Origin of the sequence: Enterobacter sp. NFIX58 (assembly GCF_900110475.1) — a bacterium.
Taxonomy (GTDB): Bacteria; Pseudomonadota; Gammaproteobacteria; order Enterobacterales; family Enterobacteriaceae; genus Enterobacter; species Enterobacter quasiroggenkampii.
The window spans coordinates 1-57,039 of the sequence record NZ_FODW01000004.1 but is presented as its reverse complement, the minus strand read 5'-3'; the positions used below and the strand labels follow the sequence as shown (position 1 = coordinate 57,039).

Genomic DNA, 57,039 nt, shown 5'->3' with positions numbered 1-57,039 from the left:
CGTTTAGGGATCTCCCCGGCAACGGCGCGGCGGGATATCAACAAGTTGGATGAAAGCGGCAAGCTGAAAAAGGTCCGCAACGGCGCGGAAGCGATCAGCCAGCAGCGCCCTCGCTGGACGCCAATGAATATTCATCAGGCGCAAAATCATGATGAAAAAGTGCGGATTGCCAGAGCCGCGTCGCAGCTGGTGAATCCCGGTGAGAGCGTCGTGATCAACTGCGGTTCCACGGCATTTCTGCTGGGCCGTGAAATGTGCGGCAAGCCGGTGCAAATCATCACCAACTACTTACCGCTCGCTAACTATCTGATCGACCAGGAGCATGAGAGCGTGGTGATCATGGGCGGGCAGTACAACAAAAGCCAGTCCATCACCCTTAGCCCTCAGGACAGCGAAAACAGTCTCTATGCCGGGCACTGGATGTTTACCAGCGGCAAAGGCCTGACGGCAGATGGCCTGTATAAAACCGATATGCTGACCGCGATGGCGGAACAAAACATGCTCAACGTTGTGGGCAAGCTCGTTGTGCTGGTCGACAGCAGCAAAGTGGGCGAGCGCGCTGGCATGCTGTTCAGCCGTGCCGAGCAGATCGACATGGTGATCACCGGCAAAGGCGCCAACCCTGAGATCCTCCAGAAGCTGGAAGATCAGGGCGTAAAAGTGCTGCGCGTTTAAAGGTGCTGGCGGAAAAACGCCACCGTAGCGTCCAGCGCCGTGGGCGTGATGCGGTGGCGGACGCCCGCTTCCCACAGACAGGTGAGATTACCGTCCAGGCCTGCATTCATTAACGCCTGCTGTAGTCGGAAGGTTCCCTCTGGCGGGACCACATCATCCGCGTCGCCGTGCCACAGCAGCAGCGGGCGATCCGCCAGGCGCGGCAATGCCCGGGTCACGTCCCACTCTTCGAGCGTCGCGGTGATTTCCGCTAAATCCTGAGGGGGAAAGAGCGTCTTCGCCAGCGACGTAAAATAGCCCGAGCCCATCAGGCAGGCGACCGACTTCACTTCCGGATGATGCGTCATAATCCCCAGCGCCGTCATACCGCCCATCGACGCTCCGGCCACGGCCAGACGATTCTCTGCCACCAGCCCTGCCTCATAAAGCGCATCGCGCAACCCGGCAAACTCGGTCAGGCTCCCGTGCAGAATGTGCCAGAACTGCCCAAGACGCGCCTGTTCGTTACCCATAAAGCGGGCGCCGTGGTCAGGCGCATCCGGCATCACCACGCGAAAACCCGCCTGCGCCAGCGCAACCGCAAAATAACTGTAAACCAGCTTCGATGAGGTAAACCCGTGATAAAAAACCACAACAGGCAGCGGTTTATCACGTTTACCCGCTGGCATAGCGTGTAAAATTTCATGGTCGCCGAGCTGGCGTATTTCAATTTCAATCATTGTCGACCCTGTACGAATGTATGATTCATAATGTTGAGAACTGGGTTACGCTTTCACATCATTTTCATTCGAAATATACGTCCCAGATAACACTTCGGGAACATTCCCCCAAAACTAAATTCACAGACAACTACACTATGGCTATCAGGAAACGAGATATGGTTATGCGCAGGTTTGCTGCTTTAGTGCTGGTGTTTCTGCTCAGTGGCTGTAGCGCGCTGCAGGGAACGCCGCAACCCGCTCCACCGGTCGCCGATCATCCACAGGAGATTCGTCGTAATCAGACGGAAGGATTACAACGAATGGGCACCGTCTCCGCGCTGGTTCGCGGCTCGCCGGATGACGCAGAAGCGGCAATCAAAGCACAAGCCGTCGCCGCCAAAGCAGATTATTACGTCATCATTATGATCGACGAAACCATCATAACGGGACAGTGGTATTCACAGGCCATTTTGTACCGTAAATAATGGTTTTCCTTTGAACGAGATTTACACTGCTTTGCGTCCACAGACATTTTCCTGTCCACAATAAACTCCATGCCCGCGTCAATGGAAGGGAGTTTATTCGCGAAGGATTGCCCGGCGGATACCGGAGATATGTGAAATGGAGCTGACGATGAAACGAACTCTTGCTTTGACCTCTCTGTTGCTCTCAGCAGGCCTGGTGAGCACCACTGCGCAGTCAGCAGAATTCGCCAGTGCTGACTGTGTAACTGGCCTGAATGAAATTGGCCAGATCTCCGTGAATAATATCTCGGGGAGCCCGCAAGACGTTGAACGCGTTGTGGCATTAAAGGCCGATGAGCAGGGTGCTTCATGGTATCGCATCATCCAGATGCAGGAAGATAACCATATCGACCACTGGCGGGTACAGGCCATTCTCTACGTGTAATATCCTCCTGATAAAAGCCACTTATTTTTAGTGGCTTTTCGCTTTTGCAAATTTTTTATCTAATCAAAAACCAATAAATAACAACAAAATAACATTTTGTTACATTAATTCAGTAAACGTAATCCCCGCTCTGCCGTTGAAGAACCATACCTTTTCAATGATGAGCAATTTATGATCAACGTTTTTCGCCGTGCAGGCCTGGGGGCGAAGCTGTCGCTGCTTACGGGCGTCAGTGTCGCCACGCTGTTTCTGCTTTTCACTTTTCTGCTCAGTCAAAAAGCCAGCCAGCAGCTTGAAGCCCTTGCGGTAGAAGACCTGCATAATCAGTCTACCGGCATGGTCGACATGGTGCAGATGTTTAACACCAGCCTGAGTGAAGAGGTGGAGAGTTATACCCGGCTGTTTACTACCTTTTTACCGCAGCCACTGAATAGTGATCCTTCCCAACCCCAGACGATCAACGGGCTCAGCGTCCCGCTTCTGAAAGGCGGCGACACCGGGCTACATGAAAATAACACCCTGTCGGACGACTTCCTGAACCGTACGGGAGCCATCTCGACGCTGTTTGTACGCAGCGGAAACGACTTTGTTCGCGTAGCGACTTCCCTGCGCAAAGAGAATGGCGAGCGGGCAATGGGCACCGTGCTGGATACTTCCAGTCCGGCCTTTGCCGCCGTCAACAAAGGTGAAGTCTACCGCGGCCTGGCGCTGCTGTTTGGCAAACGCTACATCACCCAGTATCAGCCCGTAAAAAACGCCGAAGGACAGGTCATTGCGATCGTCTTTGTTGGGGTGGACATCACTCACTCCTGGAACGTCATGCGCGAGAAAATTCTCAACCGCCGCCTGGGTGAGAGCGGTCACTTCTTCGTGCTGGATCGCAGCAACGGCAAAACGCGCGGGCAATACCTGTTCCATGCCGGTGAAGAGGGACAGCTGCCGAAGTGGGACGACGCGACGCAGCAGCAGCTTCTGGGTGACAAGCCCGGCACCCTGGAACGCGTAAGCGACGACGGCCGCACGCTTAAAATGGCGTATACCCCGCTGCCAGGCTGGAACTGGACTATTGTCGGCGAAGTGGATAAATCGGTGCTGCTCGCAAGCGTCAACGCCATGCGCGATCGCTTCCTGCTGGCCGGCGTGGTCTTATCTATCCTGTTTGCTGGTCTGTTCGTGGTCCTTATTCGCCGCGTGCTGACCCGACCGCTGCGCAATGTGATCCATCTTGCCCGGCAATATGCCGCAGGGGATCTCCGTTCCAGCCTGCCCGTGACGCGCCAGGACGAAGTCGGCCAGCTGATCGACGCTATCAACGGCATCGGTGGCGGCCTGCAAAAAATTGTCCTGCAGGTCCGCGAGGCCGCAGGCGAGATCCATTTGGGCACCAACGCGCTGGCCGCCGATACCGGCGAGATTTCTGAGCAGATCAACAAGCAGGCCAGCAGCGTGGAAGAGACCTCCGCCAGCATGGAGCAGCTGGCCGCCACCGTGCAGCAAAATGCCGCCAACATGGAGCAAACGCAGCAGCTGGTGGGTGAAACCTCGCTCGCGGTGCATCAGGGCGGTGAGACGGTCACCCACGCGGTGTCGACGATGGACGACATTCGCGAAGCGTCAAAACGCATCGAAGACATCACGCGCGTGATTGAGTCTATCGCTTTCCAGACCAATATCCTGGCGCTGAATGCGGCAGTGGAAGCGGCCCGCGCGGGCGAGCATGGGAAAGGGTTTGCGGTGGTCGCGCAGGAAGTTCGCGCCCTGGCAGGACGCAGCGCTAACGCGGTGAAGGAGATTGAACAGCTGATTGGCGATACGCTCAGGAAAGTGAGTGAGGGCCATGCGCTGTCTGAAAAGACGCGCCTGGCGATGGATGACATCATCATTCATATCGATAACATCAGCCAGCTGGTCACCGAGATTAACCATGCTTCACGCGAGCAGTCCGCCGGGATTGGCCAGGTGAATCTCGCCATGACCCACATTGGCGAAGCGTCGCATATTAATGCCGATCGTATCTCACGCAGCGAACAAACGGCTCAAACGCTGCGTGAGAAGGGATCACATCTGGCCCAGCTGGTAAGTCTGTTCCAGCTAAAAGACTAACCGACTCTGCCCGTCGCACGCAGCAGCAGGTCACTTTGCACCTGCTCGCTCATCAGCGTGCCGCCACGGGTATCCAGCATCATGCGGCACCACGCCTGCGCCACCGGGGGCGATGCGTGCCGCAGCATTTCGCTCCCGGCACCCAGCAGGAAAAGCTGCTGCGCAATTTCCCGCCCCTGCGCCTCCTGCGGTTTACGCAGTTTTTGCTGAAGCTGTCGCCAGCTGCGGTCGAAGTGTCTGTCCTGCCCTTTGACCTGTGCAAACTCATCGGCAAGCAGATCGTGAATACCCGGCTGCTTCGCCAGCACGCGCAGCACGTCCAGGCACATGATGTTGCCGGACCCTTCCCAGATGCTGTTCACCGGCATCTCGCGATACAGGCGGGGAAGTTCGCTCTCCTCGCAGTACCCGACGCCGCCCAGCACCTCCATCGCTTCAGCCACAAACGGGATGCCCGCTTTGCACACGCTAAATTTCGCGGCCGGGGTAAACAGCCGCGCCCATGCCGCCTCCTTCGGATCCGCGCGTTTATCCCACGCCCGCGCCAGGCGGAACAGCAGCGCCGTTTGCCCCTCCAGCACCAGCGCCATCCGGCTTAGCACTTCGCGCATGAGCGGCTGATCGATAAGATTTTTGCCGAAGGTCTGGCGCTGATGCGCGTGGTACAGCGCCACGGACAACGCACGGCGCATGAGTCCGTGGCTGCCCAGCGCACAGTCAAAGCGCGTCAGACCGCCCATTTTGAGGATCTGCCGTACCCCTTCGCCCTCTTCCCCCAGCAGCCAGCCGGAGGCATCGAGAAACTCCACCTCGCTGCTGGCGTTGGAGCGGTTCCCGAGCTTGTCCTTAAGGCGCTCCAGCCGGACGGCGTTGCGCTGTCCATCAGGCAAAAAGCGCGGCACAAAAAAGCAGGACAACCCGCCCCTCGCCTGCGCCAGCACGAGATGCGCATCGCTTTGCGGGACGGAGAAAAACCATTTATGCCCCACCAGCCGGTAGCTGCCGTCGCCGCATTTTTCCGCTTTGGTGGTGTTGCTCAGCACGTCCGAGCCGCCCTGCTTTTCCGTCATCCCCATACCGATCAGCAGGCCGCGCTTTTGCGCGCCAGGCGCCAGATGCGGATCGTAGCGATCGCTGAGTAGCGGCGTCAGCCAGTCGTGAAATATTTTGGGAAGCGCCTGCTGCAGAAGCGGCGTGGCGGCAAACGTCATGGTGACCGGACAAAGCGTGCCCGCTTCCACCTGAGCATGAAGCACAAAGCGTGCGGCCCGCGCGACAAACGCCCCTTTACGCGCCTCCTCTTCCCATGCCAGGTTATGTACCCGATTGGCACACAGCCCCTGCATCAGCAGGTGCCATGCCGGATGAAAGCGGACGTCATCCAGTCGCTCTCCGGTGGCGTCATAGCGAAGCAACTCCGGCGGATTCACGTTCGCCAACCTGCCCAGCTCCAGCGACTCTGCGGTGCCTAACTGCTGCCCGATGCTGGCGAGCAGCTCGATATCCCACTCGGCCCCTTCACGCGCGACCGCATCGCGCAGCGCGCAGTCCGAGAGGAAAAGGTTGCTGTTAGAAAGTGGTGCGGGTTGATTGAAAACGGTATGGGTCTGCCAGTGCATACTGTCTCCCTCCTTCAGTGGCAATGACGATAAGTATGGACAGACCGCGCATACGCTGCATGGGAGGGGAGTCACACGTTCACGATCCCGCTGATATCATTCGTGAAATAGCTCACAGAACATAAGAATAAACTATTTCATGCCTTCGCTTTTGTTGAATAATTTATTCTTACCCTTTTCAGTGAGGATCGTTATGCAACCGGATGCGCACAAGCGAGCATTAATTGCCGGCTCCATTGGTAACTTTATCGAGTGGTATGAGTTTGCGGTCTACGGTTTTCTGGCGACCGTCATTGCGAAGAACTTCTTCCAGCTTGAAGGGGAAGCGGGGCTTACCAGCCTGATCCTCACCTACGCCTCATTCGCCATCGCCTTCTTCTTCCGTCCGCTGGGTGCGGTGGTGTTTGGACGCATCGGCGACCGAATTGGCCGTAAGCCGACGCTCATTATTGTACTGGTGCTCATGACGCTGGCCACAGCCGCCATCGGCATTGTGCCGCTCTACGCCAGCATCGGGATTGCCGCACCGCTGATCGTTACGCTGCTTCGCATCCTGCAGGGGCTGTTCGCGGGGGGCGAGTACGGCGGTGCGGTCTCGCTGATGACGGAGTTTGCTCCGCGCGGCAAGCGCGGGCTCTATGGCGCGTGGCAGTCCTTTACCGTAGCGCTGGGGCTGTTAGCGGGTGCAGGTATCGTGGCGCTGCTCTCTGCCCTCCTCACGCCTGAGGCCCTGCACGACTGGGGCTGGCGCATTCCTTTCTTCCTGGCGCTGCCCATGGGCGTTGTTGCGCTGTGGCTTCGTGTCAGTATGGAAGAGACACCCAGCTTTGTGCAGCAGCAGGACAAACCGGTTGTCGCTCAGGCGGATACTGCCGCCACGCTCCGGGCCATCGTGATGGGGATTGGCCGCGTGATGGTCTGGTCTGCAGCGGGGTACACCTACCTGGTGATTATGCCGACCTATCTGCAGTCGGCGCTGCACACCGGGTTTAACCAGGCGCTGCTGATCGCGGTGATTTCGAACGTTGGGTTTGCGCTGACCATCATTCCGTCGGGGATCCTGAGCGATAGGATCGGGCGTCGCACGGTGATGATTATCGCCACCGCGCTGCTGCTGATCCTCGCCCTGCCGCTGCTGAAACTGCTGCAGGCGGAGTCCAGCACGCTGGCGATGAAAGCGATAGTGGTATTGATTGCGGGCGGCCTGGTGGGCATGCTGGCAGGGCCGGGCCCGGCGATGCTCTCTGAGATGTTCCCGACGCGCGTACGCTATACCGGGCTGGGGCTGGCCTACTCGTTATCGAACGCGATTTTCTCAGGCTGTGCGGGGTTAATCATTACCGGGCTGATTAAGCAGACGGGTAACCTGGATATTCCGGCGTACTACGTGATGGCAACGGCGGTGGTGAGTATTTTCGCACTGATGACGCTGAGGAAGGATGACCATTTACGGTCGTTAGAGGAGTGAGGTTAATGCCCGGTGGCGCTACGCTTACCGGGCCTACGGTACCGTGCCTTTGTAGGCCGGGTAAGGCGAAGCCGCCACCCGGCACAACAGGCTACCCTCGCTGACGCACCGCTTCAAACAGGCAAATGCCCGTCGCAACAGACACGTTCAGGGAGGACACGCTGCCCGCCATCGGGATGCTGATCAGCTCGTCGCAGTGCTCGCGGGTCAGACGACGCATGCCTTCACCTTCCGCCCCCATCACCAGCGCCAGACGGCCGGTCATTTTGCTCTGGTACAGTGTATGATCCGCTTCACCGGCGGTACCGACGATCCAGATGTTCTCTTCCTGCAGTAGACGCATGGTGCGCGCCAGGTTGGTCACGCGGATCAGCGGAACGTTTTCCGCCGCGCCGCAGGCCACTTTCTTCGCCGTCGCGTTCAGCTGCGCGGAGCGATCTTTCGGCACGATCACCGCATGCACGCCCGCCGCATCCGCGCTGCGCAGACACGCGCCGAGGTTGTGCGGATCGGTAACGCCATCGAGGATCAGGAAGAATGGATTCTTCAGCTCAGCGATAAGATCCGGCAGATCGTTTTCCTGATACTGACGGCCTGGCTTCACGCGAGCAATAATGCCCTGGTGCACCGCCCCGTCACTTTTTTCATCCAGGAACTGGCGGTTCGCCAGCTGGATCACCACGCCCTGCGCTTCCAGAGCGTGGATCAGCGGCATCAGACGTTTATCTTCACGCCCTTTCAGAATAAACACTTCCTGAAAACGCTCCGGTGCGCGCTCGAGAAGGGCCTGCACCGCGTGGATGCCGTAAATCATTTCACTCATTGATGGTTCTCGTAATAAGTATTTCCCCTCTCCCGGTTGGGGAGAGGGTCAGGGTGAGGGGAGAATTTACTCCGCCTGCTTTTTCTTAGCCGCGCGCTTCGCTTTGGTGGCGGCCGCTATTTTCTGTGTCTTCGCGGAAGGTTTCTTCGCGGAACGGGCTTCTTTCTTCGCCGCCTTCGGCTTCTGTTTCTTCTCGCCGCGGAACGCGCTGTCCGGCTCGAAGTTTACCTTCTTGCCCGCCTGACGACGTTTACCGCCGCCCGGTTTACCGTTACCGCCTTTTTTCGCTTTCTCACGCTCGGTTTTGCCGACGTTACGCGGCGCACGCTCGCTGGAGATCAGGCTGAAGTCGATTTTACGGTCGTCCATATTCACGGCCTCAACCTTCACTTCCACGCGGTCGCCCAGACGATAGGTCTGGCCGCCAGATTCGCCGATCAGACGCTGGCCGACCTGGTCGAAGCGGTAGTAGTCGTTATCCAGGCTGGAGACGTGCACCAGACCGTCGATAAACAGCTCATCCAGACGAACGAAGAAGCCAAAGCCGGTCACGCTGGCAATCACACCTTTGAAGACATTGCCGACCTGGTCCAGCATAAAGTCACACTTCAGCCAGTCCGCCACGTCGCGGGTGGCTTCATCGGCACGGCGTTCGGTCATGGAGCAGTGCTGACCCAGTTGCAGCATCTCTTCCATCGAATAGTGGTAGCCACCGGTTTCAGTGGTGTTCCCTTTATGTCCCTGCTCCTGCGCCAGCAGATACTTGATCGCACGGTGCAAAGAGAGGTCAGGATAACGACGGATCGGCGACGTAAAGTGGGCGTAAGACTGCAGCGCCAGGCCGAAGTGACCGCGGTTCTCCGGATCGTAAATCGCCTGCTTCATTGAGCGCAGCAGCATCGTCTGCAGCATTTCTGCATCAGGACGATCGCTAATGGATTCCAGCAGCTCGGCGTAATCGCGCGGCTCTGGCTTGTTGCCGCCCGGCAGCTCCAGGCCCAGTTCGGCCAGCACGGAGCGGAACGCGGTGATGGCTTCCGTCGACGGTTTATCGTGAATACGGAACAGCGCCGGTTCTTTGGCTTTCTCAACGAAGCGTGCCGCCGAGATGTTCGCCAGAATCATACACTCTTCGATCAGCTTGTGCGCATCGTTACGCTGGGTCTGTTCGATACGCTCAATGCGGCGCTCAGCGTTGAAGATAAACTTCGCCTCTTCGCTCTCAAAGGAGATCCCGCCGCGCTCTTCGCGCGCCTGATCCAGCGTTTTGTAGAGGTTATGCAGCTCTTCGATGTGTTTGACCAGCGGCGCGTACTGTTCGCGCAGATCCTGGTCGCCCTGCAGCATATGCCAGACCTTGGTATAGGTCAGACGCGCATGCGAACTCATCACCGCTTCGTAGAACTTGTAGCCGGTTAAGCGCCCTTTGTTGGAGATGGTCATCTCGCACACCATACAGAGGCGGTCAACCTGCGGGTTCAGGGAGCACAGACCGTTAGAGAGCACTTCCGGCAGCATCGGTACAACCTGCGACGGGAAGTAGACCGAGGTACCGCGGCTGCGCGCTTCGTTATCCAGCGGGGTATGCGGACGAACATAGTAGCTTACGTCTGCAATCGCTACCCACAGACGCCAGCCGCCGCCGCGTTTTTTCTCGCAGTAGACAGCGTCATCGAAGTCACGGGCGTCTTCACCGTCGATCGTGACCAGCGGCAGGGAGCGGAGATCCACGCGGCCCACTTTGGATTCTTCCGGCACTTCTTCACGCAGGCTTTCGATCTGCTCTTCAACCGCTTTCGGCCAGATGTACGGAATTTCGTGGGTGCGCAGCGCCATATCAACGGCCATGCCGGTGCCCATATTATCGCCCAGCACTTCGACGATTTTACCTACCGCTTTGGTGCGACGGGTTGGGCGCTGGGTGAGTTCCACCACCACCACAAAGCCCATGCGGGCACCCATCACCTCTTCAGGTGGGATCAGGATGTCGAAGCTCAGACGGCTGTCGTCCGGCACCACGAACCCCACGCCCGCGTCGGTAAAGTAGCGGCCGACAATCTGGCTGGTTTTTGGCACCAGCACGCGCACGACACGCGCTTCGCGGCGGCCTTTACGGTCGGCACCCAGCGGCTGCGCCAGAATTTGGTCGCCGTGGATGCACATTTTCATCTGTTCAGATGAGAGATACAGATCGTCTTTACGGCCTTCCACGCGCAGGAAGCCGAAGCCATCGCGGTGACCAATGACGGTCCCTTTCAGCAGATCGAGGCGTTCTGGCAGCGCGTAGCACTGGCGGCGGGTAAAGACCAGTTGCCCGTCACGCTCCATCGCGCGCAGGCGGCGGCGAAGGGCTTCAATTTGCTCTTCACCTTCAATGTTTAATTCAACAGCAAGTTCTTCACGATTGGCGGGTTTTTCGCGTTTTGTTAAGTGTTCAATGATGAACTCGCGGCTGGGGATAGGATTCGCGTATTTTTCGGCTTCGCGTTCCTGGAAAGGATCGTGTGACATGTCGGTTCCTCCGTTGTCAGCTCCGGTGGAAATTTTCTTCATTCCACCAGCAATAATTTATAAAGCGGTTGATTCTCTTCAACCAAATCGGCCAGCGTGTAGTTATCCAGTTCCATGAGAAAACTTTGCACGGCCTTAGAAAGCGCCTGTTTCAGGCGGCAAGCGGGCGTGATGTGGCAGAACTCGCTGCTGCAGTTCACCAGAGAGAGCGGCTCCAGTTCACGTACCACATCGCCAACACGAATACTCTGTGCCGGTTTACCAAGACGGATCCCACCATTCTTCCCGCGGACGGCAGCAACGTATCCGGCACGACTAAGTTGATTGATTATTTTGACCATATGATTACGGGATACGCCGTAGACCTCTGTGACTTCAGAGATACTGGTCATTTTCCCATCGGGTAACGACGCCATGTAGATCAGCGCGCGTAAGCCGTAATCGGTGAAACTTGTTAACTGCACATCAACCTCAGGAAAAAGGGAAATCGCGGACAAACCGCAGAGATATTCATTAATGATGATAAACCAGCCAGATAGTTAGCGGCTAATTTATTTGACAGACGGGGCGAAAAAGCGGAGATCCAGGAGCGGTCGCCGGATGGCGCTACGCTTATCCGGCCTACGGGTCTCCCCGCAGGCCAGCAGTCACGAAGATTATGCGTCGAACGGGTCGCGCAGGATCATCGTTTCAGTACGATCCGGGCCGGTAGAAATAATATCGATCGGCACTTCGGTCAGTTCTTCAATACGCTTGATGTAATCCAGCGCCGCCTGCGGCAGGCCGCTACGCTCTTTCACACCGAAAGTGGTCTCAGACCAGCCCGGCATGGTTTCGTAGATTGGCTCAATGCCTTCCCAATCGTCAGCAGCCAGCGGAGTGGTGGTCACTTCGCGGCCATCTGGCATACGGTAGCCTACGCAGATTTTCACTTCTTTCAGGCCGTCCAGTACATCCAGCTTGGTCAGGCAGAAGCCAGACAGGGAGTTGATCTGCACTGCACGACGCACGGCAACCGCATCCAGCCAGCCGGTACGACGACGACGACCGGTGGTCGCGCCAAACTCGTTACCCTGCTTGCACAGGAACTCGCCGGTTTCATCAAACAGTTCGGTCGGGAATGGACCCGCACCCACGCGAGTGGAGTACGCTTTGATGATACCCAGAACGTAATCCACATAACGTGGACCCAGGCCAGAGCCGGTCGCCACGCCACCCGCGGTGGTGTTAGAGGAGGTTACGTACGGATAGGTACCGTGGTCGATGTCCAGCAGCGTACCCTGCGCACCTTCGAACATGACGAAATCGCCACGCTTGCGCGCCTGGTCCAGCAGATCGGATACATCAACAACCATACCGGTCAGAATGTCTGCAATCGCCATGACGTCATCCAGCACTTTCTGGTAGTCAACAGCGTCAGCTTTGTAGAAGTTCACCAGCTGGAAGTTGTGATATTCCATCACTTCTTTCAGCTTTTCAGCGAAGGTCGCTTTGTCGAAGAGATCGCCCACGCGCAGACCGCGACGTGCAACTTTATCTTCGTAAGCCGGGCCGATACCACGACCGGTGGTGCCGATCGCTTTCGCGCCACGCGCTTTTTCACGCGCAACGTCCAGCGCCACGTGATAATCCAGGATCAGCGGGCAGGCTTCGGAGAGCAGCAGACGCTCACGAACAGGGATACCACGGTCTTCCAGACCTTTCATCTCTTTCATCAGCGCCGCTGGAGACAGCACAACGCCGTTACCGATGATGCTGGTGACGTTTTCGCGAAGAATGCCTGATGGAATAAGATGGAGGACGGTTTTTTCACCGTTGATTACGAGAGTATGGCCTGCGTTGTGACCGCCCTGGTAGCGCACAACATATTTAGCCCGTTCAGTCAGAAGATCAACAATCTTCCCTTTACCTTCGTCACCCCATTGGGTGCCCAGTACGACGACGTTGTTACCCATTTTTTTCAAAATCACCGTTTGCTTAAAAATGGATTCTACCATCGCTTTTTCAGATATACAGCACTTTTTGACCTCAAAATACGCCAATTGCGCCTACTTTTTGATCAGCCAATCGTTTTCCTCAACATGTAGTAGATCACGATGCCCGCAACCACAAGACCGCCGCCAAAACGACGTAAAATATTATCCGGCAGTTGGCTCATGGTGGCGATCATTCGACGCCAGGCGCGTGGATAGAGCATCGGTCCCAGACCTTCCAGCACCAGGACCAGGGCCAGCGCGAGCCAGATCGTTGAATTCATTTTTGTTCCTTATAAAAGAAAACCACCGCTCCGTGGGGAGCGGTGGTTTGAATACTCAAACGAGCCTGAGTTTATCGCGTTGCGTTAGTCGGCGTCTTCATATAACGGAAGAAATCGCTGTCCGGGCTGAGCACCATCACATCCTGGTTGCTCTGGAAGCTATTCTCGTAAGCACGCAGGCTACGGATAAAGGCATAGAAGTCAGGATCCTGGCTGAAGGCATCAGCAAACAGTTTCGCGGCTTCCGCATCACCTTCACCGCGCAGGATACGGCCCTGGCGCTCAGATTCCGCCAGCGTCTTGGCCACTTCGTAGTCCGCAGCAGCACGCAGCTTCTCCGCCTCTTCCTGGCCCTGTGAACGGTGACGACGGGCGACCGCTTCACGCTCGGCGCGCATACGGTTGTAAATCGCCTCGGACACTTCCACCGGCAGGTTGATCTGCTTGATACGCACGTCCACCACTTCGATACCCAGCGCAGCCATACTGTTCGGGTTGATCACCGGCACTTTACCGTTGGTTTCTGCCTGAACGCGTTCAGCCGCTTTAGCAATTGCATCGTCAGCTGCTGGCGTTGAAACTTCATCTTCAGTGCCCGCGGTGCCGGAGTTCAGCGCATCGCGAACTTCCAGGGTCAGACGCCCACGGGAGTCGGTCACGATGTCTTTCACATCCAGACGACCAATCTCGGAACGAAGACGGTCAGAGAACTTACGTTTCAGCAGCACTTCCGCCTGAGAAACGTCACCGCCGCCCGTTGCCAGGAAGTAACGGCTGAAATCACTGATGCGCCATTTGATATAGGAATCAACGATCAGGTCTTTCTTCTCTTTGGTCACGAAACGGTCGGCCTGGTTATCCATGGTCTGGATACGCGCATCCAGCGTTTTCACAGACTGAATGAACGGCACCTTGAAGTGCAGGCCCGGTTCGTAAATGACCGGACGTTTGTCGCCATCACGCACGACGCTGCTGAACTGGAACTTGATCCCACGCTCGCCCTCTTTCACCACAAAGATCGAGGTATAAAGCACGACCAGTACGATGACGATGATCGCAATAACTGACTTACGCATCCTTATTCCCCCTGACGCTGGTAGTCGTTACGCTGCGCGTTAGCACGGCGTTGGTCCATAATGTCACCATCGTTCGAAGAAGGCGTTGTGTTCGTGCTGGCGCTGCCCGTTGAGGATGGCGGCAGACGCAGCAGGTTGTTCGCACCGCTGTTGTCTTTTGCTGCCGGAGCAGAACCGCCTTTCAGCATCTGATCCAGCGGCAGCACCATCAGGTTTCCGCCTTTACTGTCGTTAACCAACACTTTGCGGGTGTGGCTCAGCACTTTTTCCATGGTCTCGATATAGAGACGCTCACGGGTAATTTCCGGCGCCGCTTTATATTCAGGCAGGATCTTCGCAAAGCGAGCCACTTCACCCTGTGCTTCCAGGATGGTCTGGGTCTTATACGCACGCGCTTCTTCCAGAATACGCTGCGCCTGACCGTTAGCACGCGGCTGAACTTCGTTGGTGTAAGCTTCTGCTTCACGGATGTACTGCTGTTCGTTTTCTCGTGCAGCAATCGCATCGTCAAAGGCCGCTTTTACTTCTTCCGGCGGACGGGCAGCCTGGAAGTTGACGTCCAGCAGGGTAATACCCATGTTATACGGACGAATGGTCTCTTCCAGCTCACGCTGGGTATCGCTACGAATAACGGTACGACCTTCGGTCAGAATGCGGTCCATGGTGTATTTACCGATGACACCACGCAGGGCGCTGTCGGTCGCCTGACGCAGGCTGTCATCGGCGCTGGTCACGCTAAACAGATAACGCTCTGGATCGGTCACGCGGTACTGCACGTTCATCTCAACGCGCACGACGTTTTCGTCAGAGGTCAGCATCACGCCGGAGGCGGCCAGTTCACGGACGGATTCCACGTTGACCGCAGTCACGTCGTCAATGAAGGTCGGTTTCCAGTTCAGGCCCGGCTCAACCAGATGGCTGAACTTACCGAAGCGGGTCACCACACCGCGTTCCGCTTCTTTAATGGTGTAGAACCCGGTAGCAGCCCAGATGATTACCACTGCAGCGGCAACAATACCCACTACGCGGCCACCCATTTGCGGGCGCGGCCCCTGGGTGGAATTTCCACCTGAGCCAGAACCTTTACCTCCGCCAAGACCACCAAGCTTTTTGCTCAGCTTGCGGAAGATATCATCCAGATCCGGCGGCCCCTGCTCGCGACCACCTTTGTTGCCATTTCCCCCAGAGTTGCCGCCTTGATTATTGCTGCTTCCCCACGGGTCGCGGTCCTGTCCGTTATTACCGGGCTGATTCCACGCCATGTATATGCTCCATATTTGTTATGCAAGGGCGAATTATTCAGGCATCCCCTTTCTGATCAGACGATATAGTCGACCAGCGCAGGTTCTTGTTTACAGAGGCGACGCCAGTCAACGATCGGCATACGCACCTGCATCCCCACGCTGCCGTCATCCTCCATCCACTCTTTTTCTATCGCCTGAAGCTGATAAAACCGGCTGCGCAGCCTGCCTTCCTGTGGCGGCAGTCGCAGCGTGTGCTGAGCTACCTCACCGGAAAGACGTTCTGTCAAAGCCTGGAAAAGCAGTGGCACACCAATACCGGTCTGGGCAGAAAGCCAGACCCGAATCGGTTTGTTCTCTTCATCTCTGTCGATACGCGGTTCGAAATCGTCCAGCATATCGATCTTGTTCATGACCAACAGCGTGGGAATTTCGTGGGCGTCGATCTCTTCGAGCACCACGTTCACCGCGTCGATGTTCTCCTGCACGCGCACGTCTGCCGCATCAATCACGTGCAGCAGCAGCGTCGCCTGTCGCGTCTCCTGCAGGGTGGCCTTGAATGCCGCCACCAGGTCATGCGGCAGGTGACGGATAAACCCTACGGTATCCGCCAGCACCGTTTCACCGACGTCTGCGACGTCAATACGGCGCAGCGTAGGGTCCAGGGTCGCAAACAGCTGGTCTGCGGCATAAACCTGGGCCTCGGTTATCTGGTTAAACAGGGTGGATTTACCGGCGTTGGTATACCCCACCAGCGACACCGTCGGGATGTCGGCTTTGGTTCGTGCCCGACGCCCCTGCTCACGCTGTTTCTCAACCCTTTCCAGACGTGAGAGGATCTGGGTAATTCGGCCACGCAGCAAACGACGGTCGGTTTCGAGCTGGGTTTCACCCGGGCCGCGCAAACCAATCCCGCCTTTTTGTCTTTCAAGGTGGGTCCAGCCACGCACCAGACGCGTTGCCAGATGGCGCAGCTGCGCCAGTTCAACCTGCAGTTTCCCTTCGTGGGTACGTGCACGCTGAGCAAAAATGTCTAAAATCAATCCCGTGCGATCGATAACACGGCATTCGCAGAGAGCTTCCAGGTTGCGCTCCTGGGCTGGAGACAGCGCATGATCAAACAACACGACTGACGCGCCGGTTGCTTTTACGGCATCCGCAATTTCGACTGCTTTACCTTCACCAACAAAATACTTTGGGTGCGGCGCTTTACGGCTACCGGTAATCACCTGCATTGCTTCGACACCGGCGGAAGAGACCAGAGATTCAAACTCCTGGAGGTCTTCCATATCTTTGTCTTGCGAAAAATAGATGTGTACCAGCACCGCCTGCTCACCGGCATCATAACGGTCAAACAAGCGTAAACCTCTCTAAAAAGATCAGCGGGGAACGCAGGATCCCTGGCTCCCCGTGTGGATAACAGTGCGAAACCTTATTCGGTCTCGTCGCTGTCCTGCGCTGGCGTTGAAGAACCCTGCGCGTTGCTGCCATGATGGTAGTTACTACCTGTGCCGCCGCCAGCGTTATTGCTGTGATGAGATACCGGACGGGACGGAACAACAGTAGAAATAGCGTGCTTGTAGACCATCTGACTGACCGTGTTTTTCAACAGAATCACGAACTGATCGAAAGACTCAATCTGACCTTGCAGCTTAATACCATTCACCAAATAAATAGAAACTGGAACACGTTCCCGACGCAATGCGTTCAGGAACGGATCTTGTAAAGATTGCCCCTTAGCCATTCTATCTTTTCCTTATATGCTTGTTTTGTACTTAGAACCTTGCGATTCTGAAAAATTGCGCACGATACGTCTCAATTGTACACATTCAGTGAGCGATATCACCAACAACCTCAATCACGTCGTTTAACGCCTGTTGTGGTTTTTCACTGTCTAACCAGTGAACCCCTTCCCAACCGCGCAACCAGGTGATCTGGCGCTTCGCTAACTGTCTCGTGGCGCAAACACCTCGATAAACCATTTCATCGTATGAAATCTCACCTTCAAGATACGACCACATCTGGCGGTATCCCACACAACGAATGGAAGGCATGTCCGTATGCAAATCTCCACGGGCAAATAACGCCCGCACTTCTGCTTCAAAATCTGAAGCTAACATCTGATGAAAACGCTGCTCAATTCGCTGATGGAGCAGTTCACGGCTCGCCGGGGCGATGGCGAACTGATGCACCTGATACGGCAGAGCGTCTCCTGACGTTTGCGTCAGTTCCGTTAAAGTTTTACCCGAAATGAAAAAAACTTCCAGTGCCCGGGAAAGCCTTTGCGGATCATTTGGATGGATCCGTGCTGCGGCAACCGGATCAATCTCCGCCAGTTGCTGATGCAAAACGTCCCAACCCTGCTCTGCCGCCTGCTGCTCAATTTTCGCTCTTACTTCCGGGTCCGCGGATGGCAGAGGTGATAACCCCTCCAGCAGCGCCTTGAAGTAGAGCATGGTTCCGCCAACCAACAGCGGTATACGCCCCGCCGCCGTTATCTCGGCCATCTCGGCTAAGGCATCCCGGCGAAAATCCGCTGCGGAGTAAGCCTGAGCCGGGTCGAGTATATCCAGCAAACGGTGCGGTGCCGCACGCAGCTCTTCTGCGCCAGGCTTCGCCGTGCCGATGTCCATCCCCCGATAAATGAGGGCGGAGTCGACGCTAATCAACTCTACAGGCAAAACTTTACGCAACTCAATGGCGAGCGCCGTTTTGCCGGAGGCCGTTGGGCCCATTAAAAAAATTGCCTTAGGCAGGCTCGCCTTACTTACATCAATCATGTTTCAGGGCGTTCATCGCCGTTTGTAAATCAACAGGTTGTAATAATCCACCCGGCGGCGTTTTCACCAGATGCGGACAGAGGCGTTCCACCTCCGCCAGCACGCTAATGGCCTGTGCCATGCTCCACGGTGTGTGTTCGCTTGCCAGATGACGGGCGATCCACTGCGCGGTGTTAGCGGCATCAAACGCTGTTTGCTGCGCCAGGTAGCCTATCAGTTCAGGAATCAAGTTTTGTAAATTTTGTTGGCGTAAGGGTAAAGGCACTGCACGAATTGTCACATGTTGCGGTTCGAGCACAGTTTCAATCCCCATCTGCGCCAGCTGCGCCTCAGCGCGCAGCAATACCCTTGTTTCATCAGGGGATATTTTCAGGCGAACCGGAATTAACAGCGGCTGCGCACAGGCGGCATTTTCGCCCGGCGTGAGCTGCACCTGTTTGAGCCAGCGTTCGGCCACCGGCAGTGCCAGAAGCATCAATTTACCGTCACGCTCCAGCAGCGCCATATCCGGCGCGATGATCGTCAGCACACGACCAAAACTCTGGCTGTGACCGTCCAGAGAAGGCTGAGGCGCCGGAATGGATGTTTTACGCTCCACGGCCGGCGTTTCCAGCAGTTTGCGGTACAACGCGCCCTGCTGCTTTTGATAGCCAGGCTGGACATTCGGGTAATTGGCACCCGTTGGACGCGGTGCGCCCCCGGCGGAGGAAAAGCGCGGCGCTTCCGATTCACGCGCGACGGCGGGCTCCGCAAAATGGTTGCGGCCCGCCGCGACGCGGTTTTCCGGGATTGGGCGTGGTGCCGGTTCTGCGTGTTCCAGCGGCAACGACGTTTCAACCTGCTGCTGCAGCACGCTCAGCACGCCCTGATAGATAAAATCATGCACCAGTCGCGACTGGTGGAACCGCACTTCGTGCTTGGCAGGATGGACGTTCACATCCACCTGATGCGGGTCGATGTCCAGATAAAGCACGAAAGCAGGCTGCTGATCGGCCCCGAGCTTGTCTTCACAGGCCTGGCGAATGGCGTGATTGATGAGACGGTCGCGCATCATGCGGCCGTTGACGTAGCAATACTGGATCTCCGCAAACGCAGCGCTGCTCGCATTCGGATCGGCTACCCAGCCGCGCAGCGCCAGATCGCCGTGCTGCCACTCAATGGCCAGCGCCTGTTCCAGAAACGGGGTCCCGCAAATGGCGCCCAGCCGTCGCTCTTTCTGTCCACCTTCCGCCACCGCGCGATACTGGCGCATCACCTTGCCGTTGTGGCTGAGGTTGATGGTGACATCGAAACGCGCCAGCGCGATACGGCGGATGATCTCGTCGATGTGTCCGAATTCGGTCTTCTCGGTACGCATGAACTTGCGTCGGGCGGGGGTGTTGTAGAAGAGATCTAATACTTCAAGCGTCGTGCCGACAGGGTGCGCCGCGGGTTTGACCGTTACATCCATATCGCGCCCTTCGGCGTACGCCTGCCAGGCTTCCTGCTGTTCGGCGGTACGGGAGGTCAGCGTTAAGCGCGAAACCGAGCTGATACTGGCCAGCGCTTCACCGCGAAAGCCGAGGCTAATAATCGCCTCCAGGTCATCCAGAGAAGCAATTTTACTGGTGGCGTGACGGGCCAGCGCCAGCGCCAGCTCCTCTTTTTTTATGCCACAGCCGTTATCACGAATGCGGATAAGCTTCGCGCCACCGCGCTCGATATCAATATCAATACGGGTCGCGCCCGCATCAAGGCTGTTTTCCACCAGCTCCTTCACGACCGACGCAGGACGTTCCACCACCTCACCGGCGGCGATTTGGTTCGCAAGCTGCGGCGGCAGAACCTGAATCGGCATGAATTCTCCTTAGTTGGTCGCGGTCATCTCACCCGGCAGCGCTGCGCTGGCCGTCTGGCCTGCGCCACTCTGTGGCGCAGACTGCAGCGGATGGGCATCAAAGTATTTACGCAGACCGTTATAAATCGCTTCGGCAATTTGCTGCTGATAGCTGTCGCTTCCCAGCAGACGCTCTTCACCGTTGTTACTGATAAAGCCCGTCTCTACAAGGATGGACGGGATATCTGGCGAGCGCAGAACGCCGAGGCTGGCATGTTCAGGACGACGCTTATGCAGCACGCCAATACTTTGCAGCTGGTTCAATACGTTAGTGGCGACATCATACCCGACGCGCTGAGAATGACCGAATTGTAAATCCAGCACCGCCTGGCTGAGATACGGGTCTGACTGGCTGTTTGCCAGCACATCGCCCGCGCCGCCTAACAGTTCAGACTGCTTCTCATGCTCTTCCAGCCAGTTGGCCATTTCGCTGTTGGCGCGACGGTTCGAGAGTACCCATACCGAGGCGCCGGTCGCGTTACGGTTTGGCGCAGCATCCGCGTGGATGGAGACCAGGAAGTTCGCATTCTGCTTACGTGCAACGTCCGAACGCCCCATCACCGAAATGAAGTAATCCCCGTCGCGGGTCAACACGCCTTTGAACATAGGGTCGTCGTTGAGCAGCGCACGCAGCTTACGGGCAATGGCGATGGTGACATTTTTCTCTTGCGTCCCCCCCGGGCCAATCGCACCCGGATCCTGTCCACCGTGACCCGCATCAATGGCGATAATCACTTTGTCACCGCTGGCCGCTGCACGGCGCGCACTCGCTGCCGGACGCGTTACCGTATTGCTGCTGGTTGCCGCAGTGATGCGATCGTTCTGCGATTTAAACGGATTACGCGCAGGTTCAGCAGGACGCGGCGTATACACCGGTTCTTCGACGCGTTTCGCAACGACCGGCGGCGGTGGAGGCGGTGGCGGGACATCGGCATTGATGGTAAAGACCACCGTATAGTTCGCCCCGTTTTGCTGCTTCACCGCCTTCGTTTTGCCCTTTTCGGTCAGATCGACCACCAGGCGTAACGACTGGCTATCCTGCGGCGTACCCGAACGGATACTTTTCACCAGGTTGTTGCCGCTGAACTGCAGCGGAAGTCCCTGGATCACGCCTGTCTGTTTGATATCCAGCGCCACGCTGTGGCTGTCTGGCTGTGAAAACGCATACTCAGGATCGCCCATAAAGCTGAACGTGATCCGTGCCTGGCTTTCGCCGTTTGAGACCTGAATATCTGAGAGGTTTGCCGCCCCGGCCTGCGCGCACAGCAGCACGGTGGCAGCCAACAACCAACCTTTAACGCGATTTATCATCCCGTCATCCCTACGCTTAACCGGCCAGTCGCGCCAGTAAGGAACTGCCTGATGAGGAAACAGCACTGATGCGTGCCTCACGCCCTTGTGTCTGGTAATCTAAGTGAATTTCGACATCCGGGTCAGGCAGCACACCCGCACCTTGTTGCGGCCACTCCACCAGGCAGATGGCATCATTGGCAAAATAATCACGGATCCCCATAAATTCCAGCTCCTCAGGATCCGCAAGGCGGTATAAATCGAAGTGGTACACCATGAGATTTTCAAGGGTGTACGGTTCTACCAGCGTGTAGGTTGGGCTTTTCACATTCCCGTTATGCCCTAACGCCTGTAAAAAACCCCGGCTGAAGGTGGTTTTACCCGCACCTAAATCACCATACAGATAAATGACGGTTGCCCCCTGACAGGCCTGCGCCACGCGCTTGCCGAGTTCTAAAGTGGCTTGTTCATCAGGTAAAGGAATCGCTCGATTAGTCATTTTCTACGTCAATCACATCCGGGTTAACAACACGCCGCAGCGTGCAAAAGAGATCGGTGGCCAGCATACCGCGTGTACCGTAACGCGCAGCCAGTTTATCCGCCGCAACGCCGTGAGCCACGCAGCCCGCGCAGGCTGCATCATAAAGGGGAAGTTTCTGTCCAAGCAATGCGCCGATGATGCCGGAAAGCACATCGCCCATGCCGCCGCTCGCCATGCCCGCATTTCCGGCATCAATAATCCCCTGCGTCTCGTCACAGGCGACAACGGTTCCTGCCCCTTTTAAAACAGCAACACCTCCGTAACGTTTTACCAGACGCTGAGCAGAAAGTAAGCGATCGCTTTCAATTTCTGCCACGCTGCAGTTAAGCAGCCGCGCGGCTTCGCCGGGGTGTGGCGTCAGAATGCGATTGTGACGCTTATCCGGGTTTATTGCCAGAAGGTTAAGCGCGTCGGCATCCCACAGCATCGGTTTGCGAAAATTCTCGACCTTTTGCAGGGCCTGTTTACCCCACGCCTGCTGTCCAAGCCCGGGACCGATCACCACCACGTCCGCCCATTCCAGGCTTTCCTCCAGCGTCTGAAGCGTAAGCTCATGGACCATCAGCTCCGGTCGGGCGGTGATGATTGGCGCAATATTCTCAATGCGAGTGAGCACTCGCACTAATCCGGCGCCGCTGCGCAAAGCCGCTTCACCGGTCATGCGAATCGCACCTGCCGTACCGTGGTCGCCGCCCACAATGACCAGCCTGCCGTGATCGCCCTTATGGGACGTCGGCCGGCGCGGCGGGAGCCATGCAGCAAGCTGCGATGCATCAAAACGCGCGATGCGCATGTCCTGCCCGGCGAGCCAGCTCTCCAGTCCCAGCGCACGGTGGTGCAGCACGCCGACGACATCCCGCGCTTTGCCGGTCAGTAACCCCGGCTTGAGGGCGATGAAGGTCACCGTATGTGCCGCCTGAATCACCGCCCCCCGCGTCGCGCCGGTTTGTGCCATCAGGCCAGAGGGAATATCCAGGGCGACTACCGGGGCGGAATGTCTGTTAGCGTGTTCAATGAGTGCGGCAACGTTTTCGCGCGGCGCACTGCGCAGCCCGGTGCCCAGCAGCCCGTCAACAATCAGATCAACACCCTCTGGCCAGACGATATCAGGCGCATGAATCACACCGCCTGCGTTCAGCCATGCCTCCCGCGCCGCGCTGGCCTCTTCCGGCAGCGGTTTATCACTTTCGAGAGCCAGCAAGGTCACGCGGAGACCCGCAGCCACCGCGAGACGGGCAACGACGTAGCCATCACCGCCGTTGTTGCCGTGCCCGCACAGAATCAGCCAGTGAGCCGCCTGCGGAAAGGCGCTTCGGGCAACGTCAAACGCCGCCTCACCCGCGCGCAGCATCAGTTCATACAGGGTAATCCCGAGGCTGTCTGCAGCCTCTTTTTCGGCGCGCCGGAGGTCATCCGCATGCCAGATGGAATGTGGTATACTTGCGGGGTTTTTCTTCACCGTATGGTCCGTCATGTCACAGCCCCTCGATCTCAATGAATTAGCGCAAAAAATAAAACAGTGGGGTGCTGAGCTTGGCTTCCAGAAGGTGGGCATTACCGATACCGACCTTTCCGCCAGCGAGCCGAAACTGCAGGCCTGGCTGGATAAACAATACCACGGCGAAATGGAGTGGATGGCGCGTCATGGCATGATGCGCGCCCGTCCACACGAGCTTTTGCCGGGCACATTACGCGTCATCAGCGTGCGCATGAATTATCTGCCCGCCAACGCGGCCTTTGCGCGCACGCTAAAAGACCCCTCGCTGGGTTACGTTAGCCGGTACGCCCTGGGACGTGATTACCATAAGCTTCTGCGTAACCGTTTAAAAAAACTCGGGGAAACTATTCAGCAGCACTGTGTTTCGCTGAATTTTAGACCCTTTGTCGATTCCGCGCCTATTCTTGAGCGTCCGATCGCCGAAAAAGCCGGGCTTGGCTGGACAGGTAAGCACTCACTTATCCTTAGCCGCGACGCCGGATCGTTCTTCTTCCTCGGTGAACTGCTGATCGATTTACCGCTGCCGGTAGACGGCCCGGTAGAGGAAGGCTGTGGCCGCTGCGTGGCCTGTATGACCATCTGCCCTACCGGCGCCATCGTTGAGCCCTACACCGTTGATGCGCGCCGCTGTATCTCCTACCTGACTATCGAACTGGAAGGGGCCATTCCAGAGGAATTTCGACCGCTTATCGGCAACCGCATCTACGGCTGCGATGATTGCCAGCTCATCTGCCCATGGAACCGCTATTCGCAGCTTACTGACGAAGAGGATTTCAACCCGCGTAAGGCGCTCCATGCCCCGCCGCTCATTGAGCTGTTCGCCTGGTCCGAGGCCTGGTTCCTGAAAGTGACGGAGGGTTCGGCTATTCGCCGTATCGGCCATCTGCGCTGGCTGAGAAATATCGCCGTCGCGCTGGGGAATGCCCCGTGGGATGAAGCCAACATTCGGGCGCTTGAAAGCCGTCGAGGTGAGCACCCACTTCTTGATGAACACATAGAATGGGCGATTGCGCAGCAGATAGAGAAGCGTAATGCCTGCGTGGTCGAGGTGCAGCTACCGAAGAAACAGCGTCTGGTGAGGGTGATTGAGAAAGGGCTTCCGCGGGATGCCTGAACTATTCACAGCCTGTGAATAAAATTACAAACTCAAGCGCCATCTGGGCTGGAGATGAGGTCAAGTGATCTCAATAACATTTTGAAATCAAATTTTATACTGCAAATACAGTGCGTTATGAAGATATTATTCACCCTGCTAAGTTTTAACCCTGTTTCGGTTAAGCGCAGTTTCTGTGGATAACTCTGTTCACAAGAGTATTTCAGAGACAATAGAAAACGCCCCCAGCGACGCTTTTCGCTGTGGATATTTTAGAGATGAAGAAGAATTTGGAGCGGGAAACGAGACTCGAACTCGCGACCCCGACCTTGGCAAGGTCGTGCTCTACCAACTGAGCTATTCCCGCTTGGGTGGTCTGTGCTGTGGAAGCACTTTCAAATTTTGGAGCGGGAAACGAGACTCGAACTCGCGACCCCGACCTTGGCAAGGTCGTGCTCTACCAACTGAGCTATTCCCGCAAATCTGCACTGCTTTTGTTGCTGTCGTAACGTGTAATTCTCTGTCGTTACGGGAGGCGCATTATACGAGAAATCCTTTTAGCTGCAACCCCCCTTAAAGCGATTTTTTCGAAATTCAGTTCAAATGCTTATTTAATCGGCAAGCTGAACAATTTAACGACAAAAACCCGGCCACGCAAGGCGCCGGATCTCAAAATCACAGCTTAATAAAGTTTTCGCGGTAGTAGGAAAGCTCCGCCACGGACTCACGGATATCGTCCATCGCCTGATGCGTCCCCTGCTTTTTAAAGCCGTCGAGGATTTCAGGCTTCCAGCGACGCGCCAGCTCTTTCAACGTGCTGACATCCAGATAGCGGTAGTGGAAGTAAGACTCCAGCTCCGGCATGTACTTAAACAGGAAACGACGATCCTGACCGATACTATTCCCACAGATAGGCGATTTGCCCGCCGGAACCCACTTTTTCAGGAACTCAAGCGTCGCCAGCTCCGCCTCACGGTCACCCATGGTGCTCGCCTTCACGCGCTCCACCAGACCACTGCCGGTGTGGGTACGCACGTTCCACTCATCCATCAACGCCAGCTGATCATCGGACTGATGCACCGCTATCGTTGGCCCTTCCGCCAGGATATTCAGATTGGCGTCCGTCACCAGGGTTGCAATTTCAATGATGCGATCGCGCTCGGGATCCAGCCCGGTCATTTCGAGATCGATCCAAATCAGGTTGTTTTCATCCGCGCTCATGTTATTTTCCACCCTTCTCGCATAACCGGCAGTAGCAGGTTAACTAGTATTAATTAGAGTGTATCATAGAGGTTTTGCCCCCTACGGGCGACCAGGAGCCAGTGCGATTGAGTAAAAATAAACTCTCCAAAGGGCAGCAGCGCCGCGTGAATGCCAATCACCAGCGCCGTCTTAAAACCACTGCGGAGAAGGTCGATTACGACGACAACCTGTTTGGCGACCCAACGGAAGGCGTAGTCATCAGCCGTTTCGGTATGCACGCTGACGTGGAATCCGCCGATGGTGCGATTCACCGCTGCAACATCCGCCGGACCATTCGTTCTCTGGTGACCGGCGACCGCGTCGTCTGGCGGCCGGGGAAAGAGGCGGCGGAAGGCGTGACGGTAAAAGGTATCGTTGAAGCGGTCCATGAGCGCACGTCTGTGTTAACCCGTCCCGATTTCTACGACGGGGTCAAACCGATTGCCGCCAATATTAACCAGATTGTTATCGTATCGGCGATTTTGCCCGAACTGTCGCTCAATATTATCGACCGATACCTCGTCGCCTGCGAAACGCTGCAGGTTGAGCCGATTATCGTGCTGAACAAAATCGATCTGCTGGACGACGACGGAATGGCCTTCGTCAATGAGCAGATGGATATCTATCGCAAGATTGGCTACCGCGTCCTGATGGTCTCCAGCTACACCAAAGATGGTCTGAAACCGCTGGAAGAGGCGCTTACCGATCGCATCAGCATCTTTGCGGGCCAGTCCGGCGTGGGCAAATCGAGCCTGCTGAACAACCTGCTTGGTCTGCAACAAGAGATCCTCACCAACGATGTCTCTGATGTCTCGGGCCTGGGCCAGCACACCACCACCGCGTCACGCCTGTATCACTTCCCGCACGGGGGCGATGTCATCGACTCCCCGGGCGTGCGAGAGTTCGGTTTATGGCACCTGGAGCCGGAACAAATCTTTAACGGATTTGTCGAATTCCATGATTATTTAGGCGCTTGCAAGTACCGCGACTGTAAACACGATAACGACCCAGGCTGCGCTATCCGTGAAGCGGTTGAGAAAGGCGAAATTGCGGAGACCCGCTTCGAGAATTACCACCGTATTCTTGAGAGCATGGATCAGGTAAAAACGCGTAAAAACTTTTCTGATTCTGATAACTGACAACTAAGCTAAGCATCGCTAAAATCGTCCCCTTTTTTCAGGTTCCGGCGGCTTAACGCCGGATCAGGAACGACAAAACAATGGCCTGGAGGCTACCTTGTTAAACGCATTTAAACTTTCGCTTCAATACATTCTGCCAAAACTGTGGCTCACTCGCCTGGCGGGCTGGGGCGCGAGCAAACGCGCAGGCTGGCTGACCAAACTGGTCATCGACCTTTTCGTAAAATATTACAAGGTCGATATGAAAGAGGCGCAGAAGCCGGATACCGCCAGCTACCGCACCTTCAACGAATTCTTCGTGCGCCCGCTGCGTGACGACGTGCGCCCGGTGAACACCGACCCTAACGTCCTGGTGATGCCGGCAGACGGCGTGATCAGCCAGTTGGGTAACATCGAAGACGACAAAATTCTGCAGGCGAAGGGCCATAACTACAGCCTGGAAGCGCTGCTGGCGGGTAACTACCTGATGGCGGATCTGTTCCGCAACGGTACCTTTGCCACCACCTATCTGTCACCGCGCGACTACCACCGCGTGCACATGCCGTGTAACGGTATCCTGCGTGAAATGATTTACGTCCCGGGCGATCTGTTCTCCGTGAACCACCTCACCGCGCAGAACGTGCCAAACCTGTTTGCCCGTAACGAGCGCGTCATCTGCCTGTTTGATACTGAATTCGGCCCTATGGCACAGATTCTGGTCGGTGCGACCATCGTCGGCAGCATCGAAACCGTCTGGGCTGGCACCATTACCCCACCGCGCGAAGGCGTGATCAAACGCTGGACCTGGCCTGCCGGTGAAGCGGAAGGCTCTGTGGCCCTGCTGAAAGGCCAGGAGATGGGTCGCTTTAAGCTGGGCTCCACCGTGATCAACCTGTTTGCGCCGGGCAAAGTGAAGCTGGCTGAACAGCTTGAAAGCCTGTCGGTGACAAAGCTGGGCCAGCCGCTGGCGGTCTCTACTGAAACCTTCGTGACGCCAGAGGCAGAACCGGCTCCGCTGTCACAAGAAGAGCTCCAGGCCGAGCACGACGCCAGCCCGCTGGTTGACGACAAAAAAGACGAAGGCTAACAACAGAAGGATCGCTGACGTGCGCCCGATTATCGTTCTACTGATGGCCTGGTGCCTCAGCATGGGGGCGTACGCAGCGACAGCCCCCGACGCCAAACAGATAACCCAGGAACTGGAGCAGGCAAAAGCGGCCAAACCCGCTCAGCCAGAGACCGTCGAGTCGCTCCAGTCCGCACTGAACGCGCTTGAGGAGCGGAAAGGCTCTCTTGAGCGCGCTCAGCAGTATCAGCAGGTTATCGACAACTTCCCCAAACTCTCGCAGACGCTGCGCGCGCAGCTCAATAACTTGCGTGACGAACCGCGCGATGTGCCGGCAGGCATGACCTCCGACGCGCTGAACCAGGAGATCCTGCAGGTCAGCAGCCAGCTTCTGGAAAAGAGCCGCCTTGCTCAGCAGGAGCAGGAGCGAGCGCGCGAAATTGCCGACTCTCTCAGCCAGCTTCCGCAGCAGCAAACCGACGCCCGTCGCCAGCTTAATGAAGTTGAGCGCCGCGTGGGTACGCAAAACGGCAACACGCCGCAGGCACAGGCCCAAAATCTGGGCCTGCAGGCAGAATCGGCTCGCCTGAAGGCCCTTGTCGATGAGCTTGAGCTGGCGCAGCTTTCCGCCAATAACCGCCAGGAGCTGTCGCGGATGCGCTCAGAACTCGCTCAGAAGCAGAGCGAGCAGCTGGACGCGTATCTTCAGGCCCTGCGCAACCAGCTCAACAGCCAGCGCCAGCGTGAAGCGGAGCGCGCGCTGGAAAGTACCGAGCTGCTGGCAGAAAACAGCGATAACCTGCCTGCCGGCATCGTCCAGCAGTTTAAGGTCAACCGTGAGCTTTCGGCTGCGCTGAACCAACAGGCGCAGCGTATGGATCTGGTGGCCTCGCAGCAGCGTCAGGCCACCAATCAAACCCTTCAGGTTCGCCAGGCGCTTAACACCCTGCGCGAGCAGTCCCAGTGGCTCGGATCGTCAAACCTGCTGGGCGAAGCGCTGCGCGCCCAGGTCGCGCGGCTGCCGGAAATGCCCAAGCCGCAGCAGCTGGATACCGAAATGGCCCAGCTGCGCGTTCAGCGGCTGCATTTTGAAGATCTTCTCAACAAACAGCCGCAAATCCGCCAGATCCGTCAGGCTGACGGACAGCCTCTGACCAGCGAGCAAAACCGTATTCTTGAAGCCCAGATGCGTACCCAGCGTGAACTGCTGAACTCTCTGCTCCAGGGCGGGGATACGCTGATTCTGGAGCTGACCAAGCTAAAAGTGTCCAACAGCCAGCTGGAAGATGCGCTGAAAGAGGTGAACGAGGCGACGCACCGTTATCTCTTCTGGACGTCAGACGTGCGTCCAATGACCTTCTCGTGGCCAATTGAGATTGTTCAGGATCTGCGCCGTCTGATTTCGCTGGATACCTTCAGCCAGCTGGGACAGGCCAGCGTGATGATGCTCACCAGCAAAGAGACCATTTTCCCGCTGCTGGGGGCGTTGATTCTGGTGGGCTTCAGCATTTACTCGCGCAGACATTTCACCCGCTTCCTCGAGCGTTCCAGCTCCCGGGTGGGGAAGGTTACCCAGGATCACTTCTGGCTGACGTTGCGCACCGTATTCTGGTCGATTCTCGTCGCCTCCCCGCTGCCGGTGCTGTGGATGACGCTGGGCTATGGCCTGCGGGAAGCCTGGCCCTATCCGCTCGCGGTAGCGATTGGCGATGGCGTCACCGCCACGGTGCCGCTGCTGTGGGTGGTGATGATTTGCGCCACCTTTGCGCGACCCAATGGCCTGTTTATCGCCCACTTTGGCTGGCCGCGTAATCGCGTGGCGCGCGCCATGCGTTACTATCTGATGAGCATCGGGCTGATTGTGCCGCTGATTATGGCGCTGATCATGTTCGATAATCTCAACGACCGCGAATTCTCAGGCTCGCTAGGCCGCCTCTGCTTTATGCTGATATGTGGAGCGCTGGCCATCGTCACGCTCAGCCTGAAACGCGCGGGTATTCCGCTCTATCTGGATAAAACCGGCAGCGGCGACAACATGTTCAACCGGCTGCTCTGGAACCTGCTGCTCAGCGCACCGTTGATTGCGATGTTGGCAGCCGCGGTGGGTTACCTGGCGACGTCGCAGGCGCTGTTGGCACGTCTGGAAACCTCGGTGGCCATCTGGTTCCTGCTGCTGGTGGTGTATCACGTGATCCGCCGCTGGATGCTGATTCAGCGCCGCCGTCTGGCGTTTGATCGTGCCAAGCATCGCCGGGCGGAGATCCTCGCCCAGCGCGCGCGGGGTGAGGAAGAGCCAAACCACGTCAACAGTACGGAAGGCACGACGGAGGCGGATGAGGTCGAGCTGGATCTGGATGCCATCAGTACCCAGTCACTGCGTCTGGTTCGCTCTATTCTGATGCTGATTGCCCTCCTGTCGGTCATCTTCCTGTGGTCGGAGATCCACTCCGCATTTGGCTTCCTGGAGAACATCTCGCTGTGGGATGTGACCTCCACGGTGCAGGGCGTTGAAAGCCTGGAGCCGATCACCCTAGGGGCAGTGCTGATTGCCATTCTGGTGCTGATCATCACCACTCAGCTGGTGCGCAACTTCCCGGCGCTGCTGGAGCTGGCGCTGCTGCAGCATCTGGATTTAACGCCGGGTACGGGCTATGCGATCACGACCATTACCAAGTATCTGATCATGCTGTTTGGTGGACTGGTTGGCTTCTCGATGATCGGCATTGAGTGGTCGAAGCTCCAGTGGCTCGTCGCAGCGCTCGGCGTCGGGTTAGGTTTTGGTTTACAGGAGATCTTCGCCAACTTCATCTCTGGTCTGATCATTCTGTTCGAAAAACCGATCCGTATTGGCGATACCGTCACGATCCGCGATCTGACCGGCAGCATCACGAAGATCAACACCCGTGCGACGACGATCAGCGACTGGGATCGGAAAGAGATCATCGTGCCAAACAAGGCGTTTATTACCGAGCAGTTCATCAACTGGTCGCTGTCAGACTCCGTTACCCGTGTGGTGCTGACGGTACCGGCCCCGTCGGACGCTAACAGCGAAGAGGTCACCCAGATCCTCTACACCGCCGCTGAGCGCTGCTCGCTGGTGATCGACAACCCGGCGCCGGAAGTCTTCCTTGTGGATTTACAGCAGGGGATCCAGATTTTCGAGCTGCGTATCTACGCCGCCGAGATGGGACACCGTATGCCGCTGCGCCATGAGATCCACCAGCTGATTCTGGCGGGCTTCCGCGAGCACGGTATTGATATGCCGTTCCCACCCTTCCAGATGCGTCTGGAAAGCCTGGACGGGCGTAAAACGGGAAGAACGCTGACGTCAGCGGCGCGTACGCGCCCGGCGGGCAGTCTGTAACGCGTCTCCCCTCCCTTTCGGGAGGGGAATATTCCCGCTACGCCACTTCTGCGATGTACGCCGTCGCGCGTCGACGGTAATTCTCATAAATCCCCATCGCTAACAGAGAGAAGAAGATTGGGCCGCCCACCATCCACAGCGCGCTGTTCCAGTCGTTCGCCTCAATCACCGGCTGAATAATGGTGAAGATGTTGGCAAACGCCACCACCAGCAGCACCACCGTGGTGGCCAGCAGCGTTGCCGCGCGGGTTTTGAAGATCACAAACGGACGTTCAAGGTCCTGCTTCGCCTTAAAGAACGGGAACGCCAGGGTCAGGAACAGGTACGGCAGGGTCATCGACACGTTTGCCATCAGGGTCAGCTTGTTGTAAAACGCAGACGCCGTATCGCCGCCAAATGACACCAGTAGAATGAACGCACATACCAGCAGGCACTGCATCCACATCGCGTTAGCAGGCATCCCCGTCGTGTTGAGCTGGGTCATGCGCGCAGGCCACAGCGCCTTCGGCGTACCCTGAATAATCGCTTTCAGCGGCGAATAGATCAGCGTGAAGAATGCGCCGGTATAGGCGAGGAACATCGACAGACCGGTAATACGCGCAAACCAAATGCCCAGCGTTGCCGCCGCATCCGGCGTCAGGTTCATCGCCTGCCCCAGCGTCATCCCCAGGCTTTTCATCAGCACATAGGTGATGTTCCCGAGGTTGGTGGTGCTGTTGCTCAACACCTGTTGCCAGTTGGTGCTGACGCCCCAGAGGAAAATCGCCAGCGAATAGCCGATGGAAATCACGATGGCGGCAAAAATAATGCCTTTGGCAAAGTTTTTCTCCGGGTTCTCGGTCTTGTCGACCAGACCGCCAACGGCTTCAATGCCGCCGTAAGCGAAGATGGCAAACACCACGAAGGAGAGCATAGCCAGCCCGGACTGGTAACCTGGATTAGGCGATGAAACGAAGTTTACCTCCTGCGCAAAATGACCACCGTTCAGGCAAAGGATAGCGATACTCACCAGCAGCAGCACCAGGTTCAGGCACATCACGGAAATACCGCCAACGGCAGTGATACGGGCAATTTTGTTGATGCCTTTAGACGCCACCAGCGTCACGACAACCATCCAGCATACCGCCAGAATCCCGACGACCTGCGTGGAGCTCAGCCCGGCTAACGACCAGACCTGGGTTTTATCGGCGCCGAAAACAAACGTCGAGAACGGCACCCAGACTTTAGCGGCCGTACTGACCATCCAGACGACGTAGGATGAAAACCACATAAACGTACCGATAAAGGCATAACGCGGGCCGACGCTGTTATTCATCCATGAGTAAATCCCGCCCTCTTCTTTCCGGTAAGCCGAGCCCATCTCCGCCATCATCAGCGCAAACGGGATAAAGAAGAACAGAGCAGAAACGATATAAAACGGCGTCGCGCTATAGCCCATCAGATAGAACGCGGAGGGGCTGTTTGCAAAGCCAAACACTGAGGTAAATATCATCAGGATGAGCCCGGTGAGGGTCATCTTTTTGAGTGAGTGGGACATAGAACCATCCAAAGCGGAATTAAACTGCGCGGATGGTAGCAGAAGACCAGACTAATATTGTGGCTATAAGGGCCAAATTAAGAAAAACACCCGTATATTGATAATAGGGCAGTTTTTAATGTGGCAGGGCCAAGTGACCGAGTAGGCCGGGTAAGCGACAGCGCCACCCGGCAATTCTTTAAGCGCGATCGACCGTAAAGGCAATCACATCGCCCAGTTGCTCGGCGCCCAGCGCCAGCATCACCAGACGGTCTACGCCCAGCGCCACGCCGGAGCAATCCGGCAGACCCGCTTTTAACGCTTCCAGCAGGTTGGTATCAATCGGCTGCTGTGGCAGGCCGCGCGCGGCGCGCTTGCGGTTATCCTGCTCGAAACGCTGCGCCTGCTCGCGGGCGTCGGTCAGTTCGTGGAAGCCGTTCGCCAGCTCAATACCTTTGTAATAGACCTCAAAACGCTCTGCGACACGATGGTCTTCGGTACTGATCTGCGCCAGTGACGCCTGGCTTGCCGGGAAGTGATAGACAAACGTCGGACGGTCTTTGCCAATCTGCGGTTCCACGCCGAAGGTGAACAGCAGCTGCAGCAGCGTGTCGCGATCCTCTTCTGTATCCGCCACGTTGCTCAGATCCAGTTTTGCCGCCACTTCCCGCAGCTGGGTTTTGTCCGCCGACAGCGGATCGATTTCCAGATAGCGCTGGAAGGCCTGCTGATAAGAGAGCGTTTCAGCTTCAGAGCAGTCCAGGACCTGCTGCAGTAGATCGTCTACCTCATTCATCAGGCGGTACATATCATAATGCGGTCGGTACCACTCCAGCATGGTGAATTCCGGGTTGTGGTGACGCCCCATCTCTTCATTACGGAAACTGCGGCACAGCTGATAGACCGGACCACACCCCGCCGCCAGCAGGCGTTTCATGTGGTATTCCGGGCTGGTCATCAGATACAAATTCATGCCCTGAGAGTGGCCGGGGCCAACAAAACGGGTTTCAAACGGGACCAGATGAATATCCGTTACCGTTGCCTGACTCATGCACGGGGTTTCCACCTCCAGGACACCGCGGTCGGCAAAGAAACGGCGGATCTCCGTCATAATTGCAGCGCGTTTTAACAGATTAGGGATGGATGCGCTCGGCTCCCAGGTGGCCGTTTCGCTCATGAGTTGTTCTCCGTTTTCAGACAAGGGCACGAAGTCTACTCGTTAGCAGGGACAGAGACAAATTTTGCGCAGTAAAAAAGCGCATTTCATTTAGGTGAACAATTGCGTGATGCAATTCATCAATCTCAATGATAAATCGCCGGACAGAACAGCAAAAAAATCGAACACGTCAAATTTCCCTGACATCTACACGGTTATACTGTTTTACCCATAAAGGAGCAGTGGAAACGCTTTCGCAATCGTCCTTTTGGACGGGTGAACTACCTTTAGTTTGTCGCGTTGCGAAATAACAAAAATCTGGAGGAATGTCGTGCAAACTTTTCAGGCCGATCTTGCCGTAATAGGCGCTGGCGGGGCTGGATTACGTGCTGCGATTGCTGCAGCGCAAGCTAATCCCAACGCTAAAATCGCATTGATTTCAAAAGTCTATCCAATGCGCAGCCACACGGTGGCCGCAGAAGGAGGGTCCGCCGCCGTTGCGCAGGATCATGACAGCTTTGAATACCATTTCCACGACACGGTTGCAGGGGGCGACTGGCTTTGTGAACAGGATGTCGTTGACTACTTTGTGCACCATTGTCCAACGGAGATGACCCAGCTTGAGCAGTGGGGTTGTCCGTGGAGCCGCCGTCCGGACGGCAGCGTCAACGTTCGCCGCTTCGGCGGCATGAAGATCGAACGCACCTGGTTCGCTGCCGATAAGACCGGCTTCCACATGCTGCACACCCTTTTCCAGACCTCCCTTCAGTTCCCACAAATTCAGCGCTTCGATGAGCATTTCGTCCTCGACATTCTGGTGGATGATGGACACGCGCGCGGCCTGGTGGCGATGAATATGATGGAAGGCACGCTCGTCCAGATCCGCGCCAATGCGGTGGTGATGGCGACGGGCGGTGCGGGCCGCGTTTATCGTTATAACACCAACGGCGGCATCGTTACCGGCGACGGTATGGGTATGGCGCTCAGCCACGGCGTGCCGCTGCGCGATATGGAATTCGTGCAGTATCACCCAACCGGTCTGCCAGGATCCGGCATTCTGATGACGGAAGGCTGCCGCGGTGAAGGCGGTATTCTGGTCAACAAAAACGGCTACCGCTACCTGCAGGATTACGGCATGGGTCCGGAAACCCCGCTCGGCGAGCCGAAGAACAAGTACATGGAGCTCGGCCCGCGTGACAAAGTCTCTCAGGCTTTCTGGCACGAGTGGCGCAAAGGCAACACCATCTCCACGCCGCGCGGCGATGTGGTCTATCTCGACCTGCGCCATCTGGGCGAGAAAAAACTGCTGGAACGTCTGCCGTTCATCTGCGAGCTGGCGAAAGCCTACGTCGGCGTCGATCCAGTGAAAGAGCCGATTCCGGTACGCCCAACGGCGCACTACACCATGGGCGGGATCGAAACCGATCAGCAGTGTGAAACCCGTATTAAGGGTCTGTTCGCCGTCGGTGAATGTTCCTCCGTGGGCCTGCACGGCGCCAACCGTCTCGGCTCAAACTCGCTGGCCGAGCTGGTGGTCTTTGGCCGCATGGCGGGCGAGCGCGCGATGGAGCGGGCGGCAACCGCAGGCGAAGCCAACGGTGCCGCGCTGGATGCACAGGTCGCCGACGTTGAAAAACGTCTGAAAGATCTGGTGAACCAGGAAGGTAACGAGAACTGGTCTAAGATCCGCGACGAGATGGGCCTGTCGATGGAAGAAGGCTGCGGTATCTACCGTACCCCTGAGCTGATGCAAAAAACCGTCGACAAGCTGGCGGAACTGCAAGAGCGCTTCAAGCGCGTGCGCATCACCGATACCTCCAGCGTTTTCAACACCGACCTGCTCTATACCATCGAACTGGGCCACGGCCTGAACGTGGCGGAATGTATGGCGCACTCTGCGCTGGCGCGTAAAGAGTCGCGTGGGGCGCATCAGCGTCTTGATGAAGGCTGTACCGAGCGTGACGACGTCAACTTCCTGAAACACACGCTCGCCTGGCGCGATGCGGATGGCACCACACGTCTGGACTACAGCGACGTGAAAATCACCACGCTGCCACCGGCTAAACGCGTGTACGGTGCAGAAGCAGAAGCCGCCGAGAAGAAGGAGAAGGCGAATGGCTGAGATGCAAACACTCAAAGTTGAAGTGGTGCGCTACAACCCGGAAGTGGATGCCGCACCGCACAGTGCTTTCTATGAAGTCCCTTACGACGAGCAAACCTCCCTGCTGGACGCGCTCGGCTATATCAAAGACAACCTGGCGCCAGACCTGAGCTATCGCTGGTCCTGCCGCATGGCGATCTGCGGCTCCTGCGGCATGATGGTCAACAAGGTGCCGAAGCTGGCCTGTAAGACTTTCCTGCGTGACTATACCAAAGGGATCAAGGTCGAAGCCCTGGGCAACTTCCCGATTGAACGCGATCTGGTGGTTGATATGACCCACTTTATCGAAAGCCTGGAAGCCATTAAGCCCTACATCATCGGCAACCCGCGCACGCCGGATCAGGGGCCAAACACTCAGACTCCGGCTCAGATGGCGAAATACCATCAGTTCTCCGGCTGCATCAACTGCGGTCTTTGCTACGCTGCCTGTCCACAGTTTGGCCTGAACCCCGAGTTCATTGGTCCGGCCGCCATTACCCTGGCGCACCGCTATAACGAAGACAGCCGCGACCACGGTAAAAAAGAACGTATGGCGCAGCTTAACAGCCAGAACGGCGTCTGGACCTGTACCTTTGTGGGTTATTGCTCCGAAGTCTGTCCGAAGCACGTCGACCCGGCCGCCGCTATTCAGCAGGGTAAAGTGGAAAGTTCGAAAGACTTTCTTATCGCTACCCTGAAACCACGCTAAGGAGTGCATGATGACGACTAAACGCAAAGCCTATGTGCGGCCTGTGCCGTCCACCTGGTGGAAAAACCTGCCGTTTTATCGCTTCTACATGCTGCGTGAAGGCACTGCGGTACCGGCGGTCTGGTTCAGCCTTGAGCTGATGTACGGCGTTTTTGCCCTCAAGCATGGCCCGGAAACCTGGGCCAGCTTCGTCGGTTTCCTGCAAAACCCGATCATAGTCATTCTGAACCTGATCGTGCTCGCGGCCGCGCTGCTGCATACCAAAACCTGGTTTGAACTGGCGCCAAAAGCGGCGAACATCATCGTAAAAGGCGAGAAAATGGGGCCAGAGCCGGTGATTAAGGGGCTCTGGGCGGTGACGGTTCTGGTCACCGTGGTCATTCTGTTTGTCGCACTGTTCTGGTAAGGAGACTATTGTGATCAATCCAAATCCAAAACGTTCTGACGAGCCGGTCTTCTGGGGCCTCTTTGGCGCAGGCGGCATGTGGAGTGCCATCATTGCCCCCGTCATCATTCTGCTGGTCGGCATTATGCTGCCGCTGGGGCTGTTCCCGGGCGATGCGCTGAGCTACGAGCGCGTACTGGCGTTCGCGAGCAGCTTTATCGGCCGCGTGTTCATCTTCCTGATGATCGTCCTGCCGCTATGGTGTGGCCTGCACCGTATTCACCATGCGATGCATGACCTGAAAATCCATGTACCGAGCGGGAAATGGGTATTCTACGGTCTGGCGACCATCCTGACCGTGGTGACGCTGATTGCGGTGGTCACCCTCTGACGCCTCTGGCCCGCCATCCGGCGGGCCTTTTATTTCTGCATCTTCCCCACCAGCCACTGGGCAAACTCACTCATTGCGGGCGTTTCTGCGCGTGACTGCAGCCTCGTGAGCCAGTAGCTGCCAAGGTCAATCTGCGTCGCAAAGGGTTGCACAATGCGCTCACTGTTCAGCAGGTGGGTAAACATATCGACAGGAGCAATCGCTATGCCCACGCCTGCCTGCGCGGCTTCCAGCATGGTCACGGACGAATCAAATACCATCACCCGGTGTGTCGGTGAAGGCGGGTGTTCTCCCGCGGCCTGCATCCAGGCGGTCCACTCGTCGCGCCGGTAAGAACGCAGCAGGGTAAACTTCAGGATATCGGCAGGAGTATGCAACGCGGCAGCGATATCAGGCGTGCAAAGCGGTGCCAGCGGCGCAGAACAGAGAAATGTCGCTTCCGTACCGTGCCACGCCCCACCACCATAGCGAATGGCGTAATCAAGCCCCTCGGCTGCCGGATCGACGCGATTGTTGTGCGTCGACAGCTGAAGATCGATATGCGGATAGCAGCGACGAAAGTCAGCGAGCTGCGAGAATAACATCCCCGTAGCAAAGGTACCCACCACGCCAATTTTCAGCTTCTCCTGAGCGCGCTGGCTGGCAAAGCGATCCAGCATTCCGGCAATGCGGTCGAACGAGTCATTCAGTACCGGCAGCAAATTCTCGCCTTCCGTGGTCAACATCAGCCCACGGGAAACGCGGACGAACAGCTGGCAGTTCAGGTGCTGCTCCAGCGCCTTTACGTGCTGGCTAATCGCGGAATGGGTGACATTCAGCTCGATAGCGGCATGTGTAAAACTGAGGTGCCTGGCGGCGGCTTCAAACGCCCGCAGGGAATTAAGAGGAAGATAGCTGCGCGTCATGGTCTCGTCCGTTAGAAAAATTAACAGCTAATGCTAAATTTAACCGTTTGTCAGCCACAGTCAAATCTCACAGACTACAGCGGTCTGACGGGCCCGGACACTCCCTTGAACTGCTATTACGGAAGATAACTAATGATGAAAAAAACCCTAAGCTTTGCCCTGCTGCTCAGCGTTGCCAGCGCTGCATTCGCCGCACCGATGTCCGAAAAACAGCTGGCTGAGGTGGTGGAACGCACCGTTACGCCGCTGATGAACGCGCAGGCCATTCCGGGTATGGCGGTGGCGGTGATTTATCAGGGTCAGCCGCACTACTTTACCTTCGGTAAAGCTGATGTTGCAGCGAACAAACCCGTCACCCCACAAACCTTGTTCGAGCTGGGTTCGATAAGTAAAACCTTCACCGGCGTATTGGGTGGCGATGCGATTGCGCGCGGTGAAATAACGCTGGGCGATCCGGTGATCAAATACTGGCCTGAGCTCACGGGCAAGCAGTGGCAGGGCATTCGCATGCTGGATCTGGCAACCTATACCGCAGGCGGTCTGCCGTTGCAGGTGCCGGATGAGGTCACGGATACCGCCTCCCTGCTGCGCTTTTATCAAAACTGGCAGCCAAAGTGGAAGCCGGGCACCACGCGTCTTTACGCTAACACCAGCATCGGTCTTTTTGGCGCGCTGGCGGTCAAACCCTCCGGCATGAGCTATGAGCAGGCCATGACGACGCGGGTCTTTAAGCCGCTCAAGCTGGACCATACCTGGATTAACGTCCCGAAAGCGGAAGAGGCGCATTACGCCTGGGGATACCGTGACGGTAAAACGGTCCACGTTTCGCCAGGGATGCTGGACGCGGAAGCCTATGGCGTAAAAACCAACGTGCAGGATATGGCAAGCTGGGTGATGGTCAATATGATGCCGGACTCCCTTCAGGATTCCCCACTTAAGCACGGTATTGCCCTGGCACAGTCTCGCTACTGGCGCGTGGGAGCCATGTATCAAGGATTGGGCTGGGAAATGCTGAACTGGCCGGTCGACGCCCAAACGGTGGTCGGGGGCAGCGACAATAAGGTGGCGCTGGCGCCGTTGCCTGCAAGAGAAGTGAATCCACCGGCACCACCGGTTAAGGCCTCCTGGGTCCATAAAACGGGCTCTACCGGCGGATTTGGCAGCTACGTGGCATTTATTCCTGAAAAGCAGCTCGGCATTGTGATGCTGGCGAATAAAAGCTATCCGAACCCGGCACGCGTTGAGGCGGCATACCGTATCCTCGACGCGCTGCAGTAAAACATTGCCGGGTGGCGGCTTCGCTTTACCCGGCCTACAAAATCCACGGTGTGCGGCGAAATACCCCGCACACTCTTCCGCATTTTTCCTGCTGTCATCTACACTTAACAAAAAACAGTAAGGAAACTCCTATGCGCATTCTGCCTGTTATCGCCGCGGTGACAGCCGCGTTTTTAGTGGTTGCCTGCAGTTCTCCTACCCCACCGCCTGGCGTTACCGTCGTCACGCCTTTTGATGCACAACGCTTCCTTGGAACATGGTATGAAATCGCGCGCCTCGACCATCGGTTTGAGCAGGGCTTAGAGAAGGTCACTGCGAATTACAGTCCGATGGATGATGGCGGTATTCAGGTGATCAACCGGGGCTATAATCCCGATCGTGAGATGTGGCAGCAATCGGTTGGGAAAGCGTACTTCACTGGTGACCCGCGGCGAGCCGCGCTCAAGGTCTCTTTCTTTGGCCCGTTTTATGGCGGCTATAACGTGATCGCGCTCGACAGAGAGTACCGTCACGCGCTGGTCTGCGGGCCGGATCGCGACTACCTGTGGATACTCTCCCGCACGCCAACTCTTTCACCCGAAATGAAGCAGCAGATGCTGGACGTCGCGACCCGGCAAGGGTTTGATGTGTCAAAACTTATCTGGGTAAAACAGCCCCATTAGTGGGTGCTGAGCTTAAGCCCAACGATTCCGGCCACAATTAACGCGAGGCTGGCGATACGCGCCAGACTCGCTGACTCGCCAAGCAGCAGAATGCCGGTGATGGCAGCCCCCACCGCGCCAATACCCGTCCAGACGGCATAAGCCGTTCCCACAGGCAGAGAGCGCATCGCCCAGGATAACAGAACGATACTGACGATCATGGCGGTAACGGTAATGACGCTGGGCGTCAGGCGGGTAAATCCGTGGGTGTACTTGAGACCAATCGCCCATACCACTTCGAGCAGGCCAGCAATAAAAAGAATGATCCAGGACATGTCAGGCTCCTTAACTTAATGCAAGTTGGGGCCGTCCCCGGTGAAAGAAACGCTTACGGGTCGTCCCGTAAGGCAGAGATTACGCCCCCTATTGTGGTTAGCGTGCTATTTTTTTTCAATCATTTTTTGCTGAACACGTTAAGGCAAGAAATAGCCGCAGTATGGCGCGGAGTTCCGGCTTTTAGCACTCATCCGACTTCTCTATGATGATGTGCTTTCTGATGGCAGGAAGCCAAACCACTAGCCGACTGCGAATAAAATATGTTCAAAATTCTTTTGATTGACCGTTGTCACTTCACCCGCGCGGGGTTTGAAGCATGGCTCAATCATTCCGGTTTGTTCCCGGGACACTACGTTGTGACCGGGCTGAATAATCTGTTTCTTGCCAGAGAACACATTCTGCAATGGAAACCTGCGCTGGTCATCGCTGACCTGTACGGCTTCAGGCAGGATATTCACCATTTTCAGCAACTCTCTTCTCTGCTTAACGCCAGTGAACGCTTACCGTTTATTTTACTGCAGTCGGGAGAGGACAGCGGCATGACCGACTGGCTTGGGAAGTTCCCGGTGTGGTCGTCACTGTTGAAAAACGCCAGTCTCAAAGAAGTGGCGACGGTTATCAACGACGCATTACGCTCGCGCGCATGCGCTGACAGACCAACGGCGGCGGCCCCCTTGCTGACCCGCCAGGAAGAGAAGGTGCTGACATTGTGGATGGACGGCGCGAGCAATCAAAAAATTGCCGCTCACCTCAGTATCAATGGAAAAACGGTTTATACCTATAAACGCAATATCCGCATGAAATTACATATGGATACGCGTTTTTCTCCGTTCTTATCCCTGCAGGAATCAGAAAGCTGACGGTACGAAACCCGACTGGTCCCGTACCGTTTATTCGTTACTGCTGAGCTTTTGTTGCCGCACCAGAGATTGCGCTACCACCTTCAGAAATATCCTGACCGACGCCACGCGTGGTATTACAGGCCGTTAACACTGAAGAAAGTACCAGGACTGAAAAGATCGCTGCAATTGTCTTCTTAACCATAATATCTTCCTTTTATAGCCAAAGTTGTTTTGTGTATAGCAACTTAAGGATAGACAAAATCCCGCTGGTTGACGGAAAAGGACACATTTTTAGGAAAATTAGACGAACTTAGCTGGCGGCGTGAGAAATGATATGACCCAGATCCTGGATATCTTGTCCCATTCCACGCGTGGTGTTACAGCCGGAAAGTAATGCACTGGAGAGCGCTAACAGAAGCAGAATTTTAACGGTACGTTTCATCATCCCTGCCTGCAAAAATCAGGCGCAGCGGGCGCTGCGCCTTCAGTCATACGTAAATTACTTCACGCGGGACACGTATTCGCCGGAGCGGGTATCCACTTTGATCACTTCGCCAGTCTGTACGAACAGTGGCACTTTCACCACTGCGCCGGTAGACAGTTTGGCTGGCTTACCGCCGGTACCTGCGGTATCACCCTTCAGACCTGGATCGGTTTCAACGATTTCCAGTTCTACGAAGTTTGGTGGGGTCACCGCGATAGGCTGGCCGTTCCACAGGGTCACGATGCACTCAGCCTGATCCAGCAGCCATTTAGCGCTGTCACCTACCGCTTTCTCATCAGCAGAGAGCTGTTCGAAAGTGGAGTTGTTCATGAAATGCCAGAACTCGCCATCGTTGTACAGATAGGTCAGGTTCATATCAACAACATCAGCGCCTTCAGCAGAGTCAGTAGACTTGAAGGTTTTCTCAACACGGGTACCGGTCAGCAGACGGCGCAGCTTAACGCGTGCGAATGCCTGGCCTTTACCTGGTTTAACGAATTCGCTGGCTTCAACCGCGTACGGTTCGCCGTCCATCATGATTTTAAGACCAGCACGAAAATCGTTGCTATAGTACGTTGCCATAAGGCCCTCTAAATTTGTTAACTGGTAGCTAAGCCACAAAATGGCGCATATTGTAACCCTAAACACCCCGTCCAGAGAAGATTGGTTATCGCAACTTGCCGATGTAATCACCAGTCCTGATGAATTGCTGCGTCTTTTAGACCTCGATCAGCACCCAGAGTTGCTTGCAGGCCGCGAGGCAAAGCGCCTTTTCGCCCTGCGCGTTCCCCGTGCGTTTGTGGCGCGGATGGAGAAAGGCAACCCCGACGATCCGCTATTAAAACAAACGCTTACTTCGCAGGATGAATTCATTACTGCGCCGGGATACAGCACCGATCCGCTGGAAGAGCAGAACAGCGTGGTGCCGGGTTTACTGCATAAGTATCTCAACCGCGCCCTGCTGCTGGTCAAAGGCGGATGTGCGGTAAATTGTCGTTATTGCTTCCGCCGGCACTTCCCGTACGCCGAAAATCAGGGCAATAAACGCAACTGGCAGGTCGCGCTGGACTATATTGCCGCCCATCCGGAGCTGGATGAGATTATTTTTTCCGGCGGCGATCCGCTGATGGCGAAAGATCATGAGCTGGACTGGCTGCTGACTCAGCTTGAAGCCATCCCGCACATTAAGCGCCTGCGCATTCACAGCCGCTTACCGATTGTCATTCCGGCACGGATCACCGACGGCCTGGTGTCACGCCTGGAGCAGTCCCGCCTGCAGGTGCTGCTGGTGAATCATATTAACCACGCGAACGAAATTGACGATGCGTTTTGCGCGGCGATGGCGCGACTGCGTAAAGCGGGCGTGACGCTGCTGAATCAGAGCGTGCTGCTGCGCGGCGTGAATAACAGCGCCCGCGTGCTGGCCGATCTGAGCAATGCCCTGTTTGATGCGGGCGTGATGCCGTATTACCTGCACGTGCTGGATCGCGTTCAGGGCGCGGCGCATTTCATGGTGACGGATGAAGAAGCCCGGCAGATTATGCGCGAACTGTTAACGCTGGTTTCAGGCTATATGGTGCCGAAGCTGGCACGTGAGATTGGCGGAGAGCCGAGCAAGACGCCGCTGGATTTGCAGTTGCGGCAGCACTAAAAAGGCAGGTGGCGCTACGCTTACCTGCCCTACAGGGCCGGGCGCAGCGCCATCAGCACATTACATCAGTTCGGGCACTTATAGACCTGGCCCGTCATCTGGCTGGCGGTCGGCACGAAGCTGGACAGCATACTCTGCGTTGGGCTGCTTACGCCGTAAATCACGTTGCCGCCCATTGCCGCAGCCTGATTACGCAGGGCATTCGCCGCACCGCGCATTGAGCCGCCTTCTTCGCCATGCTGCCCTGACATCCAGTTACTTTGCTCACCGGTTGCCGTGCCTAACAGCTGGCATTCAGTGCCAGGCTTATCTTCCACAAAGCGAACGCCCTGGCCCGCTGCCGACAGCTCATTGTTGGAGCTACACCCCGCCAGCAGCAGTGCTGCCCCTACAATCCCTGCACAGACTTTTACGCGCATGTTATTCCTCGTTTTCAATAAGCTGGACAGTAGTTGTCCGTGTGTAAATCTTATACCTAAAAGATGACCAAAAGAAAAACGTTGAGCAATTCTGCGGGCCTGATTCCAGTCATCCCGTCCCTGATATCCTAAATGAATTCTGATATTGGCCTTTGGGATATCGTGTTTTCTTCTCCGATCGTTTTTAGTGATGCGACGTACAACTTTTGTACGCAACGAAAAGGAGGTTACATGAGTGCATCATCCTCAGGAGAGGAAAGAGTGACGTGGGTGGGCTATCTGGCGTTTGTGCTGACCATCGTTTTTTTCTCCGGTTTTTTCGCAAAAAGCACTGACTGGTGGCGCGTGCTGGACTTTACCGTCTTAAACGGCAGCTTTGGCCCGGTTAACGGCGCCCTGACGTTTCGCGGAACGGGCGGAACGGGGGCGAAAGACGGTTTTCTGTTTGCCCTTGAGCTGGCTCCCTCGGTCATCTTATCGCTCGGTATTATTGCCGTCACCGAAGGTCTGGGCGGGCTGCGTGCCGCGCAGCAGCTTATGACGCCTGTTTTACGTCCGCTGCTTGGTGTGCCGGGCGTTTGCTCCCTGGCGCTGATTGCCAACCTGCAAAACACCGATGCGGCGGCAGGGATGACCAAAGAGTTAACCGATGAAGGCGCGATTACGGACCAGGAGCGCGCTATTTTCGCCACCTTCCAGACCAGCGGTAGCGCCATCATTACTAACTATTTTTCTTCCGGTGCCGCGCTCTTCACCTTCATTACCGTCCCGGTGATTACGCCGCTGGCCGTCATTCTGGTGTTTAAGTTTGTTGGCGCGAACGTCCTGCGCCTGTGGATCGCCCACATGGAAAATCGTCTTCAGGAGGAAGAACATGATCGCCCAGCCGCGTAAAAATATCATGGATATGTTTATTGATGGCGCCCGCCGCGGCTTTACCATCGCCACCACCAGCCTGTTGCCGAACGTCGTCATGGCGTTTGTCATCATTCAGGCGCTCAAGGTCACCGGCCTGCTGGATATTGTCGGCAAACTATGTGAGCCGATTATGGCGCTGTGGGGCCTTCCGGGCGCGGCGGCAACGGTTCTTCTGGCCTCGGTGATGAGTATGGGGGGCGGCGTGGGCGTCTGCGCCAGCCTGGTCGCCGCCGGCACGCTCAACGGCCACGATGCTACCATCCTGCTGCCCGCCATCTATCTGATGGGCAATCCGGTGCAAAACACCGGCCGCTGCCTGGGGACCGCCGGCGTGAACCCAAAATATTATCCGCATATTATTACTCTTTGCGTCATTAATGCCCTGATCTCGATGTGGGTGATGCAGCTACTCTTCTGAGGAGATAAAAATGGATTTTTCAGTGCTGACCCCCCACCTTTTCCGCAACGCGCATCTCTTCGCTCCGGAGGATAAAGGACGTTGCGATCTGCTGATCGCTGCGGGGAAAATCGTGGCGATCGAAAAAGCGAGCCAGGGAACAACGAGGCCAGACTGCCCGGAAAGCGATCTCGCCGGGGCGGTGGTTTGCCCGGGGTTTATCGACCAGCATGTGCATTTGATCGGGGGCGGCGGTGAGGCAGGCCCTCACACCCGCACGCCAGAGGTTCGCCTGTCTGCACTCGTGGCCGCAGGCATCACCTCCGTTGTTGGCCTGCTCGGCACCGACGGCGTAACCCGCCATCCTGAATCGCTGCTGGCAAAAACGCGGGCGCTCGAACATGAAGGGATCAGCGCATGGATGCTGACGGGCGCGTACGGGCTGCCTTCACCGACAATCACCGGCAGTGTCGAAAAAGACGTGGCGCTGATAGACAAAATTATCGGCGTGAAATGCGCAATCTCTGACCATCGTTCTTCCGCGCCAGCAGACCACCAGCTCGCCAGTATGGCTGCCCAGTCTCGCGTAGGTGGGCTGTTGGGTGCCAAAGCGGGCATATCCGTGTTTCACCTCGGCAACAGCCCAAAGCTGCTGGAGCCGCTATTAAGCATCCTGCATAACGCCGACGTTCCCCGCGTAAAACTGCTGCCAACCCACGTTAACCGCGCCCAGGCGCTGTTCCATGCCGCGCTGAACTATGCCCGCGAAGGCGGCTATATCGACATCACGACCAGCATCAGCGAACCGATTGACGCCGCCAGCGCCATCGTGATGGCCCGCGAGGCGCAGGTGCCGTTTAACCGGCTTACGCTCAGTTCTGACGGTAACGGCAGCCAGCCGAAATTTGATGAGAGCGGCAATCTGGTGGGTATAGGCGTAGCGGGGTTCGAATCCCTGCTCGAAACCCTGCAACAGCTGGTCAACCGACATCAGTTGCCGCTGGAAGAGGCGCTTCTTCCGTTTACGCAAAACGTGGCGGCGTTTCTCGGTCTGGAACATAAGGGCCGGATCGCGCCCGGATGCGATGCCGATTTCCTGGTGCTGACGGATGATCTGCAGATCCGCGACGTCTGGGCCAAAGGCCGCCAGATGGTACGTGAAGGGGCTGTATGCGTCAAAGGGACTTTCGAATAGCACGCAATAAAAAACCCCGGGCATTTCTGCCCGGGGTTCGTTCTGAGAGGTTCAGAACAACATGATTACATCATGCCGCCCATTCCGCCCATGCCGCCCATACCAGCAGCACCTAAGTCAGGCGCATCGCCTTTTGGCAGGTCGGTCACCATGCACTCGGTGGTGATCATCAGACCAGCAACAGAGGCCGCGTACTGCAGAGCAGAACGGGTCACTTTAGTTGGGTCCAGGATACCGAAGTCGATCATGTTGCCGTATTCTTCGGTTGCAGCGTTGTAACCGTAGTTACCTTCGCCCGCTTTAACCTTGTTCGCCACTACAGATGGCTCTTCACCGGCGTTAGACACGATCTGACGCAGAGGGGCTTCCATTGCGCGCAGCGCAACTTTGATACCCACGTTCTGGTCTTCGTTCTGAGCAGTCAGGCCAGCCAGTTTAGCGGCAACGCGCACCAGCGCAACGCCACCACCTGCAACCACGCCTTCTTCTACCGCAGCACGGGTCGCGTGCAGGGCATCGTCAACGCGAGCTTTTTTCTCTTTCATTTCAACTTCGGTCGCAGCACCGACTTTGATTACCGCAACGCCGCCTGCCAGTTTCGCTACGCGCTCCTGCAGTTTTTCACGGTCGTAATCGGAAGTCGCTTCTTCGATCTGCTTACGGATCTGACCTACGCGGCCCTGAATAGCGGCTTCTTCACCCACGCCATCGATGATGGTGGTGGTGTCTTTGTTGATCACAACGCGTTTTGCCTGACCCAGGTCTTCCAGGGTCGCTTTTTCCAGCTCCATACCGATCTCTTCGGAGATGACGGTACCGCCGGTCAGGGTAGCGATATCCTGCAGCATCGCTTTACGACGATCGCCGAATCCAGGTGCTTTAACCGCAGCCACTTTCACAATGCCGCGCATGGTGTTAACCACCAGGGTCGCCAGCGCTTCGCCTTCAACGTCTTCAGCAATGATAACCAGCGGTTTGCCTGCTTTCGCAACGGCTTCCAGCACTGGCAGCATTTCGCGGATGTTGGAGATTTTCTTGTCAGCCAGCAGGATGAACGGGCTTTCCAGCTCAACAGCGCCAGTCTCTGGCTTGTTGATGAAGTATGGGGACAGGTAACCGCGGTCGAACTGCATACCTTCAACCACGTCCAGTTCGTCTTCCAGACCGGTACCGTCTTCAACGGTGATCACGCCTTCTTTACCGACTTTATCCATCGCTTCCGCGATCAGTTTACCCACGGTTTCGTCGGAGTTAGCGGAGATAGTACCTACCTGAGCAATGGCTTTAGAGTCAGAGCACGGTACGGACAGCGCTTTCAGTTCTTCAACAGCGGAAGCGACAGCTTTGTCGATACCACGTTTCAGATCCATTGGGTTCATGCCCGCCGCAACGGCTTTCAGACCTTCGGTGATGATCGCCTGCGCCAGAACGGTCGCGGTGGTGGTACCGTCGCCTGCAGCGTCGTTCGCTTTAGAGGCAACTTCTTTCACCATCTGCGCGCCCATGTTTTCGAACTTGTCTTCCAGCTCGATTTCACGTGCTACAGAAACACCATCTTTGGTGATGGTTGGCGCGCCGAAGGATTTATCCAGCACTACGTTACGGCCTTTCGGGCCCAGGGTCACTTTAACTGCATCTGCCAGTACGTTTACGCCGCGGAGCATTTTTACACGAGCGTCGTTACCGAATTTTACGTCTTTAGCTGCCATGTTCTTATTTCCTCAAATTCTCGTGCGTAAATTACGCTTCAACAATTGCCAGAATGTCGCTCTCGGACATGATCAACACTTCTTCATTGTCGATCTTCTCGGATTTCACGCCGTAGCCATCGTTGAAAATTACGATGTCACCAACTTTAACGTCCAGCGGCTGCACAGTTCCGTTTTCCAGGATGCGGCCCTTACCGACAGCGATGATTTCGCCACGCGTTGATTTGGCTGCTGCAGAACCGGTCAGAACGATGCCGCCAGCAGACTTGGTTTCAACTTCTTTACGTTTGACGATCACACGATCATGTAACGGACGAATACTCATTGATAGCTCTCCTTTGAGAAAGTCATTATCAGTTATGGATGACGCCGGCCCGCATGCGGTTTTCCGACTAGTGCCCTGAGAGATGGGGATAGCTTTTTACCCCTTCAAGGGGGAGTTGAAAAAAAAATTTGCGAAAGTGTTACCATCGCCTCTCTTTTGGTATTGGCAGGGCGATGTCAATGAGTGGACTCAAGCAGGAGTTGGGGCTGGCGCAGGGCGTTGGCCTGCTCTCAACCTCCTTGTTAGGTACGGGCGTGTTTGCCGTACCCGCACTGGCGGCGCTGGTGGCAGGAAATAACAGCCTGTGGGCGTGGCCGGTGTTGATTGTACTGGTTTTCCCGATAGCCATTGTGTTTGCCATCCTGGGGCGGCATTTCCCCAGCGCGGGCGGCGTGGCGCACTTTGTCGGCCTGGCCTTTGGCGCACGGCTGGAGCGAGTGACCGGCTGGCTGTTTCTCTCCGTCATTCCGGTTGGCCTCCCGGCGGCGCTGCATATTGCGACAGGTTTTGGGCAGGCGCTGTTTGGCTGGCATCATGAGCAGCTGTTGCTGGCCGAGCTGGGGACGCTGGCTATCGTCTGGTGGGTGGGCTCACGCGGCGCCAGCTCCAGCGCCAACCTGCAGACGCTGGTTGCAGTGCTGATTGTCGCGCTTGTGGCCGCTATCTGGTGGGCGGGCGATATCACCGTAAAGGAGATTCCCTTCCCGGCGGTAACAGACATCGACCACGCGCAGCTTTTTGCCGCGCTCTCCGTCATGTTCTGGTGTTTTGTCGGTCTGGAAGCCTTTGCCCATCTGGCGTCGGAATTTAAGCAACCTGAACGTGATTTCCCCCGCGCGCTGATGATCGGCCTGCTGCTGGCGGGTACGGTCTACTGGGCGTGTACCGTGCTGGTGTTGCACTTCCACGCGTTCGGCGCGGATCTCGCCGCCGCGGCATCGCTGCCGGGTATCGTGGTTGAACTGTTTGGTGTGAAGGCGCTGTGGATCGCCTGCGTTATCGGCTATCTGGCCTGTTTTGCCAGCCTCAACATTTATATCCAGAGCTTTGCCCGTCTGGTGTGGTCGCAGGCGCTGGATAAACCTGATAACCGCCTCGCGCGCCTGTCTAAACGCCAGCTGCCGCTGAATGCCCTGAATGCCGTACTGGGCTGCTGCGTGCTGAGTACGCTGTGTATTTACGCCCTGAAGATCAATCTGGATACGCTGCTCGTCTATGCCAACGGCATTTTTATTATGATCTACCTGCTGTGTATGCTGGCGGGCTGCCGTTTGCTGAAAGGCCGTTATAAAGCACTGGCGGTTGTTGGGGGGCTGCTGTGCCTGCTGTTGCTGGCGATGGTGGGATGGAAGAGCGTGTATGCCATCGTCATGCTGGCGGTGTTGTGGCTGGCGCTTTAGTAGGCCCGGTAAGCGAAGCGCCACCGGGCAACAAAATCACCGATCGTCTTTGTGGTCCAGACGGTCGTGCTGTTCATCCTTACGCTGATATTCCCCTTCAAACGTGTCGCCAGGCCCGGTGCTGAACCCACCGCCGGGCATACGGCTAAAGCGCAGATGCGGCAGCAGCTTCATGGTCAGGTGCTTTTGCACCGGCGGAAGAAGCAGCAGAAGGCCGAGGAAATCGGTGAAGAACCCTGGCAGAATCAGCAGCAGCCCCGCAATAATCAACGACACGCTTTTGATCATCTCTTCCGCCGGGCTTTCGCCTGCGGCCATCTTCTGCTGCATTATCAGGAAATTTTTGAAACCCTGATTACGCACCAGCGACATGCCGATGACGGAGGTGAAAATCACCAGAATCAACGTCAGCAGGACGCCCAGCACATGGGCAACCTGGATGAAAATGGAAATCTCAATGTAAACATAGAGAAAGAAAGCAATAAACGGTATCCAGCGCACTGGCATCTCCTGTGTGGCAGAGGCCATCGGGCCCCTGTCTGAATGTGTTCGCGACGCGCGTTTGTATGAGATGGTGACGGTTAGCGAAAATTCAATCAGTTTGCACGGATATTTTTTTTGGAAATATTAAAGCGGTGACCCATTTCACAGATTAATAATTATCATGGAATCGGCTCGATAATAAGTGATCCAGCTTACGGCAATTCGCTATCATCAGCATATGATCTCGAGCATCTGGCTGATTGAGGGAATAATCGTCGGCCAGAAAATATTCAAAACCACATAAATACTGTGTGTTTAGTACAATCCATCGGCAGCTTGAAAAGAAGGTTCACATGTTAAACAACATTCGTATCGAAGAAGACTTGTTGGGTACCAGGGAAGTTCCAGCGGATGCCTACTACGGTGTCCACACTCTGAGAGCGATTGAAAACTTCTACATCAGCAACAGCAAAATCAGCGACATCCCTGAGTTTGTTCGTGGCATGGTGATGGTGAAGAAAGCCGCAGCCCTGGCCAACAAAGAGCTGCAAACCATTCCTAAAAGCGCGGCAAATGCGATTATCGCGGCCTGCGATGAAGTGCTGAACAACGGCAAATGCATGGATCAGTTCCCGGTTGACGTCTATCAGGGCGGCGCGGGCACCTCCGTCAACATGAATACTAACGAAGTACTGGCAAACATTGGCCTGGAGCTGATGGGTCACCAGAAAGGTGAATACCAGTACCTGAACCCGAACGACCACGTCAACAAATGCCAGTCCACCAACGACGCCTACCCAACCGGCTTCCGAATTGCGGTGTATGCCTCCGTGGTGAAACTGGTGGATGCGATTAACCAGCTGGGCGATGGCTTCCAGCGTAAAGCGGTTGAGTTCCAGGACATTCTGAAAATGGGTCGTACCCAGCTGCAGGATGCGGTGCCGATGACCCTCGGTCAGGAATTCCACGCGTTTAACGTACTGCTGAACGAAGAGACCAAAAACCTGCTGCGTACCTCCGAGCTGCTGCTGGAAGTGAACCTGGGCGCCACCGCCATCGGTACGCGTCTGAACACCCCGGATGGCTATCAGCAACTGGCGGTACAGAAGCTGGCTGAAGTGTCCAACCTGCCGGTTGTGCCTGCAGAAGACCTGATTGAAGCGACCTCCGACTGCGGCGCCTACGTCATGGTACACAGCGCGCTGAAACGTCTGGCGGTGAAACTGTCCAAAATCTGTAATGACCTGCGCCTGCTCTCTTCCGGTCCGCGCGCTGGCCTGAATGAAATCAACCTGCCAGAACTGCAGGCGGGTTCATCCATCATGCCGGCCAAAGTGAACCCGGTCGTGCCAGAAGTAGTGAATCAGGTTTGCTTTAAAGTCATCGGTAACGATACGACCGTAACCATGGCCTCTGAAGCGGGTCAGCTGCAGCTGAACGTGATGGAGCCGGTAATTGGCCAGGCGATGTTTGAATCTATCCACATTCTGACCAACGCCTGCTACAACCTGCTGGAAAAATGCATTAACGGCATCACGGCGAATAAAGAAGTCTGTGAAGGTTATGTCTATAACTCCATCGGGATCGTCACCTACCTCAACCCGTTCATCGGCCACCACAACGGCGACATCGTCGGTAAGATTTGTGCCGAAACCGGTAAGAGCGTGCGTGAAGTGGTGCTGGAGCGCGGGCTGTTGACCGAAGCCGAGCTGGACGATATCTTCTCGGCCCAAAACCTGATGCACCCGGCATATAAAGCGAAACGATATACCGATGAAAGCGAACAGTAACCGTTCAGGCTAGGCTTCTTAAGGCACGTCACTTGTGACGTGCCTTTTTTCTTTTTAGGCGTTACCAAAATACAACAATTCAATATCAACTTGTTAATAAGCAAGGCAGGTCCTTATGTTTGGAGCAGAACTCGTCATCGTCTTGTTGGCGATTTATTTGGGAGCACGACTCGGGGGTATCGGCATCGGTTTTGCCGGCGGTCTTGGAGTGCTCGTTCTTACCCTTATCTTTCAGATTAAACCCGGCGCTATCCCGTTCGACGTTATCGAAATCATCATGGCTGTTATTGCCGCTATTGCCGCCATGCAGGTGGCAGGCGGTATGGACTACCTGGTAAGCCTGGCGGAACGCATGCTACGCCGCCACCCTAAATACATTACCTTCCTTGCTCCGCTGGTGACCTGGTTTATGACCATTCTCGCCGGTACTGGCCACACCGCTTTCTCCACGTTACCGGTGATTACCGAAGTGGCGAAAGAACAGGGTATCCGTCCGTCGCGTCCGCTCTCTATTGCCGTCGTCGCGTCCCAGATCGCCATTACCGCCTCGCCGATTTCCGCGGCGGTGGTCTTCTTCGCCGGTATCCTGGAGCCGATGGGCGTGAGCTACCTGACGCTGCTGGCGATCTGTATCCCGGTGACGCTGATTGCGGTGATGATTACCGCCGTGCTGTGTAACTTCCTCGGCGCTGAACTGAAAGACGACCCGGTTTATCAGGAGCGTCTGGCAAAAGGTGAAGTGAGCCTGCGCGGCAGCCAGGTCTTCGAACTGAAGCCACATGCGAAACGCTCCGTGCTGCTGTTCCTGATTGGGATTGTCGCCGTCATGTTCTATGCGACCGCCATCAGCGATACCGTGGGGCTGATCCAGAACCCGGTCCTGCCACGTAACGAAGCGATTGTGGTGTTCATGCTGACCATCGCAACGCTGATTAGCATCACCTGTAAAATCGATACCAGCGAAGTGCTGAACGCCAGCACCTTTAAATCCGGTATGAGCGCCTGCGTGTGCGTGCTGGGTGTGGCGTGGCTCGGTGATACCTTCGTGAAAGCGCACATTAGCGACATTCAGACCGTAGCAGGCGACCTGCTGCATAACTACCCATGGCTGCTGGCGGTCGTGCTGTTCTTTGCGGCTACCCTGCTTTACTCTCAGGCAGCGACCACCAAAGCGCTGATGCCTGCGGCTCTGATGCTGGGCGTCACCCCGTTAACCGCTATCGCCTCGTTTGCTGCTGTTTCTGCCCTGTTCGTGCTGCCTACCTACCCAACCTTGCTGGCGGCCGTTGAGATGGACGACACAGGCTCAACCCGTATCGGTAAGTATGTGTTTAACCATGCGTTCCTGATCCCGGGCGTGGTCGCCATTTCACTCTGCGTGATCCTCGGCTTTATCATCGGTGGCGTGGTGCTGTAAACCGTTCCCGGTTGTAAAAATAGTTAAAATCGGGCCGCTCTGCGGCCCGTTTCATTAATGACCAACCGCCTTGCGTGATATAGTGAAACCTTTCGTGATGAGGAGGTCGACTTGTGAACACGCCTGATGCCGTTGTCGTACTGTGTACCGCCCCTGATGAAGCCTCTGCCCAGGATCTCGCCGCCAAAGTGCTGGCCGAAAAACTGGCAGCCTGCGTCACGCTCCTCCCCGGCGCGACCTCTCTTTACTACTGGGAAGGTAAGCTGGAGCAAGAGTACGAAGTCCAGATGTTGCTCAAAACCAATCTGGCGAATCAGCAGGCACTCCTGGACTGCCTCAAATCTCATCATCCTTACCAAACCCCGGAGCTGCTGGTCCTGCCAGTGGTTCATGGCGATAACGACTATCTCTCATGGCTCAACGCTTCCTTACGCTGATCCTGCTGCTGTGCAGCACATCAGTATTTGCCGGGTTGTTTGACGCGCCCGGCCGTTCGAACTTCATTCCTGCCGATCGGGCGTTTGTTTTCGATTTTCAGCAAAACCAGCATGTCCTTACGCTTAACTGGCAGGTGAAAGAGGGCTATTACCTCTATCGCAAGCAGGTAAGCATTACGCCTGCTCAGGCCAGCGTGGGCGCTTTACAGATGCCCTCTGGCGAGTGGCATGAAGATGAGTTTTACGGCAAAAGCGAAATCTATCGCCAGCACCTGAGCATGCCTGTTACGGTGAATCAGGCGGATAAAGGTGCGACCCTGACGGTGACCTATCAGGGGTGCGCGGATGCCGGATTCTGCTATCCGCCTGAAACAAAGGTGGTTCCGCTTAGTGAAGTGAAAGCCTCTGCCACGGTTCCCCCTCTTCCTTCAGGCGAGAAGCGTGAAGCTCCCGCTGACCTTCCGTTCTCCGCGCTGTGGGCCTTGCTGATCGGTATCGGCATTGCCTTTACGCCGTGCGTGCTGCCGATGTATCCACTCATCTCTGGGATTGTGCTGGGCGGCAAACAGCGCCTTTCCACCGCCCGCGCGCTGCTGCTGGCCTTTATTTACGTGCAGGGTATGGCGCTGACCTACACGGCACTCGGCCTTGTGGTCGCCGCTGCCGGGTTGCAGTTCCAGGCCACACTTCAGCACCCTTATGTGCTGATTGGCCTGTCGGCGATATTTATCCTGCTGGCACTGTCGATGTTTGGCCTGTTCACGCTGCAGTTACCGTCAGCTCTGCAAACCCGCTTAACGCTGATGAGTAATCGCCAGCAGGGTGGTTCGGCAGGCGGCGTGTTTATGATGGGGGCCATCGCCGGACTGATTTGCTCCCCTTGCACCACCGCACCGCTGAGCGCCATCCTGCTCTATATTGCCCAGAGCGGCAATCTGTGGCTTGGCGGCGGTACGCTGTACCTTTACGCGCTGGGCATGGGCCTGCCGCTGATTCTGGTTACGGTTTTCGGCAATCGACTTCTGCCGAAGAGCGGCCCGTGGATGGAGACGGTGAAAACCGCATTTGGTTTTGTGATTCTGGCGCTGCCGGTGTTCCTGCTGGAACGCATAACGGGTGACGTATGGGGCACTCGCCTCTGGGCGATGCTCGGTGTAGCGTTCTTCTCCTGGGCGTTTATCGTCAGTCTGGGGGCGAAAAAAGCGTGGATGCGCCTGGTGCAAATCCTCCTGCTCGCCGCCGCGCTGGTGAGCGTGCGTCCTCTTCAGGACTGGGCGTTCGGCTCGCCGGTCGGCCAGACGCAGGCGCATCTGAACTTCATCCAGATTAAGAACGTTGATGAGCTCAACAGCGCGCTCGCACAGGCAAAAGGCAAGCCGGTGATGCTCGATCTCTATGCCGACTGGTGCGTCGCCTGCAAAGAGTTTGAAAAATACACCTTTAGCGATCCTCAGGTACAAAACGCCCTGAAAGAGACTGTTCTGCTCCAGGCGAACGTAACCGCCAATAATGCGCAGGATAAGGCTCTGCTGAAGCAGCTTAGCGTGCTCGGGCTGCCAACCATCCTGTTCTTCAATCAACAGGGTCAGGAGCAACCAGAACAGCGTGTAACCGGCTTTATGGATGCCGCGGCATTCAGCGCACATTTGCGCAATCGCCAACCGTAAACAACACTGTAAACGTAACACACCGTTGGGAATAGCGGAGGAGACAACCGTGCAACGCGAAGACGTACTGGGACAAGCCCTGCAATTACTTGAGATTTATGGGATCGCCAGCACCACGCTTGAGATGGTAGCCGACCGTATCGATTACCCCCTGGATGATCTTAAGCGCTTCTGGCCAGATAAAGAGGCGCTCGTTTATGATGCTCTACGCTATCTTAGCCAGCAGGTTGATATCTGGCGCAGGCAGCTGATGCTGAATGAAGAACTGACTGCGGAACAAAAGCTGCTGGCGCGTTATACCGCCCTGACGGAATGTGTCAGCAACAACCGCTATCCGGGCTGCCTGTTTATTGCGGCCTGTACGTTCTATCCCGATCCCGACCATCCTGTCCACCAGTTGGCGGATCAGCAAAAACGGGCAGCGCATGACTTCACTCACGAGCTGCTGACCCGTCTTGAAGTGGATGACCCGGCAATGGTGGCGAAACAGATGGAGCTGGTGCTGGAGGGCTGCCTGAGCCGCATGCTGGTGAACCGTAGCCAGGCCGACGTAGATACGGCGCACCGACTGGCGGAAGATATTCTGCGCTTTGCTCAGTGCCGTATGGGTGGGGCATTGACGTAAGCGAGCCTGTTAAATTTGCCCTATTCGACGCGTAAACCATCAGATTGCCGCAAAGTTAAGCAACTGAACAGCTTTTCCCGAAATAATGTTGACGATAAGGCGCGATTGCGGTTTAATGCGCTCCGTTGCCCGGATAGCTCAGTCGGTAGAGCAGGGGATTGAAAATCCCCGTGTCCTTGGTTCGATTCCGAGTCCGGGCACCACTATTTAAAGAACCCAGCCTATGGCTGGGTTTTTGCTTTTCTGCGTTTATAAATCCCTTCTTTAGTATTCTTGCTTCTTTTTACCGTGGGATCGTGCGGTCTGCCATGCCCGGTGGCGCTGCGCTTACCGGGCCTGCAGGTTTTGTCGGCCGGATAAGGCGAAGCCGTCATCCGGCATGTTTTCTGGCCTGCAAAGCAAAAAACCCCGCACCTTACGGTACGGGGTTCTTCTTAATTGATGCCTGGCAGTTCCCTACTCTCACATGGGGAGACCCCACACTACCATCGGCGCTACGGCGTTTCACTTCTGAGTTCGGCATGGGGTCAGGTGGGACCACCGCGCTAAAGCCGCCAGGCAAATTCTGTTAA

Annotated in this window: 54 protein-coding genes, 3 tRNA genes and 1 rRNA gene (1 of these 58 only partly in view); 27 read left to right on the top strand and 31 right to left on the bottom strand. The window is 56.3% G+C overall.

Annotation, left to right across the window (positions count from 1 at the left end):
- Positions 1-675, top strand: the 3' portion of a protein-coding gene (gene ulaR / locus BMW97_RS16625; protein WP_045907973.1) for an HTH-type transcriptional regulator UlaR. The gene continues 81 nt to the left of window position 1, outside the view; the window shows 675 of its 756 coding nt (coding positions 82-756); the start codon falls outside the window, past its left edge; its stop codon occupies positions 673-675.
- Here the strand turns inward: ulaR and yjfP are convergent.
- Positions 672-1,394, bottom strand: a complete 723-nt coding sequence (yjfP, locus tag BMW97_RS16620) for an esterase (protein ID WP_045907972.1) — start codon at positions 1,392-1,394, stop codon at positions 672-674. The genes ulaR and yjfP overlap by 4 nt on opposite strands.
- A gap of 137 nt (positions 1,395-1,531) precedes the next feature.
- Between yjfP and bsmA the strand changes: the two genes are divergently transcribed.
- From bsmA to BMW97_RS16605, 3 genes are all read left to right on the top strand, one after another.
- Positions 1,532-1,861, top strand: coding sequence for a biofilm peroxide resistance protein BsmA (bsmA, locus tag BMW97_RS16615; protein WP_072052249.1), 330 nt, complete (start codon positions 1,532-1,534; stop codon positions 1,859-1,861).
- Positions 1,862-2,009: 148 nt separating this feature from the next.
- Positions 2,010-2,285, top strand: coding sequence for a DUF1471 family protease activator YjfN (gene yjfN / locus BMW97_RS16610; protein ID WP_008502907.1), 276 nt, complete (start codon positions 2,010-2,012; stop codon positions 2,283-2,285).
- A gap of 171 nt (positions 2,286-2,456) precedes the next feature.
- A complete protein-coding gene (locus BMW97_RS16605) occupies positions 2,457-4,388 on the top strand; it encodes a methyl-accepting chemotaxis protein (protein WP_045907970.1) in 1,932 nt (643 codons plus the stop codon).
- On the opposite strand, the gene BMW97_RS16600 is transcribed toward BMW97_RS16605, so the two are convergent.
- Positions 4,385-6,007: an isovaleryl-CoA dehydrogenase gene (locus BMW97_RS16600; RefSeq protein WP_045907969.1), complete on the bottom strand. Its 1,623-nt coding sequence runs from the start codon at positions 6,005-6,007 to the stop codon at positions 4,385-4,387. The two genes, BMW97_RS16605 and BMW97_RS16600, sit on opposite strands and share 4 nt — an antisense overlap.
- A gap of 193 nt (positions 6,008-6,200) precedes the next feature.
- Here BMW97_RS16600 and BMW97_RS16595 point away from each other — a divergent pair, with 193 nt between their 5' ends.
- Positions 6,201-7,475: an MFS transporter gene (locus BMW97_RS16595; RefSeq protein ID WP_045907968.1), complete on the top strand. Its 1,275-nt coding sequence runs from the start codon at positions 6,201-6,203 to the stop codon at positions 7,473-7,475.
- 91 nt (positions 7,476-7,566) lie between these two features.
- Here the strand turns inward: BMW97_RS16595 and rlmB are convergent, their stop codons facing one another.
- The 14 genes from rlmB to nnr all read right to left on the bottom strand — a co-directional run bounded on the left by rlmB (position 7,567) and on the right by nnr (position 23,344).
- The gene (gene rlmB, locus BMW97_RS16590) at positions 7,567-8,298 is read right to left on the bottom strand and encodes a 23S rRNA (guanosine(2251)-2'-O)-methyltransferase RlmB (protein WP_045907967.1); all 732 of its coding nucleotides are present in this window, start codon (positions 8,296-8,298) and stop codon (positions 7,567-7,569) included.
- Positions 8,299-8,364: 66 nt separating this feature from the next.
- Positions 8,365-10,809 carry a ribonuclease R gene (rnr, locus tag BMW97_RS16585; protein WP_045907966.1) on the bottom strand — a complete coding sequence of 815 codons (2,445 nt, stop codon included), beginning with the start codon at positions 10,807-10,809 and terminating at the stop codon, positions 8,365-8,367.
- A 38-nt stretch (positions 10,810-10,847) separates the two neighbouring features.
- Positions 10,848-11,273, bottom strand: a complete 426-nt coding sequence (nsrR, locus tag BMW97_RS16580; RefSeq protein WP_010427492.1) for a nitric oxide-sensing transcriptional repressor NsrR — start codon at positions 11,271-11,273, stop codon at positions 10,848-10,850.
- Positions 11,274-11,465: 192 nt separating this feature from the next.
- The gene (locus BMW97_RS16575) at positions 11,466-12,764 is read right to left on the bottom strand and encodes an adenylosuccinate synthase (protein ID WP_006178975.1); all 1,299 of its coding nucleotides are present in this window, start codon (positions 12,762-12,764) and stop codon (positions 11,466-11,468) included.
- 104 nt (positions 12,765-12,868) lie between these two features.
- On the bottom strand, positions 12,869-13,066 hold the full coding sequence (locus tag BMW97_RS16570; protein ID WP_003855996.1) for a DUF2065 domain-containing protein: 198 nt from the start codon (positions 13,064-13,066) through the stop codon (positions 12,869-12,871).
- Between the two features lie 71 nt (positions 13,067-13,137).
- Positions 13,138-14,142 (bottom strand): protease modulator HflC, encoded by a 1,005-nt coding sequence (gene hflC / locus BMW97_RS16565; protein WP_008502916.1) that lies wholly within the window; start codon positions 14,140-14,142, stop codon positions 13,138-13,140.
- Positions 14,143-14,144: 2 nt separating this feature from the next.
- On the bottom strand, positions 14,145-15,404 hold the full coding sequence (hflK, locus tag BMW97_RS16560) for an FtsH protease activity modulator HflK (protein ID WP_045907965.1): 1,260 nt from the start codon (positions 15,402-15,404) through the stop codon (positions 14,145-14,147).
- Between the two features lie 56 nt (positions 15,405-15,460).
- Positions 15,461-16,741, bottom strand: a complete 1,281-nt coding sequence (gene hflX, locus BMW97_RS16555) for a ribosome rescue GTPase HflX (protein ID WP_023310136.1) — start codon at positions 16,739-16,741, stop codon at positions 15,461-15,463.
- Positions 16,742-16,815: 74 nt separating this feature from the next.
- On the bottom strand, positions 16,816-17,127 hold the full coding sequence (hfq, locus tag BMW97_RS16550; protein ID WP_008502919.1) for an RNA chaperone Hfq: 312 nt from the start codon (positions 17,125-17,127) through the stop codon (positions 16,816-16,818).
- Positions 17,128-17,212: 85 nt separating this feature from the next.
- Positions 17,213-18,163 (bottom strand): tRNA (adenosine(37)-N6)-dimethylallyltransferase MiaA, encoded by a 951-nt coding sequence (miaA, locus tag BMW97_RS16545; protein ID WP_045907964.1) that lies wholly within the window; start codon positions 18,161-18,163, stop codon positions 17,213-17,215.
- On the bottom strand, positions 18,156-20,000 hold the full coding sequence (gene mutL / locus BMW97_RS16540; protein WP_045907963.1) for a DNA mismatch repair endonuclease MutL: 1,845 nt from the start codon (positions 19,998-20,000) through the stop codon (positions 18,156-18,158). The genes miaA and mutL overlap by 8 nt, the downstream gene beginning before the upstream one ends.
- Positions 20,001-20,009: 9 nt before the next feature.
- Positions 20,010-21,350 (bottom strand): N-acetylmuramoyl-L-alanine amidase AmiB, encoded by a 1,341-nt coding sequence (gene amiB, locus BMW97_RS16535; RefSeq protein WP_045907962.1) that lies wholly within the window; start codon positions 21,348-21,350, stop codon positions 20,010-20,012.
- A gap of 16 nt (positions 21,351-21,366) precedes the next feature.
- On the bottom strand, positions 21,367-21,828 hold the full coding sequence (gene tsaE, locus BMW97_RS16530; RefSeq protein ID WP_045907961.1) for a tRNA (adenosine(37)-N6)-threonylcarbamoyltransferase complex ATPase subunit type 1 TsaE: 462 nt from the start codon (positions 21,826-21,828) through the stop codon (positions 21,367-21,369).
- Positions 21,821-23,344: a bifunctional ADP-dependent NAD(P)H-hydrate dehydratase/NAD(P)H-hydrate epimerase gene (gene nnr / locus BMW97_RS16525; protein WP_045907960.1), complete on the bottom strand. Its 1,524-nt coding sequence runs from the start codon at positions 23,342-23,344 to the stop codon at positions 21,821-21,823. The genes tsaE and nnr overlap by 8 nt, the downstream gene beginning before the upstream one ends.
- On the opposite strand from nnr, the gene queG reads away from it, so the two are divergent.
- Positions 23,343-24,482, top strand: coding sequence for a tRNA epoxyqueuosine(34) reductase QueG (queG, locus tag BMW97_RS16520; RefSeq protein ID WP_045907959.1), 1,140 nt, complete (start codon positions 23,343-23,345; stop codon positions 24,480-24,482). The genes nnr and queG overlap by 2 nt on opposite strands.
- A 270-nt stretch (positions 24,483-24,752) precedes the next feature.
- On the opposite strand, the gene BMW97_RS16515 is transcribed toward queG, so the two are convergent.
- From BMW97_RS16515 to orn, 3 genes are all read right to left on the bottom strand, one after another.
- Positions 24,753-24,828: transfer RNA gene (locus tag BMW97_RS16515), tRNA-Gly, on the bottom strand.
- A 36-nt stretch (positions 24,829-24,864) separates the two neighbouring features.
- Positions 24,865-24,940: transfer RNA gene (locus tag BMW97_RS16510), tRNA-Gly, on the bottom strand.
- A 196-nt stretch (positions 24,941-25,136) separates the two neighbouring features.
- Positions 25,137-25,682 carry an oligoribonuclease gene (gene orn / locus BMW97_RS16505; RefSeq protein ID WP_045909541.1) on the bottom strand — a complete coding sequence of 182 codons (546 nt, stop codon included), beginning with the start codon at positions 25,680-25,682 and terminating at the stop codon, positions 25,137-25,139.
- Between the two features lie 107 nt (positions 25,683-25,789).
- Between orn and rsgA the strand changes: the two genes are divergently transcribed.
- From rsgA to mscM, 3 genes are all read left to right on the top strand, one after another.
- Positions 25,790-26,842, top strand: a complete 1,053-nt coding sequence (gene rsgA / locus BMW97_RS16500) for a small ribosomal subunit biogenesis GTPase RsgA (RefSeq protein ID WP_008502927.1) — start codon at positions 25,790-25,792, stop codon at positions 26,840-26,842.
- 97 nt (positions 26,843-26,939) lie between these two features.
- Positions 26,940-27,908: an archaetidylserine decarboxylase gene (asd, locus tag BMW97_RS16495; protein WP_045909542.1), complete on the top strand. Its 969-nt coding sequence runs from the start codon at positions 26,940-26,942 to the stop codon at positions 27,906-27,908.
- Positions 27,909-27,927: 19 nt separating this feature from the next.
- Positions 27,928-31,251: a miniconductance mechanosensitive channel MscM gene (gene mscM, locus BMW97_RS16490; protein ID WP_045909543.1), complete on the top strand. Its 3,324-nt coding sequence runs from the start codon at positions 27,928-27,930 to the stop codon at positions 31,249-31,251.
- Positions 31,252-31,288: 37 nt separating this feature from the next.
- Here the strand turns inward: mscM and yjeM are convergent, their stop codons facing one another.
- Positions 31,289-32,788, bottom strand: a complete 1,500-nt coding sequence (yjeM, locus tag BMW97_RS16485) for a glutamate/gamma-aminobutyrate family transporter YjeM (RefSeq protein ID WP_045909544.1) — start codon at positions 32,786-32,788, stop codon at positions 31,289-31,291.
- A gap of 178 nt (positions 32,789-32,966) precedes the next feature.
- A complete protein-coding gene (gene epmA, locus BMW97_RS16480) occupies positions 32,967-33,944 on the bottom strand; it encodes an elongation factor P--(R)-beta-lysine ligase (RefSeq protein ID WP_045909545.1) in 978 nt (325 codons plus the stop codon).
- 310 nt (positions 33,945-34,254) lie between these two features.
- Between epmA and frdA the strand changes: the two genes are divergently transcribed.
- The 4 genes from frdA to frdD are packed head-to-tail and all read left to right on the top strand — an operon-like array spanning position 34,255 to position 37,548.
- Positions 34,255-36,045, top strand: coding sequence for a fumarate reductase (quinol) flavoprotein subunit (gene frdA / locus BMW97_RS16475; protein ID WP_045909546.1), 1,791 nt, complete (start codon positions 34,255-34,257; stop codon positions 36,043-36,045).
- A complete protein-coding gene (locus tag BMW97_RS16470; RefSeq protein WP_045909547.1) occupies positions 36,038-36,772 on the top strand; it encodes a succinate dehydrogenase/fumarate reductase iron-sulfur subunit in 735 nt (244 codons plus the stop codon). The genes frdA and BMW97_RS16470 overlap by 8 nt, the downstream gene beginning before the upstream one ends.
- Before the next feature lie 10 nt (positions 36,773-36,782).
- Positions 36,783-37,178, top strand: a complete 396-nt coding sequence (gene frdC / locus BMW97_RS16465) for a fumarate reductase subunit FrdC (protein ID WP_045909548.1) — start codon at positions 36,783-36,785, stop codon at positions 37,176-37,178.
- A gap of 10 nt (positions 37,179-37,188) precedes the next feature.
- The gene (frdD, locus tag BMW97_RS16460; protein ID WP_032662398.1) at positions 37,189-37,548 is read left to right on the top strand and encodes a fumarate reductase subunit FrdD; all 360 of its coding nucleotides are present in this window, start codon (positions 37,189-37,191) and stop codon (positions 37,546-37,548) included.
- A gap of 29 nt (positions 37,549-37,577) precedes the next feature.
- Here the strand turns inward: frdD and ampR are convergent, their stop codons facing one another.
- The gene (gene ampR, locus BMW97_RS16455) at positions 37,578-38,453 is read right to left on the bottom strand and encodes a LysR family transcriptional regulator AmpR (RefSeq protein WP_045909549.1); all 876 of its coding nucleotides are present in this window, start codon (positions 38,451-38,453) and stop codon (positions 37,578-37,580) included.
- A 132-nt stretch (positions 38,454-38,585) separates the two neighbouring features.
- Between ampR and blaACT the strand changes: the two genes are divergently transcribed.
- Positions 38,586-39,731, top strand: a complete 1,146-nt coding sequence (gene blaACT, locus BMW97_RS16450; protein ID WP_045909550.1) for an ACT family cephalosporin-hydrolyzing class C beta-lactamase — start codon at positions 38,586-38,588, stop codon at positions 39,729-39,731.
- 131 nt (positions 39,732-39,862) lie between these two features.
- The gene (locus BMW97_RS16445; protein WP_045909551.1) at positions 39,863-40,393 is read left to right on the top strand and encodes a lipocalin family protein; all 531 of its coding nucleotides are present in this window, start codon (positions 39,863-39,865) and stop codon (positions 40,391-40,393) included.
- Here BMW97_RS16445 and sugE read toward each other — a convergent pair.
- Positions 40,390-40,707: a quaternary ammonium compound efflux SMR transporter SugE gene (gene sugE / locus BMW97_RS16440; protein WP_008502938.1), complete on the bottom strand. Its 318-nt coding sequence runs from the start codon at positions 40,705-40,707 to the stop codon at positions 40,390-40,392. The two genes, BMW97_RS16445 and sugE, sit on opposite strands and share 4 nt — an antisense overlap.
- Positions 40,708-40,968: 261 nt before the next feature.
- Between sugE and BMW97_RS16435 the strand changes: the two genes are divergently transcribed.
- Positions 40,969-41,568, top strand: coding sequence for a response regulator transcription factor (locus BMW97_RS16435; protein ID WP_045909552.1), 600 nt, complete (start codon positions 40,969-40,971; stop codon positions 41,566-41,568).
- Between the two features lie 37 nt (positions 41,569-41,605).
- Here BMW97_RS16435 and ecnB read toward each other — a convergent pair whose 3' ends face one another.
- From ecnB to efp, 3 genes are all read right to left on the bottom strand, one after another.
- A complete protein-coding gene (gene ecnB / locus BMW97_RS16430) occupies positions 41,606-41,752 on the bottom strand; it encodes a lipoprotein toxin entericidin B (RefSeq protein WP_003025482.1) in 147 nt (48 codons plus the stop codon).
- 108 nt (positions 41,753-41,860) lie between these two features.
- Positions 41,861-41,992 carry an entericidin A/B family lipoprotein gene (locus BMW97_RS16425; RefSeq protein WP_024907352.1) on the bottom strand — a complete coding sequence of 44 codons (132 nt, stop codon included), beginning with the start codon at positions 41,990-41,992 and terminating at the stop codon, positions 41,861-41,863.
- 57 nt (positions 41,993-42,049) lie between these two features.
- On the bottom strand, positions 42,050-42,616 hold the full coding sequence (gene efp, locus BMW97_RS16420; protein ID WP_008502940.1) for an elongation factor P: 567 nt from the start codon (positions 42,614-42,616) through the stop codon (positions 42,050-42,052).
- A gap of 40 nt (positions 42,617-42,656) precedes the next feature.
- On the opposite strand from efp, the gene epmB reads away from it, so the two are divergent.
- The gene (gene epmB, locus BMW97_RS16415; protein WP_045909553.1) at positions 42,657-43,685 is read left to right on the top strand and encodes an EF-P beta-lysylation protein EpmB; all 1,029 of its coding nucleotides are present in this window, start codon (positions 42,657-42,659) and stop codon (positions 43,683-43,685) included.
- Between the two features lie 65 nt (positions 43,686-43,750).
- On the opposite strand, the gene BMW97_RS16410 is transcribed toward epmB, so the two are convergent.
- Positions 43,751-44,104, bottom strand: coding sequence for a DUF4156 domain-containing protein (locus BMW97_RS16410; RefSeq protein WP_090393000.1), 354 nt, complete (start codon positions 44,102-44,104; stop codon positions 43,751-43,753).
- Between the two features lie 231 nt (positions 44,105-44,335).
- Between BMW97_RS16410 and BMW97_RS16405 the strand changes: the two genes are divergently transcribed.
- The 3 genes from BMW97_RS16405 to iadA are packed head-to-tail and all read left to right on the top strand — an operon-like array spanning position 44,336 to position 46,614.
- Complete coding sequence (locus BMW97_RS16405) at positions 44,336-44,998, top strand: nucleoside recognition domain-containing protein (RefSeq protein WP_045909555.1); 663 nt, start codon at positions 44,336-44,338, stop codon at positions 44,996-44,998.
- The gene (locus BMW97_RS16400) at positions 44,979-45,440 is read left to right on the top strand and encodes a YjiG family protein (RefSeq protein ID WP_045909556.1); all 462 of its coding nucleotides are present in this window, start codon (positions 44,979-44,981) and stop codon (positions 45,438-45,440) included. Before BMW97_RS16405 ends, BMW97_RS16400 begins: the two co-directional genes overlap by 20 nt.
- A 10-nt stretch (positions 45,441-45,450) precedes the next feature.
- On the top strand, positions 45,451-46,614 hold the full coding sequence (gene iadA, locus BMW97_RS16395; RefSeq protein ID WP_045909557.1) for a beta-aspartyl-peptidase: 1,164 nt from the start codon (positions 45,451-45,453) through the stop codon (positions 46,612-46,614).
- Positions 46,615-46,679: 65 nt separating this feature from the next.
- Here the strand turns inward: iadA and groL are convergent, their stop codons facing one another.
- Together groL and BMW97_RS16385 are read right to left on the bottom strand one after the other, a co-directional pair.
- Positions 46,680-48,323 (bottom strand): chaperonin GroEL, encoded by a 1,644-nt coding sequence (gene groL / locus BMW97_RS16390; protein ID WP_008502946.1) that lies wholly within the window; start codon positions 48,321-48,323, stop codon positions 46,680-46,682.
- A 31-nt stretch (positions 48,324-48,354) separates the two neighbouring features.
- Positions 48,355-48,648, bottom strand: a complete 294-nt coding sequence (locus BMW97_RS16385) for a co-chaperone GroES (protein WP_003855929.1) — start codon at positions 48,646-48,648, stop codon at positions 48,355-48,357.
- A gap of 179 nt (positions 48,649-48,827) precedes the next feature.
- On the opposite strand from BMW97_RS16385, the gene yjeH reads away from it, so the two are divergent.
- A complete protein-coding gene (yjeH, locus tag BMW97_RS16380; protein ID WP_045909558.1) occupies positions 48,828-50,048 on the top strand; it encodes an L-methionine/branched-chain amino acid transporter in 1,221 nt (406 codons plus the stop codon).
- A 36-nt stretch (positions 50,049-50,084) separates the two neighbouring features.
- Here the strand turns inward: yjeH and BMW97_RS16375 are convergent, their stop codons facing one another.
- On the bottom strand, positions 50,085-50,549 hold the full coding sequence (locus BMW97_RS16375; RefSeq protein WP_023616652.1) for an FxsA family protein: 465 nt from the start codon (positions 50,547-50,549) through the stop codon (positions 50,085-50,087).
- Between the two features lie 335 nt (positions 50,550-50,884).
- On the opposite strand from BMW97_RS16375, the gene aspA reads away from it, so the two are divergent.
- The 6 genes from aspA to BMW97_RS16340 all read left to right on the top strand — a co-directional run bounded on the left by aspA (position 50,885) and on the right by BMW97_RS16340 (position 56,670).
- Complete coding sequence (aspA, locus tag BMW97_RS16365; protein WP_003855923.1) at positions 50,885-52,321, top strand: aspartate ammonia-lyase; 1,437 nt, start codon at positions 50,885-50,887, stop codon at positions 52,319-52,321.
- Positions 52,322-52,436: 115 nt separating this feature from the next.
- Entirely contained in the window at positions 52,437-53,738 is a 1,302-nt protein-coding gene (locus tag BMW97_RS16360) for an anaerobic C4-dicarboxylate transporter (RefSeq protein ID WP_024907357.1), read from the top strand.
- Between the two features lie 113 nt (positions 53,739-53,851).
- Entirely contained in the window at positions 53,852-54,175 is a 324-nt protein-coding gene (gene cutA / locus BMW97_RS16355) for a divalent cation tolerance protein CutA (protein ID WP_014168278.1), read from the top strand.
- Positions 54,151-55,842: a protein-disulfide reductase DsbD gene (locus tag BMW97_RS16350; protein WP_045909559.1), complete on the top strand. Its 1,692-nt coding sequence runs from the start codon at positions 54,151-54,153 to the stop codon at positions 55,840-55,842. Before cutA ends, BMW97_RS16350 begins: the two co-directional genes overlap by 25 nt.
- A gap of 49 nt (positions 55,843-55,891) precedes the next feature.
- Positions 55,892-56,467, top strand: a complete 576-nt coding sequence (locus BMW97_RS16345) for a transcriptional regulator (RefSeq protein ID WP_021240733.1) — start codon at positions 55,892-55,894, stop codon at positions 56,465-56,467.
- A gap of 127 nt (positions 56,468-56,594) precedes the next feature.
- Positions 56,595-56,670, top strand: a tRNA-Phe gene (locus BMW97_RS16340).
- A gap of 240 nt (positions 56,671-56,910) precedes the next feature.
- Here BMW97_RS16340 and rrf read toward each other — a convergent pair.
- Positions 56,911-57,026: ribosomal RNA gene (gene rrf / locus BMW97_RS16335) — 5S ribosomal RNA — on the bottom strand.
- Positions 57,027-57,039 lie beyond the last annotated feature (13 nt).

Bases quoted from the DNA above. Each gene is read 5' to 3' on its own strand.
- yjfP (WP_045907972.1), bottom strand. From the start codon at position 1,394: ATGATTGAAATTGAAATACGCCAGCTCGGCGACCATGAAATTTTACAC.
- bsmA (WP_072052249.1), top strand. From the start codon at position 1,532: ATGGCTATCAGGAAACGAGATATGGTTATGCGCAGGTTTGCTGCTTTA.
- yjfN (WP_008502907.1), top strand. From the start codon at position 2,010: ATGAAACGAACTCTTGCTTTGACCTCTCTGTTGCTCTCAGCAGGCCTG.
- BMW97_RS16605 (WP_045907970.1), top strand. From the start codon at position 2,457: ATGATCAACGTTTTTCGCCGTGCAGGCCTGGGGGCGAAGCTGTCGCTG.
- BMW97_RS16600 (WP_045907969.1), bottom strand. From the start codon at position 6,007: ATGCACTGGCAGACCCATACCGTTTTCAATCAACCCGCACCACTTTCT.
- BMW97_RS16595 (WP_045907968.1), top strand. From the start codon at position 6,201: ATGCAACCGGATGCGCACAAGCGAGCATTAATTGCCGGCTCCATTGGT.
- rlmB (WP_045907967.1), bottom strand. From the start codon at position 8,298: ATGAGTGAAATGATTTACGGCATCCACGCGGTGCAGGCCCTTCTCGAG.
- rnr (WP_045907966.1), bottom strand. From the start codon at position 10,809: ATGTCACACGATCCTTTCCAGGAACGCGAAGCCGAAAAATACGCGAAT.
- BMW97_RS16575 (WP_006178975.1), bottom strand. From the start codon at position 12,764: ATGGGTAACAACGTCGTCGTACTGGGCACCCAATGGGGTGACGAAGGT.
- BMW97_RS16570 (WP_003855996.1), bottom strand. From the start codon at position 13,066: ATGAATTCAACGATCTGGCTCGCGCTGGCCCTGGTCCTGGTGCTGGAA.
- hflC (WP_008502916.1), bottom strand. From the start codon at position 14,142: ATGCGTAAGTCAGTTATTGCGATCATCGTCATCGTACTGGTCGTGCTT.
- hflK (WP_045907965.1), bottom strand. From the start codon at position 15,404: ATGGCGTGGAATCAGCCCGGTAATAACGGACAGGACCGCGACCCGTGG.
- hfq (WP_008502919.1), bottom strand. From the start codon at position 17,127: ATGGCTAAGGGGCAATCTTTACAAGATCCGTTCCTGAACGCATTGCGT.
- miaA (WP_045907964.1), bottom strand. From the start codon at position 18,163: ATGATTGATGTAAGTAAGGCGAGCCTGCCTAAGGCAATTTTTTTAATG.
- mutL (WP_045907963.1), bottom strand. From the start codon at position 20,000: ATGCCGATTCAGGTTCTGCCGCCGCAGCTTGCGAACCAAATCGCCGCC.
- amiB (WP_045907962.1), bottom strand. From the start codon at position 21,350: ATGATAAATCGCGTTAAAGGTTGGTTGTTGGCTGCCACCGTGCTGCTG.
- tsaE (WP_045907961.1), bottom strand. From the start codon at position 21,828: ATGACTAATCGAGCGATTCCTTTACCTGATGAACAAGCCACTTTAGAA.
- queG (WP_045907959.1), top strand. From the start codon at position 23,343: ATGTCACAGCCCCTCGATCTCAATGAATTAGCGCAAAAAATAAAACAG.
- nnr (WP_045907960.1), bottom strand. From the start codon at position 23,344: ATGACGGACCATACGGTGAAGAAAAACCCCGCAAGTATACCACATTCC.
- orn (WP_045909541.1), bottom strand. From the start codon at position 25,682: ATGAGCGCGGATGAAAACAACCTGATTTGGATCGATCTCGAAATGACC.
- yjeM (WP_045909544.1), bottom strand. From the start codon at position 32,788: ATGTCCCACTCACTCAAAAAGATGACCCTCACCGGGCTCATCCTGATG.
- epmA (WP_045909545.1), bottom strand. From the start codon at position 33,944: ATGAGCGAAACGGCCACCTGGGAGCCGAGCGCATCCATCCCTAATCTG.
- BMW97_RS16470 (WP_045909547.1), top strand. From the start codon at position 36,038: ATGGCTGAGATGCAAACACTCAAAGTTGAAGTGGTGCGCTACAACCCG.
- frdC (WP_045909548.1), top strand. From the start codon at position 36,783: ATGACGACTAAACGCAAAGCCTATGTGCGGCCTGTGCCGTCCACCTGG.
- ampR (WP_045909549.1), bottom strand. From the start codon at position 38,453: ATGACGCGCAGCTATCTTCCTCTTAATTCCCTGCGGGCGTTTGAAGCC.
- blaACT (WP_045909550.1), top strand. From the start codon at position 38,586: ATGATGAAAAAAACCCTAAGCTTTGCCCTGCTGCTCAGCGTTGCCAGC.
- BMW97_RS16445 (WP_045909551.1), top strand. From the start codon at position 39,863: ATGCGCATTCTGCCTGTTATCGCCGCGGTGACAGCCGCGTTTTTAGTG.
- sugE (WP_008502938.1), bottom strand. From the start codon at position 40,707: ATGTCCTGGATCATTCTTTTTATTGCTGGCCTGCTCGAAGTGGTATGG.
- BMW97_RS16435 (WP_045909552.1), top strand. From the start codon at position 40,969: ATGTTCAAAATTCTTTTGATTGACCGTTGTCACTTCACCCGCGCGGGG.
- ecnB (WP_003025482.1), bottom strand. From the start codon at position 41,752: ATGGTTAAGAAGACAATTGCAGCGATCTTTTCAGTCCTGGTACTTTCT.
- BMW97_RS16425 (WP_024907352.1), bottom strand. From the start codon at position 41,992: ATGAAACGTACCGTTAAAATTCTGCTTCTGTTAGCGCTCTCCAGTGCA.
- efp (WP_008502940.1), bottom strand. From the start codon at position 42,616: ATGGCAACGTACTATAGCAACGATTTTCGTGCTGGTCTTAAAATCATG.
- epmB (WP_045909553.1), top strand. From the start codon at position 42,657: ATGGCGCATATTGTAACCCTAAACACCCCGTCCAGAGAAGATTGGTTA.
- BMW97_RS16410 (WP_090393000.1), bottom strand. From the start codon at position 44,104: ATGCGCGTAAAAGTCTGTGCAGGGATTGTAGGGGCAGCACTGCTGCTG.
- BMW97_RS16405 (WP_045909555.1), top strand. From the start codon at position 44,336: ATGAGTGCATCATCCTCAGGAGAGGAAAGAGTGACGTGGGTGGGCTAT.
- BMW97_RS16400 (WP_045909556.1), top strand. From the start codon at position 44,979: ATGATCGCCCAGCCGCGTAAAAATATCATGGATATGTTTATTGATGGC.
- iadA (WP_045909557.1), top strand. From the start codon at position 45,451: ATGGATTTTTCAGTGCTGACCCCCCACCTTTTCCGCAACGCGCATCTC.
- groL (WP_008502946.1), bottom strand. From the start codon at position 48,323: ATGGCAGCTAAAGACGTAAAATTCGGTAACGACGCTCGTGTAAAAATG.
- BMW97_RS16385 (WP_003855929.1), bottom strand. From the start codon at position 48,648: ATGAGTATTCGTCCGTTACATGATCGTGTGATCGTCAAACGTAAAGAA.
- yjeH (WP_045909558.1), top strand. From the start codon at position 48,828: ATGAGTGGACTCAAGCAGGAGTTGGGGCTGGCGCAGGGCGTTGGCCTG.
- aspA (WP_003855923.1), top strand. From the start codon at position 50,885: ATGTTAAACAACATTCGTATCGAAGAAGACTTGTTGGGTACCAGGGAA.
- BMW97_RS16360 (WP_024907357.1), top strand. From the start codon at position 52,437: ATGTTTGGAGCAGAACTCGTCATCGTCTTGTTGGCGATTTATTTGGGA.
- BMW97_RS16350 (WP_045909559.1), top strand. From the start codon at position 54,151: ATGGCTCAACGCTTCCTTACGCTGATCCTGCTGCTGTGCAGCACATCA.